Raw genomic sequence first — 56,989 nt, forward strand, 5'->3', positions numbered from 1 at the left:
TCCACCAGGAAGCGAAGATCAAGGTCGCCAACCTGGCCGAGCTGTTCCCGCGCATCGAGATCGTCTCCGAGAAGGACCCGGAGACCTACGCCCGCGTGCTGGCCGAATTCGACCTGCCGATGCAGCGCTTCGTGATGGTCGGCAACTCGCTGCGCTCGGACATCGAGCCGGTGGTGACCTTGGGTGGCTGGGGCGTGCATACCCCGTACGCGGTGACCTGGGCCCACGAGACCCAGCACGGCGTGGCCGACGACGAACCGCGCATGGTCACTGCCGATACCGCCCATGATTGGCCGGCCGCACTGGCCGCGATCGAGGCCAAGGCCTCGGCGGCGGCCTGACAGGACCCGGCGGCTGCGGCAGAATCGTGGCATGAACGTCCGACTGCGCGCGCTGTTGTTGTCCCTGCTGCTGGTGCCGGCCATCGTGCTGGCCCAGCAGACCGCCAAGCGTTCGGCGGCCTACACGGTGGAAACCGGTGACCGCTGGGTCGATGCCCAGCTGCAGGACATCAACCACTACGCCGAACGCTACCCCGACGCCTTCCTCGACGAAGTGTCGCGCTATGCCGAGGTGCCGCGCGGTTACATCAGCGCGCTGTTCACCACCCATGGCTGGCAGGCCGGGGATATCTACTTCGCCTGCTTCTGGGCCAAGGCCAGCGGCCAGACCTGTCGCGACAGCGTGCGCGCCTTCAGCCAGGACCCGGAGGGCGGCTGGGAGGCGGTGGTGAAGCGCATGCCGGCCAAGCCGGACAACCTGCATTACCGCGCCGTGCGCCATGCCATCGTGGCCAGCTACCAGCACTGGGACCGGCCGATCACCCTGGATGCCACCCTGAGGCGCCAGCTCAAGCGGTAGTGCCGGCCACTGGCCGGCAACTGCATCCTTCCAGGCATCCGGAGGTTGCCGGCCAGCGGCCGGCACTACCGATTTCCTTCATGTTGCTCTGCATATCGCCGCGGCCCCGCGCTCCGGCGACAATACGGGTTCGAGCTGTTCCCCGTTCCCGTAATCGAGTGACTGATGAGCGCCTCTTTCGTTTCGCCTGATATGATCCGCCGCCTGTTCGCGCAGGCCATGTCCCGCATGTACCGCACCGAAGTGCCGCTGTACGGCACGCTGGTGGAACTGGTGGAGCGGATCAACGCGCAGGTGCTTGACCAGGACCCTGCGCTGGCCGCACAGCTGCAGCGCAACGACGAGCGTGCGCGCCTGGATGAAGAGCGCCACGGCGCGATCCGCGTTGGTACCGTGCAGGAACTGGCCACGCTGCGCCGCCTGTTCGCGGTGATGGGCATGTACCCGGTCGGCTACTACGACCTGTCGGTGGCCGGCGTGCCGGTGCACTCCACCGCGTTCCGCCCGCTCACCGGCGCCGCGCTGGCGCAGAACCCGTTCCGCGTGTTCACCTCGCTGCTGCGCCTGGAGCTGATCGAAGACGAAGCGCTGCGTGCCGAATCGGCAAAGATCCTTGCACGTCGCCGCATCTTCACCGAGGGCGCGCTGGCGCTGATCGAGCAGGCCGAGCGTGACGGCGGGCTCTCGCAGGCCGATGCCGAGCGCTTCGTCGAGGAAGCACTGGAAACCTTCCGCTGGCATGGCGATGCCACGGTCGACCTGCCGACCTACCACGCGCTGCACAACGCGCATCGCCTGGTGGCCGACGTGGTCAGCTTCCGTGGCCCGCACATCAACCATCTGACCCCGCGTACGCTGGATATCGACGCGGCGCAGGCGGCGATGATCGAGCATGGCATGGCCGCCAAGGCGGTGATCGAAGGTCCGCCGCGCCGTGCCTGCCCGATCCTGTTGCGGCAGACCAGCTTCAAGGCACTGGAAGAAGCCGTGCATTTCCCGGACAGCGAGGGTGGCGATGCCGGCACCCACACCGCGCGCTTCGGCGAGATCGAACAGCGGGGCCTTGCGCTTACCCCGAAGGGCCGCGCGCTGTACGACCAGCTGCTGTCGCAGGCCCGCGATGCCGGTGGCGAAGGCAGCACCGGCGGCGACTACGGCCAGCGCCTGCAGGCGGTGTTCGCCAGCTTCCCGGATGACCATGACACGCTGCGCCAGGAAGGACTGGGCTATTACCGCTACCAGCTGACCGACGCTGGCCGCGCCGCGCCGGAGCGCGTGGCCGATCTGCCCGCCGAAGTGCTGGTGGCCGCCGGCCTGGCCACGGCCGACCCGATCGTCTATGAGGATTTCCTGCCGGTCAGTGCGGCGGGCATCTTCCAGTCGAACCTGGGCGGCGAAGAACAGCGTGCGTATGCCGCACACGCCAACCGCGAGGCCTTCGAGCAGGCGCTGGGCGTGGCGGTGAATGACGAGTTCGAGATCTACGAGCGGCTGCAGGCTGAGTCGCTGGCGGCGCTGCGCACCGCGTGAAGGTAGAGCCGGCCGCTGGCCGGCTGTTCTGGGGAGCCGGCCAGCGGCCGGCTCTACCAGAGTCTCCGGATCTCAGCTCTTCATCGTGCCGGTATCCAGCCAACGCTGGTGCCACGACAACGCTTCCGGCAGCAGATGCGGGGTGTGCTTGCCGTAGCTCTCGCGGCTGGCACGGTCGAAGTAGTCCTGCAGCTGCGGGCGGAAATCCGGGTGCGCGCAGTTGTCGATCAGCACCTGCGCACGCTTGCGCGGGGTCAGGCCACGCAGGTCGGCCAGGCCCTGTTCGGTGACGATCACCGACACGTCGTGTTCGGTGTGGTCCACGTGGCTGGCCATCGGCACGATCGCCGAGATGGTGCCGTTCTTCGCGGTGGACGGGCTCAGGAACGCCGACAGGAAACCGTTGCGGGCAAAGTCACCGGAACCGCCGATGCCGTTCATGATCCGCGTGCCCATCACGTGCGTCGAATTGACGTTGCCGTAGATGTCCACCTCGATCATGCCGTTCATGCCGATGCAGCCGAGGCGGCGCACCAGTTCCGGATGGTTGGAGATCTCCTGCGTGCGCATGATGATGCGCTCGCGGTAGAAATCGATGTTCTCCTTGAACGTCTCGTTGGCCTGCGGGCTCAGCGCGAAGCCGGTGCACGAGGCATAGCTCAGCACGCCGTCACGCAGCAGGTCGAGCATGCCGTCCTGGATCACTTCGGTGAACGCGGCCAGGTCGCGGAAGCCGCTCTTGGCCAGGCCGGCCAGCACCGCGTTCGGAATATTGCCCACGCCCGACTGCAGCGGCAGCAGGTTCGGCGGCAGGCGGCCCTTCTTCACTTCGTGCTGCAGGAACTCGATCAGGTGCGAAGCGATCTGCTCGCTGGTCGCATCGATCGGGCTGAACGGGCTGTTGCGGTCCGGGCCGTTGGTGCGCACCACGGCCACGATCTTGTCCGGGTCGCAGCGCAGCGCGGTGTCGCCGATGCGGTCGTTGGCGTTCACCAGCGGAATCGGCTTGCGGTGCGGCGGCAGCGCGGTGCCGTAGTAGATGTCATGCATGCCGTCGACGCCGGCCGGCTGCCATTCGTTGACCTCGACGATCACCTTCTTGGCCAGGTCCAGCCAGGTCTTGTTGTTGCCGACCGAGGTGGAGGGCACCAGCGAACCGTCTTCGCGGATGGCCGAGACTTCGATCACGGCGGTATCGATCTCGCCATAGAAACCGAACCACACGTGCTGGGCCACGTGGCTGAGGTGGATGTCGATGTAATCCAGCTTGCCCTCGTTGATGCGGTTGCGCGCATCCGGGTCGCTCTGGAACGGCATGCGCATGGCGATGCCATCGGCCTTGGCCAGCGCGCCATCGAGTTCCGGCGCTGTGGAGGCGCCAGTCATCAGGCTGATCTGGAAGGGCTGGCCCTGGGCATGCACCGCTTCGATGCGGCGGGCCAGTTCGACGGGAACGGCCTTGGGATACCCGGAGCCGGTAAAGCCGCTCATGGCCACGGTTTCACCGGGCTGGATCAGCGCGGCTGCGGCCTCTGCGGAGACCACGCGGTCACGAAGACGCGCGTTGGCGATGCGATCAACAGACATGACGACACGTGTTGCTTGGGGGAATTCCGATTATCGGCCATCCTCATCCGTACGGGGGGTTCTACCTTCGTGGAATGGCTTTTCCCGCAGGGGTCACCCAAACCCGCCGGTTTTGTTTTGCAGTGCAGCGTGCAAAGTGCTTTCGCAGCCCGCACGATGGACCTGCATCCCGACGTGGGGGAGGGAGCAGAGCCCGCTGGCAGTTCGCTGCAAGCGGGCTTTTTTATTGCCTGTCGTCCAGTATGAATACGCGGTCTCCATTATCGGTAGTGCCGGCCGCTGGCCGGCAACCCCAGTAACCTTCGGCAGGATCATCGGATCTGCCGGCCAGCGGCCGGCACTACCGGGTCATCGGATTCGCTGGGCAGCGGCCGGCGTTAACGGGTCGATACAATCAGCCCATGACCCTCGCCCCCGCTGACGTGCCCGCCTCCCTGCAGCCTCTTGTCGACCGCGCTCTGGCGCGCCTGGCCCAGGTCCTGCCCGAGCACATCCCGGCCAACCTGCTGCCGCTGCTGACCCGGCTGGCGGTGGCCAGCGACTTCGCGCTGGACACCCTGGTGCGGCAACCGGCCTTGCTGGCACAGCTGGCCGCGCCCGGCTGCCCGCCGATCCCAGCGCCGGTGCTCGATCCGCTGCAGCCCAGCGACTGGCCGGCGCAGATCCGGCGCTGGCGTACCGCGATGTCCACACGGCTGATCTGGCGTGACCTGACCGGTCTGGACGACGTGGCGCAGACTCTGGCCGGTGCCACCGCTTTGGCCGAAGACTGCCTGCGGCTGGCGCTGGACGCCCTGCAGCAGGAATTCGCCCAGCGTCACGGCGTCATCGCCGATGAACACGGCATCCCGCAGCAGCTGGTGGTGTTCGGCCTTGGCAAGCTGGGCGGTGGCGAGCTCAACTTCAGTTCCGATGTGGATCTGGTCTACGCCTATCCGCAGGGAGGTGAATCCGATGGACCGCGTCCGTTGGCGGCGGAAGAATATTTCGCCCGTCTCGGCCAGCGCCTGGCCAAGCTGCTGGATGAAACCACCGTCGATGGCTTCAGCCACCGCGTCGACCTGCGCCTGCGTCCGTTCGGCAGCGCCGGCCGCGTTGCACTCTCGTTCGCGGGGATGGACCAGTATTTCCAGCGCGAGGGCCGTGATTGGGAGCGCTATGCCTGGCTGAAGGCGCGCGCGGTGGCCGGCGATATCGAGGCCGGTGAGGCGTGGCTGCAGACCCTGCGCCCGTTCGTGTACCGCCGCTACCTGGATTTCACCGCGCTAGACGGCCTGCGCGAAATGAAGGCGGCCATCACCGCTGAAGTCGCACGCCGCGAACTGCACGACGACATCAAGCGCGGTGCCGGTGGCATCCGCGAGATCGAATTCCTGTGCCAGGCGCTGCAGCTGATCCGCGGTGGTCGCGAACCGGCATTGCGCGAGCGTCGGCTGCTGGTGGCGCTGGACGCACTGGTGGCCGCCGGGCAGATCGCGCCCGAGGATGGCAGCGCGCTGCGCGAGGCGTACCTGTTCCTGCGGCGCCTGGAGAACCGCCTGCAGATGCTGCGTGACGCGCAGACCCATGTGTTGCCCAGTGATGCGCTCGACCGCGAACGCATCGCCGTGGGTCTGGGCTATCCGGATTGGGAGGTGCTGCGCGCGGCGCTGGCCGAACAGCAGCAGCGCGTCAGTACTGAATTCGCCGCGCTGCTGGCACCGCGCAAGGGCCAGGCCGCGCCCGATGCACTGGCCAACTACTGGCGCAGCCTGCCCGAAGGCAGCAACGCACCGCTGCTGGCCGAAGCCGGTTTCCTCGATGCCAACGGCGCCGACCAGTCGCTACGCGATTTCGCCCAGGGCACCGGCGTGAAGTCGTTGTCCGATGCCGCGCGTGCGCGGCTGGATCGCGTGCTGCCCGCGCTGCTGCATGCGGCCACGCGTTCGCCGCAGCCGGATGCCGCGCTCAAGCGCGTGCTCGGCCTGTTGCAGGCGGTGCTGCGCCGGACCAGCTATCTCGCCTTGCTGGACGAACAGCCCAGCGCACTGGCGCGGTTGGTGGACGTGCTGGCGCGCAGCGCGCTGCTGGCCGAGCGGTTGGCGGCGTATCCGCTGCTGCTGGACGAACTGCTGGACGTGCGCGTATCCGGGCCGATGCCGGATGCGGCTGGCATGCTGGCCGAGTGCCAGCAGGTGCTGCCGGTGGAAGATCCGGAATCCGCGCTGCGCTGGCTCAATGAAACGCGGCTGGCACTGAGTTTCCGCATGGCGATGGCCACGCTGGATGGCCGCCAGGGTGCGGTGGACAGCACGCGGCAACTGGCCGAGCTGGCGCAGGCCGTGGTGGTCACCGTGTTGGCGATGGCCGAAGCGGACATGCATGCCGCACACGGCGAGATTCCCGGCGGGCGTTTCGCGATCATCGGCTATGGCAGCCTCGGTGGGCTTGAACTGGGCTTCGGTTCCGATCTGGACCTGGTGTTCCTGCACGACAACCCGGCCGGGGTGGATGCCAGCAATGGCGCGCGTCCGCTGGAGCCGGGGCGCTGGTATGCACGCCTGGCGCAGAAGGTGATGGCGCTGCTCGGTGCGGTGACCGCCGCCGGGCGCCTGTACGACATCGACGTGCGCCTGCGCCCGGATGGTGGCAAGGGTTCGCTGGTGTCTTCGTTGGCCAGTTACACCGAATACCAGCGCGAACGTGCGTGGACCTGGGAGCACCAGGCGCTGGTGCGCGCGCGTGGCGTGGCCGGCGATGCCAGCCTGTTGGCCGACTTCGAGCAGGTGCGTGCGCAGACGCTTGGGCGTGAGCGCGACACGGGTGTGCTGTACGCGGACGTGCTGAAGATGCGCGGCCGCATGCGCACCGAACTGGACCGCAGCGATGCCGCGCGACTGGACCTGAAGCAGGGTGCTGGCGGCGTGGTGGACCTGGAGTTCCTGCTGCAGACCGGTGTGCTGGCGCGCAGTGCGCAGCATGCGGCGCTGCTGCAGCCGCGCGATACGCCGTCGTTGATCGATGCGTTGGCCGTTGCCGGTTTCCTGCCGGAAGACACGGCGCAGGCATTGCATGGAGCACATGCCACGCTGCTGGACGTGGGCCTGGCCTGCACGCTGGATCGGCGCCCGCGGTTGGCGCCGACCACGCCCGCGATTGAAGAGGCATGTGCCGCGATTACCGCCGCGTGCATCGCCGCGGAGCTGCCGTTCGCCTGAGTGGGTGCAAATGCTGCAACAACTTTGGGTGGGTACCGACCGTTGGTCGGCACAATCTGTCGGCAGCGATGAGTTCTGCTGGGCGTGCCGACCAACGGTCGGCACCCACCGGATCATTGGCCGGCGATGACCCGCTGTTGGTAGATGCCAACCTTGGTTGGCATGAATGCAAAGCGCCAACCAAGGTTGGCAGCTACCAGATCAATGGCTCGGCGATGGTCGCCGTTGGTAGGTGCCGACCGTTGGTCGGCACAATCTGTCGGCAACGATGAGTTCTGCAGGGCGTGCCGACCAACGGTCGGCACCCACCGGATCAATGGCCGGCGATGACCTGCTGTTGGTAGCTGCCAACCTTGGTTGGCATGAATGCAAAGCGCCAACCAAGGTTGGCAGCTACCCAATCAATGGCTCGGCGATGGTCGCTGTTGGTAGGTGCCGACCGTTGGTCGGCACAATCTGTCGGCAGCGATGGGTTCTGCAGGGCGTGCCGACCAACGGTCGGCACCCACCGGATCATTGGCCGGCGATGACCCGCTGTTGGTAGATGCCAACCTTGGTTGGCATGAATGCAAAGCGCCAACCAAGGTTGGCGACTACCGGATCAATGGCCCGGCGATGACCCGCCGGATCAATGATCTGAGCGTTGGCCTGCTGTTGGTAGGTGCCAACCTTGGTTGGCACAATCCGTCAGCGTTCATGACCCCGGCAACAGCGTGCCAACCAAGGTTGGCACCTACCAGAGCAACGGCGGTCAGCTGGTGGTGCGCAGCGGCGCCATCTTCCACAACAGTGCGCGGAACGGGGCCAGCAGGCAGACGCCGATCGCCAGCTTCACCGCCAGGTCGCCGGCAGCCCAGCTCACCCACGGCAGGGTCGAACCGGCAAACGCGATCGACCAGAAAATGGTGGTATCCACCGTCGCGCTGCAGGTGGTGGCCACCATCGGTGCGCGCCACCAGCTGCCACGCCGCAGGCGGTCGAACACGGTGATGTCCAGCAGCTGGGCCACGATGAAGGCCGAGCACGAGGCAATGGCGATGCGCGGGGTGGCCACCCAGATCGAAAGCAGCACCGCCACCGCGAAACCGATCCACGCCACGCGCCGGGCCGGGCCCGGGCCGAAGCGGCGGTTGATCAGGTTGCTGACCAGGAACGCGACCGGGTAACTGAAAGCACCCCAGGTCAGCCAATCGTTGATCGGGTACTGCACCAGTACGTTGGACAGCAGCACCACCGCGCCCATGGCCAGCACCGCCAGCACCAGGGCGCGGGCGGTCAACGGGGCAAACACAGGGGCAGGACGCACGGACATGGCGAGCCAGGGGGACAAAGGGGATCGCCCATTATCCGCCCGGCCCGCGGCAATGCCAAAACCGGCCGTTCAGCTTTACAGCGTTTCGCTCATCACATCGCCGGCGGCATAGGCGGTCGGCACATAGGCCAGCGCCTGGCCCTGCGCGCTCTTCACGGTCCAGCCGGCACCCGCGTCGGTCGGGTCGAAGCGCACCTGCTGGCCGACGACGAAACCGGCAATCGGGTCATCACCTGCAGCCGCCGGCCATTGCAGCGTTGCGGTCTGGTCGGCCTTGCCGGGCACCTGCAGGTGCACCTGGCGATCACCGGCTGGCGTGGTGGCGACCTGCTTCACTTCCATCGGTGGCAGCGGCACCGCCGGCGTGCGTGCGGCGACCTTGCCGTTGCGCTCGCTGGCCTTGAACGGGGCCTTGGACAGTTCGGCCAGTCCCATCGACGTGGCCAACGGAATCGACAGCACGATCAGCGACGTGACCAGCACGCTGGTCTGGCCGCTGTTCAACTGCGGCGCGGCGCCGGCATGGACGGTGGGCACCACCAGCGCCGAAAGCAGCAGGGCAGTGGCGGGAACGCGCAGGCAACGGAACATGGAGACCTCCTGGTCAGGGTGGGGACGGCGGCTCAGCGCCGGGTATCGAAGATGTCGCGCGGGCCGGTGGCCTCGGGCAGGTATTCCAGCGGGCGGCCCTGGTTGTCCTTCAGCTGCCAGCCCTGGTCGGCGCCGGTCGGTTCGAAGTTCACGGTCTGGCCCACGGTGAACTGCACGGCGGGATCGCCGATGCCGCGCGGGTACTGCATCGATGCGGTGTTCTGCGGATCGTTGGCATCGCGCAGCAGCACTTCGCGGCGGCCATCCACGGTGGTGGCGATCGCGCTCACCTGCATCTGCGGCAGCTTGATCTGCTGCGGGCGGGCCAGCGGCTGGCCAGCGTCGGCGGCATCCTGGGCTTCCTTCGCCGCCGCCGCGCGGGCCGACGTCACCATCTGCGTGGACATCTCCAGGCTCGGTCCCTGCGGGCCCGGGTCGTGGATGATCACGATGCGGCGCTCTGCATGAGCGGCCGTGGACCAGGCCAGGCTTGCGGCGATCAGCATCGGCATCAGGACGGCGGGCAGGGTACGCATGTCGTTCTCCTTGCTGGATTCAGGGCGTGGCGGCGGCAGCACCGGCTACCGGCACGTGAGGGATCACCAGTTCCTGCTGCAGCTGGCTGCGCTGGTGCAGGAAATCGAACACCGATTCCACCGTCACCACCGAATAGTTGCCGGAGATGCGTTCGCCGGCCGGATGGTCAGTGGTGGTGGCGTTGGCCACGAACAGGCGCGCACCCACGCGCTTGCCGAGGCCGATATGCAGCACGCTGGGCTGGTACTTCTGCTGGCGCAGCCACTGCTGTGCCTGTTCGCGCTTGACGATGGCCGGCGCGCCTTCGGTCTGCGCCATCGCCGCGGCCAGCACTTCCAGCACCCACTGGTTGGAGTTCTGGTAGTCGGTGGCAAACGGGTAGGCAACCACGTTGTATTTGGTTTCGTGCAGCGCCTTCGGCTGGATCGACGGCGACACCAGCATCGCTTTCAACGCGGCACGCAGCGGCGCCGAGGGCACGCCGATGCGCAGGTCGGTATGGCCGCCGCTCTCGCCGACGAAGTTGCCCAGCCCTTCGAGGTACAGCTGCGAGCTGTCGGTCTTGCAGCGGTTGAGCAGGTGAATCGCGCGCCAGCGGCCATTGTCCTCACGCACCAGGAAGGCCAGGTGGCTGTGGCGCAGGCCGTAGCGGCTCAGGTCCTGGCCACCGCGCGCGGCTACCACCACGTCCACATCGGGCAGCGCGTCCAGGCGCTCAGCGGTGGTCCAGGCCACGTCCAGCATCGCCGCCTGCGCGGCCACGCTCGGGTAGCGCTCGCGGCATTCGGTGCTGTTGGCCCAGGCCGGTGCGGTCGCCAGCAGGCTGGTGATCAGCAGCGCGGCGCGCGGCAGGTGGGAGAAACGATCCATGTCGATACCTTCAACGGCGGGCAGGCCCGCGCGCCGATCATACGCTGCTCAGCGCAGGGGACGATCCACGCCCTTGCGCTGGAGCTCCTTGTCGCAGGCATCGCTGATCGGGGCCACCGGCAGCGGTGGGCGCTGGCCCTTCGGATCGCGCAGCGCCGGTTGTTCGCGGTACGCGTCCAACTGCTGCTGGCATTGATACGAAATCGGATCCAGCTCGGTGGGCGTGGTGGAGCAGGCAGCGAGCAGGGCCAGGGGCAGCAGGAGCAAGGTACGCATGAAGACGTTCAGAGTGATGGGGGAAGCTGGACTCTAACCGCGGTACCGGATCGAAATGTTCAGAAAACGCTGGGCACCCGGCATTACCGTGATGCCAGGTGCCCAGGATTGCCGGCCAGCGGCCGGCACTACCCCGCTGCCAGGCGCTGTTTCACTTCTGCCGCCACCCGCGCGGTCTCGCGCAGCGGCTCGATACGGTCGTACTGCCAGTCCAGCCAGTGCGCCTGCAATCGCCCGCGCTCGCGCAGCTGCTGCTGGAAGCGCGCCAAGCGGCCCTGCGCAGTCTCGGCCAGCGCCACCATCACCGGCATGCGCGTGGCGCAGGCCTCAGAGAGCAGGTTCACCGAATCGGGCGAGACCACCACGCGGTTGGCCCAGCCGAGCAGGCCGCCATAGGGATTGGTGCCGTCGCCACCATCGCCCCAGATCACGTGCGGCAGGTCGGAGAATTTCGCGCGCAGGATCTCGGCCAATGCCGGTGGCGTGCGCCGCGAAGTCGTGGCCAGCAGGCTGCCGCCCTCAGCGCGGATCTGATCGGCCAGCGCCTGGAACACGCCCACCATCGCGGTCTCGTCCCAGGGTGCCAGCGGCGTCGGCCCGCCCACCAGCAGCGCGGTGCGCGGGCCAGGCAGGGTACTGAAGCCAGCGAACGCGGCGCGGCCCCAGGCCAGCCAGTCGTCATCCACCGGGTTGAGGCTGCCGAGCAGGGTCAGCACGTTGCTGCCACGCAGGGCATCGTGTTCGGGCACCACCACCATGTCCCAGTGGCGGGCATTGATGCGCGGGTCGAGGATCTGCACCACCTGGCTGCCACGTGCGCGCAGCACGCGCAGTGCGCCGGCGGCCTGACGGCCACAGCCGATCGCCAGCGGCGGTGCGTCCGCGGCCAGCGTCGCGAATGCCTCGCCATAGCCGTTCACATCACCGGGCAGCCGCCGCGGCGACAGCCAGCGCCAGGGTGCGCGGGGCTGCAGGACCAGCGGCCGATGGGTGCCCTGGCGCAGCGCAGAGGCCAGCGCGACCGCCTGGCGGACATTGCCCGCACGGCCGTCCGTGACCGTCCAGGGCGCGCTCGATCGTTTCACCTGTGGCATTAATTCGTTTCAGCCCTGCTGGGTGTTGCAACAGTCGCGACACTCTACACTGCGGCTCGTCGTTTCGCCCCGCGCCGCCCGCGGGCACTGACTTCCCTTAGCCGCCCTGGAGATCCACCGATGTCCCACGCGCTCGACGCTGCTGCCCTCGACCAGCTGTTCCGTACTGCCCGCACCCAGAACGCTTTCCTCGACAAGCCGGTCCCGGCCAGCCTGCTGCAGGAACTGTATGACCTGGTGAAGTGGGGCCCGACCGCCGCCAACACCACGCCGGCCCGTTTCGTCTTCGTCACCTCGAAGGAAGCCAAGGCCAAGCTGGCCCCGGCCCTGTCCGAAGGCAACCACGACAAGACCATGGCCGCCCCGGTCACCGTCATCATCGGCTTCGACCTGGACTTCCACGAGAAGCTGCCGTACCTGTTCCCGCACACCGATGCCAAGGCCTGGTTCGACGGCCCGCAGGAAGGCCGCCACGAAGCCGCCATCCGCAACGGCAGCCTGCAGGGCGCCTACCTGATCCTGGCCGCACGCGCGCTGGGCCTGGATGCCGGCCCGATGTCGGGCTTCGATGCAGCCAAGGTGGATGAAGCCTTCTTCGCCGGCACCTCCATCAAGTCGAATTTCCTGGTCAACCTGGGTTACGGTGACTCGGCGGGCCTGTTCCCGCGTCTGCCGCGCCTGTCGTTCGACGAAGCGGCGCGCATCGCGTAAGTCGCTGTATCGGTTTCGGGCCTGCCGTCCCGTGGCAGGCTCTTGCTGCACCGTGTACCCACCCTACGATCCGGAGAGTTCCTCAGATGAGCGCCACCCGTAAACTGCTGCTGCCGCTGGCCCTGACCCTGGCCATCGCCGCCTGCTCCAAGCCGGCCGACACCGCTGCCCCGGCTGCTGACGCTGCCGCCCCGGCCACCACCGAACAGGCCGCCACCCCGGCTGCCGATGCCGCTGCCGCCGCGCCGGCCGCCGAAGCGATCCAGATCGCCTCGGGCACCTACAAGCTGGACCCGACCCACACCGACGTGCTGGCCCAGTGGAGCCACTTTGGCTTCTCCAACCCCAGCGCGCACTTCGGCAACGTCGAAGGCACCCTGGTGTACGACGCCGCCGACGTGACCAAGTCCACCGTGGAAGTGAAGCTGCCGCTGAGCGGCCTGAACAGCTTCACCGCCAAGTTCGACGAGCACCTGAAGAGCGCCGACTTCTTCGACGCCTCCAAGTTCGCCGATGCCACCTTCAAGAGCACCAAGGTGGAAGCCGCTGGCACCAACAAGCTGACCGTCACCGGTGACCTGACCATCAAGGGCATCACCAAGCCGGTCACCCTGGACGTGACCGTCAACGGCGGCGGCGAGCATCCGATGGCCAAGGTTCCGGCCGCCGGCTTCGATGCCACCACCACCCTGAAGCGCAGCGATTTCGGCGTCGGCGCGTATGCCCCGAACGTCAGCGATGAAGTGAAGATCCGCATCACCACCGAAGCCACCGGCGAAAAGCCGGCCGCTTGATGCACCCCGCTCACTCGTCGTGAGAAGGCAGAAGGCCCGCTGAAAAGCGGGCCTTCTTTTTTGGGCGTGGGGGACGCCTTGGTTGGCCACTACCGGTTCATGCAGGGTCGGAGAGTGCTTTGGTAGGTGCCAACCTTGGTTGGCGCACGAGCACTTCGCGGGCCAACCAAGGTTGGCCACTACCGGTTCGTGCAGGGCCGGAGAGTGCTTTGGTAGGTGCCAACCTTGGTTGGCACACGAGCATTTCGCAGGCCAACCAAGGTTGGCCACTACCGGTTCATGCAGGGCCGGAGAGTGCTTTGGTAGATGCCAACCTTGGTTGGCGCACGAGCACTTCGCGGGCCAACCAAGGTTGGCCACTACCGGTTCATGCAGGGCCGGAGAGTGCTTTGGTAGGTGCCAACCTTGGTTGGCGCACGAGCACTTCGCGGGCCAACCAAGGTTGGCCACTACCGGTTCATGCAGGGCCGGAGAGTGCTTTGGTAGGTGCCAACCTTGGTTGGCACACGAGCATTTCGCAGGCCAACCAAGGTTGGCCACTACCGGGTACGCGCGTTCAGCGCAGCGCGCCCAACCATGCCACGCACGCTTCGCTCGGGCTTTGCTTGGCCTTCACCGCCAGCCCGCTCACCCGAACGAAGGTCTGCGCTGCCTGCGCCACCACCTGGCGTGCGATCAGCGCGGCCTGCTTGGTCGCGGCCTGCTGCTTGCGCAGCTGCACGATGTTGATCGAAGGCCGGCCCACCGGCGCGTACTTCTGGTCGCGGCGCAGCACATCGGCCACCTGCGCCACTTCGAATTCGGCCTGCAGGTAGCGGTGTTGTGCTTCCACCAGCTCACGCAGCGGTACGCGCAGGGCAGCGGTGTCGGCGAAGGCGGCCAGTGCCGCGTCGCAGGCGGCGTCATCGGCGAAGCGGGTACGCAGCGCATCCACGCTGGCCAGGGTCAGTTTGGCCATGTGGCCCTCGTTGCTGCAGGAAAGGAGCGCGATTGTCGCATTGCTTGGCGGGTCGTGCCGGCCGCTGGCCGGCAATTGCATGGGAGTGTGCGGACCAACGGTCCGCACCCACCAGTCGATGGCGGTCCGCACCCACCGGAGGCGGAGAGCAGCCGAGCATGGGCTCGGCTCTACAATGGCCCGCTGTACCACCCACGGAAGGAAGATCCATGCAGGACGCGCAGTACTGGTTGAACGAATTCTGGACGGGCCTGAGCGTGCTCGATCTGCTGGGCGGCAGCGTGCTCGGTACGCTGCTTGGCCTGGTGCTGGGCATCTTTGCCTGGCGCTGGCTGCACCGCCGGGGTTGGTTGCAGCGGCGCAAGCGCTGGCATCACTGGCTGCTGGCCAGCTACGTGGTGCTGCTGCCACTGGCCACCGCCTTCTTCGGCCTGCAGCTGGGCTTTACTGCTGGCGCGCACCGCGCGCTGTTCAAGCAGCTCGATCATTTCCAGCCGCACCTGCAGACCCTGGTGGAAGGCTGGAGCGAAGGCTTCACCGATTCGCTGGACGACCCGCGCATGCGCGAGGCATTGCGCAGCCAGGGCACGGTGGGGGATGTGGCCGATACCATCGCTTCGGCCTACCTCAGCGAACATCCGTTGCCCGGTCTTGATCGTCTTGGCAACGGCCCGTTGGCGCGCGGCACCGGTTGGGTGATCGGCAAAGTGCGCGAAGGCCTGCTGCGCGGCATGGTGGAAGACACGCTGGTGGACAAGGCCGGCACGATTGGGCTGGAACCCAAGGTGGTACGCGAGGTACTGACCATGCACGTTGATGAGCTGCTGCACACCCGTGGCGTGCTGCGGCTGGTGAAAGCGCAGATCAACGGCATGATGCCCGGTGTGTACTTCGGGCTGCTGTTGCCGTTGCTGATCATCGCGCTGCTGGTGGCGCTGGAGATCTGGGCCGCGCAGCGGTTCGGGTGGAAGCGGCAGGTGGCATCCAACGTGGTAGTGCCGGCCGCTGGCCGGCAACTGCAGGTTCCTGCCGAAGGTTCATGAGGTTGCCGGCCAGCGGCCGGCACTACCTGTTGCAGGGCGTGCGGACCAACGGTCCGCACCCACCAAGCAGGGGCCGCACCCACCGGCTGCCCGGTCAATCGCCGTCGGTTTCGTCCGGGTGGGCCTTCCAGTAGCCGGTGGAACGGATCCAGTCGCGCGGCACGCCCAGGTGGCCTTCGATGAACTTGCGCATCATCCGGGCGCGGCGCGATTCGGTGGCGATCCAGTAGAAGACATCGCCGTCCGGTGCCTCGAAGTCGGTCAGCATGTCTTCCAGCAGCGTGCTGCTGGCCGCGGCGAAGCCATTGCGCTCCAGCCAGTGGATACGCACGTTCTCGTACTGCGGCAGGTCCTGGCGTTCGGCTTCATCGCTCACTTCGATGAAGGCCTGCACCTCGGCATCCTCCGGCAGCACGTCCAGCCAGCGGGCGATGGCCGGCAGCGCGGTTTCATCGCCGATCAGCACATAGGCGTCGTAGCTGTCGGCCACCACGAACGAGCCGCGCGGGCCGCCGATCACCAGCGTGTCGCCAGCCTTGGCCTGCTCGGCCCACGGCCCGGCAATGCCCTGGTCGTGCAGCACGAAGTCGATGGCCAGCTCGCCGGTTTCGTGGTCCCACCAGCGCGGCGTGTAGTCGCGGGCCGGTGAGGGCTCCTTGCCGGCCGGATAGCTGCGGCCTTCGGCAGTGACCACCGGCAGCACCATCTCGCCGCTGGCATTGGGGAAGAACAGCTTGATGTGGTCGTCGGCGCCGGGCGAATCGAAACCGGCCAGCTCGGCGCCGCCCAGCACGATGCGGCGCATGTGCGGGGTGACCTCTTCGGTGCGCAGCACGGTCAGTTCACGGAAGCGCACATCCAGGCGCAGGCGCGTGTTGTTGTGTTCGGTCATGGGGTTACCTGTAAAGGTGTCGCGCGGGGGCGCGCGGCGTAGGGGCGACCTGGCTGGATTCAGTCTGGCTGGGTCGTAGAAAAGGATTGGCTCTCGCTACCGGCCGTACCGTTGAGCAGCGCGGACGCCCGCGTCAGCAGCGCCGCTACTTCTTCTGCCTCGCCCTCGGCCCAGCGGCCGTGGTGATGCACCAGCGCCCGCTTGAACTCGCGCAGGGCGCCGGCCAGCGGCGGCGGCAGCGAGGCCTTGGTGATCTCGCGGGCACGGTCGAAGGCACGTCGCTGCGCCAGGCGCACCTGGGTGCGCTGCACCTTCAGCTCGAACTCGCCGGCGGTGGTGATGCGGAAGATCCGCTTGCCGTCCACTTCCTCGGCCTCGATCCAGCCGGCCTGCTCGAAGCTGGCCAGCAGCGGGTACATGGTGCCGGCGCTGGGCGTGTAGGCCTGCATGAACTGGTTGCTGATCAGCTGCATCAGCTCGTAGCCGTGGCGCGGCTGCTCGCCGATCAGGGCCAGCACCAGCAGGCGCAGGTCGCCGCGGCTGAGCACCCGCGGCTGGCCGTTGCGGCGTGGCACTTCCGGATTGGTGGAACGGGCTCTGGGAGAAGCGGTACGGCTCATTTCGATATATCGGTAAACGAGTGTGCAAACGATATATCGATATATCGAAGACGACAATCATCGATCCGGCCACAAGCAGGTCAGTTTTGGGCCACGGCCGGCCCCGCGCACAGCAAAAGGGGCGCCCCTTGCGAGGCGCCCCGGAAACACTGTGGAAGGGAGTGAGGCAGGGCCAGACGGCGGACCGAAGCGGGCGAGGCCAACACTCGAGGCCTACCCTGAGGGCAGGGCGGGGGGCGATCCAGAGGCAGGTGCGACACGTTGTCGTCCGTTCAGCGCCAGCACGCGGAGCCGATACAGGTGGGCATGGCGCTGCCCTACAACCGTCATCGGCAGCGGTAACACTGCGTCCTGCACATGGGCGCAGCGGCCCGCAAGCGACAGCCCGCGCAGCCAACAAGGCCCGCCGCAGGGCCTTCAGCGGGCCCGGCAAGCCCCTTGCGGACACTGGCCGGTTGCATCCATACGCCTGCGTAGCCAAGTGACGAAAGCCCTTGGTGCGCTACACTTTGCGGTCTAGAAATCTATACAACAGTCGCGCGCGTGCGTGCGGTTATGGGAGCGCTAATGAACTGGTTGAACGAGGTGCTGAACAACGACCCGAATCCTGTGGAAACCCAGGAGTGGATCGAGTCGTTGAAGGCCGTTATTGATGTCGAGGGCTCCGAGCGCGCGCATCAGCTGCTGGAAGGCATGGTGGAACTGACCCGTCGTTCGGGCGCCTACCTGCCGTTCTCTCCCACCACCGAGTACGTCAACACCATCGAGCCGCAGCTCGAGGCCAAGAGCCCGGGCAATGCCGAGCTGGAATGGCGCATCCGTTCGATCATCCGCTGGAACGCGATGGCCACCGTGGTCCGCGCCAACCGCAAGCCGGGTGACCTGGGCGGCCACATCGCCTCGTTCGCCTCCGGCGCCACCCTGTACGACGTGGGCTTCAACCACTTCTGGCGCGCCCCGAGCGAAAACCACCCGGGCGACCTGCTGTTCATCCAGGGCCACAGCGCCCCGGGCATCTACGCGCGTTCCTTCCTGGAAGGCCGCATCAGCGAAGAGCAGCTGGACAAGTTCCGCATGGAAGTGGACGGCGGTGGCCTGTCCTCCTACCCGCACCCGTGGCTGATGCCGGAATACTGGCAGACCCCGACCGTGTCGATGGGCCTGGGCCCGCTGGCCGCCATCTACCAGGCGCAGTTCATGCGCTACCTGGAAAACCGTGGCCTGATCGAGAAGTCCGACCGCAAGGTGTGGTGCTTCATCGGCGACGGCGAGAGCGACGAGCCGGAAACCCTGGGTGCCATCGCCCTGGCCGGCCGTGAAGGCCTGGACAACCTGATCTTCGTGGTGAACTGCAACCTGCAGCGCCTGGACGGCCCGGTGCGCGGCAACGGCAAGATCATCCAGGAACTGGAAGGCGTGTTCCGTGGCGGCGGCTGGAACGTGATCAAGCTGCTGTGGGGCGGTTACTGGGATGCCCTGCTGGCCAAGGACAGCGACGGCGTCCTGAAGAAGCTGATGATGGAAACCGTCGACGGCGAATACCAGAACTGCAAGGCCTTCGGCGGCGCATATACCCGCGAGCATTTCTTCGGCAAGTACCCGGAAACCGCTGCGATGGTCGCCGGCCTGTCCGACGACGACATCTGGCGCCTGAACCGTGGTGGCCACGACCCGCACAAGGTGTACGCCGCCTACCACCAGGCCGTGAACACCAAAGGCATGCCGACCGTCATCCTGGCCAAGACCGTGAAGGGCTACGGCATGGGCAGCGCCGGTGAGGCACTGAACCCGACCCACCAGACCAAGAAGCTGGACGACGAAGCGGTGCGCCACTTCCGCGACCGCTTCAACATTCCGGTGACCGACGCGCAGCTGGCCGACGGCCAGGTGCCGTTCTACCACCCGGGCCCGGATTCGCCGGAAGTGCAGTACCTGCAGGAACGCCGTGCCGCACTGGGCGGTTACCTGCCGCAGCGCCGCCGCAAGGCCGACAAGACCTTCGTGGCACCGAAGCTGGAAGCCTACGAGCGCCTGCTGAAGAGCAGCGGCGAGCGCAGCTACTCCACCACCATGGCCTTCGTGCAGAGCCTGAACATCACCTTGCGTGACAAGGAACTGGGCCCGCACATCGTGCCGATCGTGGCCGACGAAGCCCGTACCTTCGGTATGGAAGGCCTGTTCCGCCAGATCGGCATCTACGCGCCGTTCGGCCAGAAGTACAAGCCGGTGGACGCGGACCAGCTGATGTTCTACCGCGAAGACCAGAGCGGCCAGGTGCTGCAGCAGGGCATCAGCGAGCCGGGTGCGATCAGCTCGTGGATGGCCGCCGGTACCAGCTACTCGGTCAGCAACGTGCCGATGCTGCCGTTCTACATCTACTACTCGATGTTCGGCTTCCAGCGCGTGGGCGACATCGCCTGGCAGGCGGCGGACATGCGTACCCGCGGCTTCCTGCTGGGAGGCACCGCTGGCCGCACTACGCTGAACGGTGAAGGCCTGCAGCACGAAGATGGCTTCAGCCATCTGGTGGCCGGTGGCATCCCGAACGTGCGCAGCTACGACCCGACCTTCGGCTTCGAAGTGACCGTGGTTCTGCAGCACGGCACCAAGCGCATGATGGAAGACCAGGTGGACGAGTATTACTACGTCACCCTGATGAACGAGAACTACACCCACCCGGAAATGCCGGAAGGCGCGGCCGAAGGCATCGTCAAGGGCATGTACCTGCTGACCGACGCCGGCAAGCCGAAGAAGGGCGAGCTGCGCGTGCAGCTGCTGGGCTCGGGCACCATCCTGCGCGAAGCCATTGCTGCCGCCGAGCTGCTGGACAAGGACTTCGGCGTGACCGCCGATATCTGGAGCTGCCCGAGCTTCAACGAACTGCGTCGCGATGGTTTCGACGTGGAGCGTGCCAACCGCCTGCATCCGGAAGGTGAGCAGCGCAAGGCCTACGTGACCGAGCTGCTGGAAGGCCGCCAGGGCCCGGCGATTGCCGCCACCGACTACGTGCGTGCGTATGCGGACCAGATCCGCGCGTTCGTGCCGATGTCGTACACCGTGCTGGGTACCGATGGGTTTGGTCGTTCGGATACCCGTGCGAACCTGCGCCGGTTCTTTGAAGTGGACCGGTACTACATCGCCCATGCCGCGATTGCGGCGCTGGCGAAGGAAGGGAAGATGACCGCGAAGGATGTGGCCCGGGCGATCAAGCAGTACAAGATTGATCCGGAGAAGGCTAATCCTGTTGGGGTTTGAAGCCGGCCAGTGTGGACCGCTCCGGTAGTGAGGGAAGAAGGCGGCTATTAAGCCGCCTTCTTTTTGAGACGCGTGCCTCACTCGTAAGGATGAATATTTTGGGCGATATACAGGGAATGTGAATGTCAGCCATTAAAGTGCGCAAAGCCTCATCAAAGTATGGGACTCTCCGTGGGCTTGTTGGGAGTATCAAGGAGCGGGCATATGGGGTCGACCAGAGTGTTCGCACTTTCCGTGCAGTTCGCGGTCTAAGAGATGTGCATGGGAAGGCGAGAGAAACTCTATCCCCATTATCCTATAGTGCTTACTTCGACTACATAAATTCGTTCGCTGCCGAGATGCTTCGGCTGGTTCCCTTAAAAGGCTATTCAAATGTTGCAGCTCTCGTGGAAATGCCGGAGCTCTCTCTCGCCGATGAAGTGCTTTGGAACATTGCGAGAATAAAGGCTGCGGCAGGTGAAATCTCCAAGACGATTCAGATGAATCAAGAGCTTGGAGAGATTGTTTGGGCGGGAGCGAGAGGGGCGCTAGAAAAGGCACAAGAGATTTCGGACGAGTTCGGGGAGTCAATATTTCTTATTGAAAAAAGGATATTCCTCCATCAGCAAGCTGGCGGTCTTGAGGCACAGAAAAAGTACGTAGCGACTGTCAAGCGGGCGCTGCAAGGGGGGGTTGCCCCATTCTTGTCTCATCATTTCAGTGTGCGCAATGAGCCGTCTACGTCAGTTGCAAGATTCACTGCAGATGTAAAGAAGCGATGTGAGAAGATAAAGGACAGGGAGCTTGCAGTTTATCTTGAATACAAGCTTACCAAGCAGTGGCCTTCAGATGAGGCTGAAATTGCGAGCGTACTTAGAGTTGAGCAGAACAACGCTAGCATTGATGTTTATGAAACATTTGTATGTCTGTTGAGCGCAGTTCGCTCAGGACGGCTGCAGGTTGGCATTGATGTCGACGCGATCGTACATGAGTTGAGCTGCATTGAGGATCGCAGACTCAGTACGTCAGCATCCTCTTTAGGGCTGAGCGGCAAGACTATGGATTCGCTGGTGTCAGGTCACTACCGCCAAGCCATGAAGGAATGTCTAGGGCGTCAATGCCTGAATATAGAGGACATTATCACTGCATCCATCTGTCGAGCGCAGGCTGCTCAAGGCCATGGTTGTGAGAGGGAAGCGCGTTCTTTGAGAAACCAGGTCGTCAGCAGATTTGCCGAGGCATTGCTGGCAACTGAGCGATCGGTTGCTGCAAAGGCCGATCTGAGAAAGCTACATTTGAACTGGTATGATGGTTATCTTGTAAGTGCAAGTACCAGGCTCGCAGCGACAGATATATTCGATTCAGTTGCCATGCAAGTTGCAGCGCGAAGTGTACCTGGCTGCGTTCAGAGCACACGCCTTCTATCGCAGCTGTCGGAGCATGGGGACTTAGTTAGATTGATTAATGATATCTCGGTTTCCCCGCGACCAAGTGACGGAGTGGCCCTGAGCTCAGATGCTCGAGCAATTGCTCTGGGAGCGCAGCATTCCGTCGCCCGTGATCTGCCAAGGGTTCTTGTCGAGCTAACTCCCCTTGTACACTCCGATGTTGGGTTCATGAGTCATTTCGCAACGCTCATGGCATTGGAAGCTGCTGCGAAAAACCGAAATGTATCTGCATTCTTGGAGGTGCTTTCAGATGGGGTTGTTCGACTGGGAGCGGTAGCTCTCTCACCAAACGCACTGGCGTTCTCCGCTCAGTTGAGGTGGAAGGATATACGGTCATGCTCCTCTGATATCCGACTATCCATCGCCGCCCACTACCTAAACAAAAGGAATGCCGGGAAATACTGGAGCACATGCTTGCGCTTCGCGATCGACGATTTCCTGAAGATCCATTCCATTGAGCGACCCTCGCAGATTGATGTGGCGGTACACGGAATAAATGCAGTTAGGCACTTCTGGCGGGAGGTCTGCGAGGAGCATGTGGTAGACATGATTTACTCCATAGACGGGGTGAAGTCTCTTCGAAAGGAGATGAGAGAGATACTTTCTGTGCTGCGAGAGATTGATGTCGAGCACAAGGAGTTCTATGACTCTGAGATTGTATCAATCACTCATCTGTTGATGATTGAGGATGGTCGGCGCATAGTTGATCAAAGTCGAATATATGTAGACGAGGCGGCGCTCCGACAGCTTCTTCGTGAGGAGTTGACAGAGCCATTCAGTCGATATCGCGCACTAGCTCCCGTTTCCGTGGAAGACACGAGAGAGTTTGATGAGGTTCTGAGGCGGGTTGCTAAGGGAGATTCTGGCGCTGGAGATCTTGCGTTTCCTAAGAGTGAGGCGGACCAGCTCTTGGTTGAAATGATAAATCTGAGCTGCAACAGATTTCTTTTCGATGCTAAACATGGCCTTGATAGCTATCTCAGTAAGCGTATCCGCCACGGCTCTATCGTCGGGCATTTGCGGGGTGCGATCGAGCAGCACGAAATGATTTTCCAGGCTTTGGGTAGCGGGTTACCCTACGTCGAGCCGGACGATTGGCGGGATAGCTACGTTAGAGTTCCATACATCGAACAGCTTGAGGTCGTCAGAGCGATGTGTGACTTCAGTGAAAAAATCGATGCAGAACTTCTCTATGCAAAGAACAACGTTGTTCAGATTCGTACTGCTGAGAAAGTAAGTGGACTTCTTGGTATTAATCTCGGTGCGGGGGAGTATCATACAATCAGGTCGTTTGTACGGCGGGATCTCTCTTTCGATGGGTTCCTGGATTCAATGTTTGCGGCATTCTGGGGGTTGCTCAACCCGTCATTGAGTGCGGTTCGTAGGCACCTCCGGGAACGCACTGCTGAATCGATATCTAGGGAGTTCTCTAGGGTCAGAGCTACCGTAGTCGCGAAGCGACAAAAATATCCTGAGTTGTCCTTGCTGCTCAGTAAGCTGGATCAAGCCTGTCGGGATGTGTTGGGAGAAGTTGAGTCGGTGGCACAATGGTTTGAAAAGTCTGGGCTTGATGCCGCCCATATGAGATGCAAACTGGCGGATGCATTCGCAATTGGTATAGAGTCGTCGAAGGCCACTTACAAGAATTCAAACCTTAACCTCTCTGAGTCTACAGTCCCAGACTTCGATATAACCGCAGCGGACATTCCCGTGCTGGCTGACGTGCTTCTGGTTATATTTGGAAATATTCACACCAAGTCTGAAGTTCAGGACGGAGCGATTGTTAGCCTACATTGCTCCGTCAATGATGCAGAAGGGACGCTTAGGATCGTCGTAAAAAATGAAGTTGCAGTTGGTGTGCGCGATCGAAACCAGTTTCGTGTTTCTGAGATACTGAATGAAGTTAAGGCTGGGCGAATTGAACAGGGTCTTAGGCGCGAGGGCGAATCCGGCTTTAAGAAGTTGGCTGCCATCGCGAGCCAATCCGCGAAGGGTTACTTGGATTTTGGTTTCTCATCTGCAACGGATTTTTTTGTTGATATGAAGCTGTCCTTGATTCTTCAAGAGGGAGGTTGCTGTGAAGAGTAGAGGCTTCTCGATACTCCTGGCTGAGGATGAGGCACATAAGTCGAAGAATGTCCGTGATCTTTTTGCATCCCATTATCCTGAGGCGATTATCACTGAGGCCGCATCTGTCAGATCAGCCATCGCGCGTCTTGGTCGAGAGAGTTTTGATTTGATCTTGCTAGATATGTCGTTGCCAACATTCGATGTGGCGGCTGGAGAAGGGGGCGGCAGGCCGCAAGGCGCTGGGGGGGTGGAAATTCTTAATGAGTTCGAGCGGCTCAGTTATTCGCCGCTCGTAATTGTTGTAACTCAATACGCAGATTTTTCAATCGATGGAAAATGGTATCTTCTGTCAGAGTTGGAGTGTGAGTTGCGCGAAGAGCATGGGGATGTCTTCCTTGGGCTTGTGGAATTTGATAACGCCAATTTGGATTGGAAGAGGGCGTTGATTAGCTTGATGGATCAATTTATTGCGAGGGTGTCGATTTGAGAATTCTTGTTGTTGAGGATACACAAGCCAAGTTGAAGCGGATCGTTGCCGTTCTCATGGAGACAGGAATTCCTCGGGATCATATCGAGGTGGCAGTATGTTCATACTCTGCACGCCAGTTTCTACGAAATAACTACTACGATCTGCTGCTTCTTGATGTGCTTATCCCTTTCCGTCAAGAAGATGATCCAGATGCCCAGGTCTGCGTTGACCTGCTTGAGGATATTTCTGAGGGTGGTGAGTACAAAAGGCCGGGAAACATTGTTGGGCTCACTGCGTACGATGAAGGCATTGCTGACGCTGTCGATACCTTTAATGAGATGCTGTGGAATGTAATTAAGGTCTCTGAGGCCGACAATGGGTGGGTGGAGAGAGTCAAAAATTGTGTTAACTACCTCCGCTCTGCGCGCAAAGAAGACGCTACGAGAACATCTAAGGCAGAGGTTCTCGTAATATGCGCGCTTCGTAGTCCTGAGTTGGAGGCCGTGAAGAAGCTTCCCTGGAACTGGGAGGCGGAGACCCCGTTCGATGATGTTTCGTTCATCTCAAAGGGCGTCGTAAGTACGGCGAAAGGTAATGTTAGGGTCATTGCTGCCGCTGCTCCGAGAATGGGTATGGTGGCGTCAGCTGTGCTGGCGAGCAAACTGATCGCGGATGTTGTTCCAGATATTTGCGCGATGCCAGGCATTAGTGCTGGATTCTCTGGAAGGGTGGAGTTGGGCGATGTGGTTTTCGCAGATCCGGTTTGGGACTATCAGGCCGGGAAGCGTATCGTGGATGGCAACGGTGAGCCTGGTTTTGAGATGGCACCTCATCAAATTCAGTCTTCGCCGGAACTGAGGGCGCTGATTGAGCAGTTGTCGGAAGATAAGGAGATTCTGAGATCGATTAGAGATGCTTGGCAAAATCCGCCGCGAAATGATCTTAGAATTCGAATTGGTCCCGTTGCGTCTGGCTCAGCTGTGGTAGCAGATAGGGCTTTTGCGAAAGAGGTCTCACACCAACAGCGCGCCGCTTTAGGGCTAGAAATGGAGCTTTACGGCGTCTCATCCGCGTGCGCAATGGCGACATCTCCTCGTCCAAAATTTGTAGGATTAAAGGCAGTATGTGATTTTGCAGACGCGGATAAGAATGATGGACTTCAGTCATACTCTGCCTACACAAGTGCTGCCGTTCTTGATCATCTTGTTCGCAGATATTTCGATATCTGTTAATGGCGTGACGAATATGCCAACTGGAACTATGTGTTTTGGGAGGTTCGATGCCCTTGCCTACAGTAGCGGGGGCGGCGCCAAGACAGCAGCTTCGAAAACAGGTCGCGTCACTACCAGGAAAGGACGAGGGTTGATGCAATCTTTGCAATAGCGCCTGACATGCTCTTCAAACTTTCTGTATCGGTGGACGGCGCCTATCAAAGACAACGTCTTCGGTGAAACTCAAAGAAACCGAGCTGCTTCTGGGAGAAGTCTCTATATCGAAGTGATGCATCCAACTTCAGGCCAAGCCGAACTTGCACGTCAGAAGGTAGGCAGCTCGAAATCAGCAGGCGACCGGCCGACGAGAAGCTAATCCAGCCGCGATCAAAGAGCAGGTCCGCATGCGGGGCCAGCAGAAGACCGTTCTCGTCATCAACGCGCTCGCTATGAGTGCTATCCGCCCACGGTTTGATATGACTCGCGCGAAGGAACCTTTTGCCCATCATCTGAAACACTACGAGCGTCTTGCCATCCTTGGCGTGCTCGCCAATTGCTCGGTTGCCCGCCACATACTTCATGTCTCCGACTTGACCCTCGCCGAAGTAATGAAAGACTTCGTCGTCGTTCCAGAAGTCATGGTAGCCATGAGACACGCCAGCCTCGCCAGTGAACGCGATGACTAGCGGATGCTCCTTGGGTGTTGAAATGCCGCCTTGCCGTTGCCCGCCAAATACACCGTGGATGTGCTTTTGACGGTTGTAGAGCGCGTCCACCTCGAAAGGGAGTTCCTTCCTGGATCCCTGTCCCAGAAGCTAGGTGCCCAGGATTCTGGCCAGAACCAGGTTCCTTGTGTCATTGGCTGACGGGTTTGGCTGCCAGGACAGGGTGCAGATGGGGGCTATTGGGACGCAGACCTAGGGCAGCCGTTCTCAGGTGGGCTCAAGTTCCTCCTGCGTCCCTCGGTTGAGCCCCATCTATCTTTCCAGCGCTGTAGCTCTATTGCATAGCTTGCAACCGTGGATATGGTGACTATCAGAATTCTTGGCCCAGAGTTGTCCACGAACACAATGGCATCGTCACGTAGGCTCAGATCAAAGAAGTGTGCACCTGGATCATGCTTTCCGATGGTGATGCCTTGGCAAGCCAACTCCTCGGCAAAGCTCTCGGCGTCGGCCCGAAACAGGGCAAACTCCGAGTCGGTGAGCCTTGGGTAGTTCTCAAGACTCATTGTGGTGGCTGGCGCGTACGCTCCGCCAATGATCAATCCTAGTAACGCTGCCGCAGTCAGGGCAAGTAAAGTCTGGCTCGGCATAGTGAGGCCAGTGTTGGAGGCTAAGGGGCTCAGACAGCGGCGCATGCTTAGGGCCGTGCATGCAATCCGGCGCGTTGCACTCGATGTGCGTAGCAAAGCACGCTCTATTCCCGAACCTGCAACCGCTCAATAGCCTGCGCAGTCAACGCCACACACGCCATCTTCAATCCTTCCATCACCCGATCCCCCACGTACTCCTCGGGCGCACCATTCTGCCGAGTCCGCTCCGCAGCCAGCATCAGCTCCGCCACCACGCGCAGCCCCGCCAGCGCGCAATCCGCATCCGCCAGCTGAAGACAGCGCCCAGGCAGTTGATGCCGTTCCGGCCAAGGCTGACCGTCTGCAGCCACACCGCTACCAATGCGGCGCAGTGTGGCGACGAAGGTGTTGGGATCGGGGGATGGTTCGCGCTCGGCGTCGGCGTTCTCCGGATCGTACTGCGCGTGCAGGGAACGGAAGTCCGATGTGGTCATGGCAATGCTCCGTACAGGACAGATAGCAGCGCCACCAGATAAAGGCGGCGGACGATGCGTGGTTCGAAAGCCGGACAGTAACCATGCCGGTGGGTCCGAAGACCCCCACGCACCGCCCGCCATGGAACGCGAACGGATTGCCAGCCGGCGTCACACAAGGTGACGCCGGCTGACAAGCGCAAAACACAAGGTTACTGAGCGGGCTTTCGAACCCCGCGCCACCCTTTTCCGGTGGCACGCCAAGAGATACCCGTGCAGCAACCAAATGCCAAGAAACCACAGGACTGATGATTGCCAGTCCTGACGCTTTCGGCATTGTCGCACACGGTGTTAAGCCAGCAAGCGATTGCGCCGCAACGCTCTTGAAGAGCTTGGCGCTATTGGCCCCAAGCGCAGGAGCGCCCGCAGCCAGGGCGATGGCCTAGGGCCAATCGCGACAGATTGGAGCAGCGGTTCAGCCGGGCGGCGCCTCGGCCGTGGGCACGAAGGTCAGACGGACCCGTACCCGCGCATGCCGCGCGACGCACTCAACCACGACCGGATCAAAGCGCCACTGGTCCACTGCGGTAAAGGCCGCTCGATCGAGCTCCCGCAGTCCGCTGGACCGCGCCACCATCACGTTGGAAACGTGGCCCAGCTCATCCAATTGAGCAACCAGCAGCACCGCCATGGGAGCCTGCAGGAAGGTATCGGGCGGCGTGGCGAGGGCCGTTGAATACACAAGGGCAGGTGCCTGCTGCAGCTTGAGGGTGGGGTTGTCGCCGGCCTCTACAAACACTTCAGTGGAAACCTGCGGGTCCGCCGCCATGGCCATGGCAGCTGTGGCCATGGCAGCATCAGAACGAGGTTCAGTGCCAGGGCGGTGTTCAAACGGGGCATACGTGGTTTCCATTCCGGTGCGCTATCAGCATCGCGGCCATCCCCCGGCTGGCTCCCGCCTGGACCGGCTGGCCGCGCCCAGGCCGACGTCGTAGTGGCGGGTGATAGCGCGTGGGTAGAACCTTCCAGCCGCCCGGCGAGGATCGTGGGCATGATCATCCCCTTGGGGGTGGGGGATGGCGTGGAGCGTGCATGGCTGGGGCGGGTCCCAGCCATGCGCTCAGTCCCTAAACCGCGTTGCCGGGCCTGCCGAAATCTCTGGCCGTGCCGTGGTTCAGATGTGGATCATCGGGTAGGCGACTTCACCCAGGTCGGGCGCGTCGTCCCTCATCATCAGATGCAGGATTGCCGGTACCAGTTGGCCCAGGATGGCGGCGCCATCTCGCAACTGCTCACGATTGGCATGGCTGTCCCACGTGGCCCCGCCATGTACCAGCTGGTTGCGCAGTACGTACAGCCGGTCAAGCACGATGGAGAGCACGACTTCAGTACGCCGCTCAACTACGGCCTGCAGCGCCGAGCGCTGGTCCTTGGCAAAGCGCTCTGCCCACTGGTCGCTGCTGTCATGTTCCCGCAGTGCCTTCCAGAAGCGTGCATAGACAAAGCGATTCCCGATAAGGGTTCGGATAGGCCCGGGAAACTGTTTGAACAGGATGTCCTGCAGGCTTCCTTGCTTGTCATGCCTCAGCAAAGCATCGAAGAACTTGCGCAGTTGTTCGCGCTCGGCATTCTCGAATCCGAACTCCTGGGCATAGGCTGCGTTCAGCGCAATCCACAGAAACAGGAATCGCGCGTCCGTATCCTCGTCTTCCTGTTCGGCGCGGTTGAGCCAGCTGATGGCGCGGTGTAGGCGCACGCGCGTCGAGTCCGGTTGTGCATCGCGAATCTGACGATGCACTTCCTTCAGAGCAGTCGAATCCATTTTTCCCCCCTGTAAGATTTGCCATTATGCATGGCACCTCCGGCTGGGAAACTACTCCGAACGTCGCGCACTCCGCCAAGCCTCGGGTAATCCCTGCCAAAGCGCATCCAGAGTGGCTGCGCTGCCGCACGCCAGCGCAGTGGAGCGGCACTCGGGGCAGGCGCGGAACCAGGTCAGTCCCTCGATACGCGCATCCCCGGACGAAGGCAATGTCCGCTTCCAGCCGCAGTCTCGGCAATGGTAGGTCGACTTTTGCGCCAGTCCCCACATGCTCTGCCGAGCCTCAGTCATCTGCGCCGACAAGCTGCTGATCCGTCAGCCAGCGGCCCAGCCCATACAGCGCGAAACCGTAAACCACCGTGGCACCGATAATCTTGAACATGCAGTCCCTCCTCCTGGGTAGTAGCGGGGCGTCCAATGCCCCTGTTCCGATCCTTCGGCGTCCATTCTGCAGAGGGGTGCGACAACCTGTGTCGCGTCACCCGGGCCGATACTCGGCGCTCCCGGGATCGTGGCGGCGCGATTGGATTTCAGACCATTCCTAAAGACATCGCGCGCGAGTTGGCGATAGATTCTGCTGCAGAGCGATCCACCACGAGGCGCCCCGTGCAGGCATGCGTCGCTGCCCGCCGAGCGCCGTGCCATTGGCATCCGTAGCCGGCCGCTATCGGCTTGCGTTTGGATTACTTGAGCCTCCATCGGAACACACATCGTTCCACATCCGCACCCGCAGATGGCCCTGTGTCTGCTGTGAAAGCGTGATCGGATTCAAGATAATCACGAGACCAAGGGAAGGAACCCGTTGTTGGCCGAAGTGGCTTCTTGCGACATCAGATGTCGCAGCTTTCGGTTGAATCGGCTCATCCCCTGCTGGGATGTCGTGGAAACATACAAAGGACTGGCAACATGGACACCGATAACCGCTCCTCGCTGGCGCGCCAGTGGCGTCTGCTGCAGCTGCTGCAGCCTGCTCCGCACTACCGCACCGTGAAGGAGCTCGCCCAGACCTTGGCGGCGGAGAGCTACAAGGGGGGTACTCGAACCATCGAGCGGGATCTGAACGCCCTGTCGCTGCAGTTCCCCATCGAGAGCAATGATCTTCAGAAACCCTATGGTTGGGCATGGATGCGCGGCGCGGCCGCCTTCAGCATGCCGGGCATGTCCGTCTCACAGGCGGTGGTGCTGCTCACCGCGCAGCGCAACCTGCAGGGACTGTTGCCAGCCAATCACTGGCCTGCACTGACGCCGTTCTTTGACCAGGCAGAGAAGACGCTGGCGGCGGTCCGCACGACGCGTTCCACGCGGCGCTGGCACGAGAAGGTCGCCGTCGTGCCAGCCAGCCAGTCCCTGCTGCCGGCTGCGGTGGACACCGACGTGGCGGTCAACGTGCACCAGGCGCTTTTCAACGAGAAGCAGCTGCGCTTGTACTACGTGGCCCGTGGCCGTAGCGATGCCAGTGAGTACGTCTTCCATCCCTACGGGATGATCCAGCGTGGAACGTCCAGTTACCTGGCTGGACGGATTGATGGGCGCACGGAGACCACTACGCTGTCGCTGCACCGGGTACAGCGTGCAGAAATGCTCGACGCCGACACCGAAGGTGCTGAGTCCTTCGAACTCGGAAACTATGCGAGCCGGGTTGCCGCTGGCTTCGAGAGCAAGGGACCTCTGTCCGTTGAGCTGGAGCTTGATGAAGCCCTGGCCCAGCACCTGGCGGAGACACCGCTCTCCCGTGATCAGAAGCTGGACGTCGGGGACGGTCTTGTTCCCCGTCTGCGGGCCACCGTCGATGACTCCGCCCAACTGCGCTGGTGGCTGCTCGGCCTGGGCGCATCGGTACGCGTTCTGGCTCCCGCAGCACTGGCCGACGATATCGCCGCTCGCCACCGAAGCGCCGCACAGCGTTACTGACGTGTGGGTGCGACGCCGGATGTCGCACGCCCGCAACACAATCTTTCCGCGCTACTCCTTCGACCTACACGCCACACAGGGGAAACAGATGTTCGCTGTTAAGAATCAATGCCTTGGTCTGTTGGACCGGATTACGACGCTGGCTGACAGCGCAGCGATCGAACTGCCTGAAAACCACTCGCTCGCCGAAGAAATGCAGCGGGCCGAACTGTTGGTACCGATCATCGGTGCGTTCAGTGCAGGAAAGAGCTCGCTGATCAACACCTTCCTGGGCGCGGACATCCTCCCGGTCGGTATCACCCCGGAGACTGAGCTGGCCACCGAGTTGCGCTTCAGCCGGGATCCCCACGTTCTGGCGCACCGTGCCGATGGTGGCAGTGATCGGCTCGCCGTGGAGGACTTGCTGTCCATCAAGCCGCGGGCCTCGTCGTACACGCACCTGGAACTGCATCTGGACGACCCGCGCCTGGAAGCGCTGTATCCACAGGTTCTCGTGGACATGCCCGGCTTCGGCTCCTCGCTGGACAGCCACAACAAGGCCATCGCCCATTATCTGCCGCGTGGCGCGCACTTCATCGTGGCCGTGAGCGTGCCCGACGGTACTCTGGCCGAGTCGACGCTGCGCCAGCTTGAAACCATGCAGACCTATGAGGCTGGATTCTCGATCCTGCTGAGCAAGGCGAACCTGCGTTCGGCCGAAGAAGTGGATGCCGTGGAAGTGGCTGTACGGGAGCAGCTTGAGCTGCGCCTGGGCGTTGCGCCGGCCATGGCACGCGACGACCGCAAGCAGGGCAATGGACTGGCCAGTCTGCTGCCCAAGATCAGTGCAAGTGATCTGTGGATCGGCCGCTTCCTGCCGCGAATCTCGCGCCAGCTTGCCCACGCTCGTGCCCAGGTGAAAATGGCACGCAAGGCGTTGGATCAGAGCGATGCGGATATTGATCGCAGCGTACGTCAGCTGAATGATGCCCTGGATGATCTGAACGCCCAGCGCGACGCCCTCGTCGCCAAGCTGGGCCGTAGCCGCCTGAGCCAGGTGGTCGAACAGTGCGTTGAGGAAGTAGGCCAGGCCCTTCGCGAGGCCTCCAGTGAGCTGCAGGCGGCCGCTGCCGGTGGCAACAACCCGCGGTTTGCGCAGGTCGTCAGCGATATTTCCCGCCAGCGCTTGAGTCGTGTGGTCAAGGAACGCATGGAAGGGCTGAGCCAGCAGGCGATTGGTGATCTGGCCAAATCCCTGTCTCAGCGCGAGGTGGATGAGGTTGGCAGTGTCGGCGGACCGGACTGGACGCAGCAGATGCAGACGCGCGTGCAGGAGACGCTGACCCAGACCGGTCAAGCGCTCGAGCGCTGGCAGGGCAACCTGCAGAAGGCGCGTGAAGACGAGAAGCTGCTGCGTCCTTATGCCGGTGATGACGAGAATGATCGGGAGAAGACCCAGAGAGCCCGAGTCGCCTTCCGCAGTATCACCACCGTTCTGGCGGTCACCACCAGCGTCGTGGCTCCGGCGATCGAGCTGGTCGTGATCTTCCTGCCGGAGATCCTCGGGTTTGTGTCGCGCAAGCTCCGCGAGGAGGAGCTGCGCAAGACCATCGACAACCAGGTTATTCCGTCGGTGCAGCGCGAGTTCCGGACCAAGCTGCCCGAGCTGCTGCAGGCACAGGTTGATGGCCTGATCGAGCAGGCCGTGCATGAGTTCAAGACGGCCATCGAGGAAAAACGGCAGCTGCTGGAAAGTGTTGTGGCCGAGCAGAGCAGTCCTGCCCGCGCGGCACGCGTGAAAGCACTTGACGCAGCGGAAGCTGGTCTGACCTCCGTTGCGAACGAAGTCGTCGCGCTGGAGTCCGCCCGATGAGTGCTGAAGTGATCCTGGACCGTCAGCAGAAGTTGATCACGTGGCTTGCAGCACACGCCGACATTCTCAATGGCGCCGTCGGGGCTTCGTCGCAGTGGGAGATCGACACGATCGATAGCCTGAAGGAAGCGTTGTTGCGACTGGACGACGAAAATCGCCTGATGGACATTGGCATTGTCGGCCGGGTCAAGGCCGGCAAATCGACGCTGCTCAACGCGCTGGTTTTCAACGGGGAGTCAGTACTGCCGCAGGCGGCGACGCCGATGACCGCAGCACTGACCACGCTGACCTACGGCGACCGGTTCAAGGCGACCGCGCGCTTCTACTCCGAGGCGGATCTTGCCAACATCGAGCAGGCCGCTGCTGCGTACAGCGACCTGCTTGAGAAGTCGCTGATCGAAGAGCTGCGACGCACGGAAGGGCGTGCGGGCCTGGACCCTGAGCGCCGCAGGGAGCTGGCCGAGCGGGGTGCCCGACGGGCACTGGCCACCCAGCAGCCGTCCTTGCAGGCCTCGCACGAGCAGTGGGAGAAGATCACAGCATCCGGCCTTTCGTTGGCCCGCCTGAAGGAGGACAAGCCGCTGGAGGCTGACGACGTACAGGGCCTGGCGGCGCTGCTGGCGGACTACGTTGCCGCGGAAGGTCGCTACATGCCTGTAACCAAGAGCGTCGACATCGAGATGCCGGTGGAGGCGCTGCGCGGGCTGCGCATCATCGATACGCCGGGGCTGAATGACCCGGTTGCATCGCGCGAGGCACGCACCCATGATCTCTTGAAGTGCTGCGATGTGGTGTTTGTCGTCAGCCCGGCAGCGCAGTTCATGAGTCAGGAAGATCTGGACGTGATGGCGCGGATCACCGCTGCCGAGGGCATCCGCGAACTGGTGCTGGTTGCCAGCCAGGTGGACAACACGCTGCATGGTTCGGAAATGCAGGCACAGCTGCATGCTTCGCTGACCGGTCTGCGGCGGGAGCTTGCGGGCCATGCGGGCAAGGTGCTGGATAAGCTGAAGCTCTCCAACCCCGAGGTTGGCGATGTATTCCAGAGCCTGGTGGACAAGGGTGAGGATGCGATCATCCACAGTTCCGGCATGTGCCATTCGATGTCCGTCGAGTTCGACAGCGTGGCGGATTGGCAAGGTGGCCGCCTGACGGCATGGCAGAACCTCAAGGAAACCTACCCGGACTACTTCAGGGATGACAATCCAGGGCTGTCACGCACCAATCTCGATCAGTTGGCCAACATGGCCGGTCTGCATGAGGTGGTGGAACAGACCCGTTTAGCGAAAGCGCGCGTGCTGGCCGCTCGGCGCCAGGACCTGCTGGATGCCAAGGAGCGGAAGCAGGTCGAGCTGCTGCGTGAGCTGCGCAGACAGTTGTCTTTGCGCAGAGGGGAGATTGGTGAGGCCGGGCTGACGGAGCTGAAGAAGAACAAGCGAGGGCTGGAACGTCGCAAATTCAACCTTACGGTGGCTCTGGATGATGAGCTCATGGGTATCAAGACTGGTTTCGTGAATGGCCTCAGGAAGGCCATGAAGGAGGTCATCGATGGCGCCTACGACGCTGCCGATTCGGGGGTGAGCAGGACGGTAGGTACCGAGAAAACCACCCGCCGCACTGAGTCTCCTGGCGCCTTCAATTGGGTGGCAAGAAAACTCTGGGATGGCGGCTACCGGGAGTATGAGGAGAACAACCGCACCGTCCTGCCTGCTGCTGTGAAGTCCGCCGTATCGGCATTTGCTAGTGGGCTGCGAACAGATCTTGACAGCAGAGCGACTGAGTTGCAGGCCAAATTTGGCAAGCGGCTGTTTGCAGAACTGCTCCAGACGGCGCGACGGCAGTTGGACGATGAGCTGGACATCGAGGCGGTTTATTCATCGCTGAAGAGCATCGTCAATGGCGTGGAGTTTCCTCCGGTTTCGCTTCGGGCACCGGTGCTGAAGGCATCCACCATGAAGCTGAAGGGTAGCGAGGCCGATACGTTCCTCGAGCAGGCGCAGCACGCCATTGAGACACTGCGAGAAACGGCTGAGGCTGCGGTCTACGAGTATGTTGAGACAGTAAAGAGGGCAATTCCAAAGTCTGTTGCAGATGACTTCATTGGGCACATTCAAGCTCAGTTCGATGCACTGCAGGCGCTGATGGAAGACGCTGAAAAGACGCGGGCGACACTGACCATGATGGATGCGGAGCTGGAGGCAATGCAGTGAGTGGTGACAATGGCAGGCCGTTGTTCGAAGGCACCAGCGCGCAGCACCTTACCTACCTCGCCGGGTGGAAGCCGTGGGGCCGTCGGCCCCACGTGACCGCCATCCAGGAGCAGATGGATGCAGCCAGCCAGCGTTGGATCTCCATCGTGGAGGACCATCGACGGCTCAACATCACGGCGGAGCAACGCGCGCTTGCCTTGGCAGAGCGGGAAGCTGAACTGAAACACGCATCCGGGGCTCTGGCAGAGCGCGAGACCGAACTTGAACGCGCATCGGAGGCTCTGGCGGAGCGGGGAACTGAGCTGAAGAGTGTGTCCGAGGCCCTGGCCGAGAGTGAGACCACCCGTAGTCGCGAGCGTGACGATGCGCAGACCCGCGAGCAGGCACTGGCTGGCGAACTCGATGCCCAGAGGCAGGTCTCGCAGGAGCTGCAGAAGGAGCTTCAGGAAGCGGGCAGGCGCGAACTGGACCTGAGCCAGCGCTACGGCGCCGAGAAGATGGCCCGGGCGCAACTGACGACGAGCCTGGTGGATGCCCAGGACCGCCTTAAGGTGCAGTCCATGCAGCATGCTGCAACCCAGGCTGCGCTTGAAAGCGAGCAGGAGCAGAGCCGTCAGTTGGGTGGCGACCTGGATCTTCTGCAGGCCGAACATGCCGCAACGCAGATCCGCTTTGCGCTCGTTTCGCGCCTGCTTGCTGTGCCGCCGCCGCGAAATGAGGGAATCGAAGCCTTCCAGAAGCTGCTCGATGATGACTACATGCGCTTTGCTAGTGCCGAGGCGTCCCTCGCTGACGAAGCGAAGGCGCTGAGGCTGTTGCAGTCCATCCAGCAGGAGCTGCACCTGATGGCGGCCAATCCGGACATCTTCCGCCGCACGGTCGTGGGGGTGGTCGGTGGCTTCAGCAGCGGAAAGTCGGCCTTCATCAATAGCTTCCTCGGCAAGGATTTCAAGCTGCTCTCCAGCGTCACGCCGGCAACCGTCATCCCCAGCTACGTGTATCCCGCGCAGCAGACGCAGATCCAGGCGTATTCGTTCAATGGCGGCTGCATTGATCTGGATGCCGGGTTCTACCAGGAAATGTCCCGTGCGTTTGTCGAGAAGTTCAGCTTTGACCTCAAGCGGATCATGCCCTTGGTAAGCGTCGGTACCAGCATGGACACCGAGCGCACCGGCAACATCTGTCTGATGGATACCCCCGGCTACAACCCGGGTACCGAGGGTAGTTTCAGTCAGAGCGATCGCGCGGTAGCCGTGTCTCACTCGCGGAAGTCGGATGTGCTCTTCTGGGTCATCGGAATTGACGCCAACGGTACGACTCCGGATTCGGATATCGAATTCCTGAAGGAGATTGGTTTCGAGGGACGCCCTGTCTACGTGGTTCTGAACAAGGCCGATCTGCGATCAGCTGATCAGATTGAAGAGATCCTGGGGCAGATCGAGGACGAAATCGAGCTGAATGGAATCACGGTTGAGGGCATCAGTGTTTACTCCTCAAAGTACGGCAAGGAGTACGAATTCCGTGGAAAATCCATGCAGGACTTCCTGCGTGAACGTCCCAAGGGTCGTCTGCCGATGGAGCATGTCGAGGATCGGATCAACGAGGTGTTCGAGCTTTATCGCAGTGCCATCACCGAATCCATCGCGACGGCGAAGGCCTGCCGCTCGGCCGCGCGTGCGCTTGCATTGGACCTGATGCAGGGAGATGTCCAGGATGCGGCAACCATGCGTTCGGCAACCCAGAACGTGGAGACCATCAACGCGGCGATGAACCTCGACGCCCTGTCCAGACTTCTTGTCGATGCGGACCAGATCAATGCCGCTTTCCTCGATGCAGCAAGACGGGTGCTCACGCCCGCTTGATGCGGGTGTGGCCTGGCATGACCTGTCTTTGCCTGAATGTCGCTATGGCTTGGGGCCTGCCTTCCGCCAGGCCTCAGGCAGACCATTCCAAAGGTGGTCGAGGGTGCGGGTGGGGCGGCCAGAGACGGCGGGTGACCTGCACTGCGGGCAATGGGAGAAGTGCGTCAGCCCCGGCAGACGCACATCCCCCGCTGGCGGGGTGATACGAAGCCAACCGCAGGCTGGGCAGTGATAGGTCCAACGTTGTGTACGTCCCCACATGGGCGGCTTGCCTCCGTATGAATGGCGGGGGCATCCCTGCCCATGGTGCGTCCTGCTGGTCCATCCTCTTTGAGGGCGCGACAGCCAGTGACGCATTGATCGGAAGAATGGCTGGCCGGCACATGCAAGAGCAATCGAGCAGCACAGATACAAGCGTCACCCACACCAGAAACAGGAACAGGGGAAAGTGATGAACCAGCAGACCCAATGCACGCGCCATGTATCGCGCCGCGCATCCACGCGCGCACGCGCCTGCGGGAGGATTTGAGATGCCTTCCAGCCTGACATGGCTCGACCATGACGCTGCGGCACAGGCACGCAGCGCTACGCTGCTGGCTCTTCTGGACCAGCCCGGCACCCGCGACGAGCTCGGATTTGGCGGTATCCGCGATGCGTTGTCCGACCAGCTGTTCCCCGGCACCTCCGTCATCCAGACGCGGCTGCGATACATGCTTCTGCTGCCGAGGATGTTCATGGGCCTGGAGGCTTCTTCGGTACGCCCCAGGGATTATGCAGAGCGTGCGCGGCAGGATGAGCTGAAGCTAAATGATTGCCTGGCGGCGGAGGACGGGGCGTTCGGTCGTGATTCCGGCCACACGCTCAAGCGCCTTGCCAGCTCCGTCTACTGGGCGGGCATGCGCTCCTGGGGCATCTTCGCGCGATCGGGCTCCCAGCAGGACTACTTCTCGGCCATCGAGCAGATTCGCAGGGAGCGCAGCTGGAAGCAGCAACGCGACGACGGGATGGAGGACGCTGAGCTGATTGCACAGACCTGGCATCCCTCACTGGAGAAGCTCGTACCGGTGGCCGCACTGGAAGAGGGATCGCTGTCCCTGACCGCGGACGAGGCGGAGTTCATCCGCGAGCAATGGAAGGTTCATCACCCGCAGACCCTGCTGGTGTGGCTGGCGCAGGACAAGGGGCGATTGGGCGACTGTGCCGACGCCGGGTTCCCATGGCTGCATCCACAGATCCGCCAGGCTCCGCAGCCGCTGCGTGAGCTCGTGGAACACGCGCGTCAGTTCTCCCGTCTCGCCAACGGTGCGTCGCTGGTCTACAACCTTGCCCTGGCGGAGGCGTCTTCCAACGATGAACGTCGTGAGGAGTACGGCCAGGAACTGAAGACCTGGATCGACGGCGTTCCGGCTTCGCAGCTGGGCGAATGGGACATGGTGCGGTTCTGGGAGCAGGTGGAACGGGTGGGGCGTCCGATTCATCCGCGCACCCGCGAGTTCGTGAGCAGCTGGCTTGCGCTGGTCAAGGCCGGCCAGGCCGACAGCCCGCAATCACGCAGTCTCGTGCGTGAGCGGGAGCGCTCGCTGAAAGGCAATCTCTCGCGCTTCAATCCTGAAAACCTCGATCGCTGGAGCGGTGCGTCCGGCCTCGGAATCCTCAATTACCGGTGGGGCATCACGCGCCGTCACCTTGCCGACCTCCTGCACGGCCTGGAGGCCGCATGATCCATCCATCTGCACGCAGTACTCTGACCGAGGCCTTGCAGCCCCCCAGCGGCTACCGGTTTGATGCCGGCGTCGCCACTACGTACAGCCTGTCGCTGGGCGCGTTGCTGGGATTGCCTGCACATTTCGCCTTGCTCGGCGACCACGACAACAGCGCCGAAGAAGATCCTTTGCGCCTCGTGGAAGGGCTGCGCCGGGCAAGCCGCAGGCTTGCGGTGTTCTGCGAACGGGGACGGATGGAAGCACCGCCAGCAGGCAGCGCATTGGCGGTGCTGGCTGAGGGCATGGTGCATGAGGTCTGCGCCCCACACGGCGGCGCCTTCCACCCGAAGATCTGGGCGCTGCGCTATGTGGCCATCGATGCGGCCGCCGAACCTGCCACCGTCGTACGTCTGCTGGTGCTGACCCGCAATCTGACCTGGGACCGCTGTTGGGACGTGAGCCTGCGCCTGGATGGTGTGCCGGGAAAGGCCAAGGAGGCCAGCAACAAGCCGCTGGCGGACTTCCTGCGCTGGCTGCCGCTGAATACCGAAGGGGCGTCGCCGGACCTGGAGCGGCAGGCGATGATCGTATCGTTGGCGAAGGACATCGAGCGCGCTGACTGGGAAAAGCCTCCGGGCTTCACCCAGCTGGCGTTCCACGTGCTGGGTACTGCAAAGCGGGCAGTGCCGTGGAGTCCGCTCGAGGGCGGTGGCAAGGCCCAGGATGTGTTGATCGTCTCTCCCTTCGTACGCGCTGGCGCGCTGCAGACGCTGCGCGAGCACTGCAACGGCGACTTCATGCTGGTGAGTCGCGCCGATGAGCTGGATAGGCTTCCGGCCGGCGCCTGCCTGGCCGATGACAGTGCCTACGTGTTGAAGCCTGACACGCTGCTCTCCGAAGGCGAAGAGGCTGGACAGGCCGATACGCTGCAGGGCCTGCACGCCAAGGTGGCCGTGTTCCAGCGCGGCCAACGGGTGCACGTTGCAGTCGGTTCGGCCAATTACACCAACGCGGTTGTGCAGAACGGCAGCAACGTTGAAGTGGTTGCGGAGCTGAGCGGTCCGGTGAGCAGGATTCCCGCGCCGAGGCAGTGGCTTGACGAGCATCTCCAGCCCTTGCTGGACACGTACACGCCCGGTGAGGGCGAAGATGCGGAGGGCGCAGAGCGTCGCCAGCTGCAGGACCAGCTGGAGGCCATCCGTCGCCAGATTGCAGCTGCCGCCTGGACGCTGCACTGCGAAACCCATCCGGTCTCGGGATGGAACCTCGCGCTTTCGTGCCCGGGCCTTCCGCTTGACGGTGCCACGCTGCACGCGTGGCCGTTGGCGGTGGTTTCCGAGCGGGCCCGTGCTGTACAGGCGGGTCAGGTTGATCTGGGAACCTTTGCCGGCCATGAGGTGAGTTCGCTGGTTGGCTTCCAGGTCACGCCCAACAGTACCCGCGCCGAGGAGCTGGCCGTCCCGCCGTTGCGCTTCGCGCTGGAAGTTTCACTGGAAGGCGCTCCAGACGACCGCGCGGACGCGCTGGTGGCACAACTCCTGGGTAACCGCGCGGCGTTCCTGCGCTATCTCGCGCTGCTGCTGGATGATCCCCAGGCCGCAGGCTGTGGAGCGCGCAATCGATCCGAAGGCAGCGGCGGCGGCAGCAGGGATGCGAGTGGCCTCATGGCGAACTACCCGCTGTTTGAACAGCTGCTGCGGATCTATTCCCGCGAGCCTGAACGACTTGAAGCGATTGATCGCATGGTGAAGCGGTTGAAGGACAAGCAGTTCGATGGGCAGCCCTGTCTGCCCGATGATTTCCTGGCCCTCTGGGAAGTTGTGGGAAACGCTATTGGCAAGGAGGCTGCGTAATGAACAGGAATACAGATCTTTCGGATCCGACCCCCGTTCTTGAGCGGCTGAAGGGCTTCCAGCGTAGGACGGTGAACTATGCGTTCCGACGCATGTACGAAGATCACGATCCGGCACTGCGTTTCCTGGTCGCCGATGAGGTGGGGCTGGGCAAGACGCAGGTGGCCAAAGGTCTGATCGCGCGCGTGGTTGCCCATAAGGCAGCCAGCAAAGAGCGCATGGACATCATCTACATCTGCTCCAATGCTTCCATCGCATCGCAGAACCTGGAGCGTCTTCGGCTTCGTTCGACCAAAGCGGTTCGCGCTACCCGGTTGACCCTGCTGCCGCTGGCGCTTGCCGATGGCGGTCTGGAAGGCGACGGTGTGAACTTCATCAGTTTCACACCAGGTACTTCGTTTGAAACAACCAGCCGTGGAGGACTGGCCCGCGAGCGCGTGCTCATCCATCGCATGCTGCAGGGCGTATCCAGGCTCAATGCCAACGGCTTGGCCTGGGTGCTGCGTGGCGGTCTGGGAGATGGCTGGCGGCAGCATTTTGAGCACGAGGACGGCGTGGATGAACCGGATGAGGCCATCACCCGTACGTTTGTCAAGTCGTTGGACAAGAAGCGATTGAGACAGCTTGTCGAAGTCTGTGACAGGCACGCCGGTCGGCGGACGCGTGCACTGGACAGTGACGAGCGCGCCGAAGCCCTCGAGCTGACGTCCTGGCTGCGCACCACGCTGGCGCACTGTTGCCTGAAGGCACTGAAGCCTGATCTGGTGGTGCTGGATGAGTTCCAGCGCTTCCGCGAGCTTCTTGCCGTGCAGGATCCTGACTCCGATGACGAGGCTGCCCCGGCATCTTCTGCTGCAAAGCTGGCGCAGGAGTTGTTCGACCATGAGAACAAGCCTCGCGTGCTCCTGCTTTCGGCCACGCCCTACAAGATGTTCGTCGCCCAGCAGGAGCAGGAGGATCACTACCGCGACTTCCTGGCAACGGCGTCATTCCTGTTCAATGATCCGGAAGAGGTGACCGCGCTCCGCGCTGACCTCGCCGCATTCCGTGCATCGCTGGTGGGCGTGGGGGCATCGCAGGATGATGCACGTGTGCTCAAGGGTGCAATCGAGAGTCGGCTCAAGAAGGTGATGTGCCGGACCGAGCGCGTGGGTGTAACCCGGGGCCGCGATGCGATGGTGAGGGATGTCCCGCTTCCGTTGTCGCTGACATCGGAGGACCTGGCGGACTACGCCTGCGTGGATGCGCTTGCAAGAGCGGCGGGGACGAATGATGTCATGGAGTTCTGGCGCTCCAGTCCCTACCTGCTGAACTTCATGCGTGAGGACGGATACACCTTCAAGCGCCGCATGATGGATCGACAGGGCAAGGCGGCTCTGGGGCGGGCGTTGTCCCAGCATCCGCAGTACAGGACGCTGGATCAGGATGCGCTGCAGCGGTACAGCCCGTTGGTGGCGGCAAACCCGAGAATGGACGTGCTGGCCAAGGATATGGAGGACCAGGGCAGCTGGCGCTTGTTGTGGGTTCCTCCTTCCATGCCTTACTGGGCAGGAGAGGGTGCGTACGCGCAGGTATCCCATTTCAGCAAGACGCTGGTGTTCTCAAGCTGGAACATGGTTCCTGATGCGATTGCCGGCCTTCTTTCCTACCATGCCGAGCAATTGGCCATGGCGGGGCATGCGCTCCAGCCCGGATACGACGCGCCTGGCAAGAGCCTGAGTGCTCGCTTGCGCTTCAACAGCGGCAAGAGCGGGCATGAGGACATGAACGCGCTCACTCTGCTGGTTCCTTCCCTCGCGCTGGCCACAATGGTCGATCCCTTGGCGATGTCGGTCGCTGCAGGTGGCTCGCTGCACTTGGCAGATGCCAGGCGTGAGGCTGCCGGTCGGATCAGGGAGAGGATGGAGTCGCTTGACCTGCCAGCGTCCAGGCACTCGGGGCCGCCTGACGTGCGCTGGTACTGGTTGACGCTGCTTCTGCTTGAGCGTGCGCATGTCCAATCGCATGTGGACCCGTGCTGGGGTTCGGAGGACCTGACGATTGGTGCGGGTGAGGATGAGGAAGACGGTGGCGCCAGCGTTTCAGGGCAGGGGTTCTCCCGTCATGTGGCTTACTGGCGACAGGTATGGGGGCGCGGTTTTGACGAGCCCTCTCTGCAGACGCTTGGGCCACGTCCCGACGACATTGCCGAGGTACTGGCTGATCTCGCATTGGCGGCACCAGGTGTGTGCGCTTTGCGTGCATTGCTGCGCCTGCTGCCGGGAGACAATGAGGCCGACCTTCGCCAGGCCGCCATAAAAATTGCGGACGTGTTCCGCCGACAGCTGAATATGCCCGAAGCGGTCGCCATCATCACTCACGAGGAAGGTGGGGTGTATTGGCGGCGGGCGGTGGCCTACTGCGCAGAAGGCAATTTGCAGGCTTTGCTTGATGAGTACCTGCATCTGCTGCACGAGCAGAACGCAGCGGACGAGAAATCTACCCATGCTCAGGCCATCGCGAAGGGCGTGAGTGATGCGGGCCACGTGCGCGCAAGCCAGCTTCACCCTGAGGGTGTGAAGCTGTTGGATGGAAAGCTCGTGCGCGACGATGCGCTGTCATTGCGTTGCCGGTATGCGATGCGCTACGGAAATGCCACCGAGGACGACAAGGTGGTTGCCCGCAAGGACGCGTTGCAGCATGCATTCAACTCGCCCTTCCGTCCCTTCGTGCTCGCATCCACTTCGGTGGGGCAGGAAGGGCTGGACTTCCATTCCTGGTGCCACTCAATCGTTCACTGGAACCTGCCTGGCAATCCGGTGGATCTTGAGCAGCGGGAGGGGCGCGTTCATCGCTACAAAGGACTGGCCGTCCGCCGAAACGTTGCGCGGCTGGCAGGGTTCGTGGCCGACCAGGCCGCCGGTGACCCATGGGCGGGACTATTCACCAATGCAGAGTTGCCTCACAAGGACACGCCATTGGCGGGCTTGATTCCCTACTGGATCTGCGAGGCACCGGGCGGTGTGGCGGTCGAGCGAAAGGTGTTCCATTTTCCTCTGAGCCAGGACAAGCATCGCTTTGATCGGCTGAAGAGCAGCCTGGCGCTGTATCGCATGGTCTTTGCACAGCCGCGCCAGCAGGATCTTCTGGGGCACCTGCAAGCGCGTGCGGAAGGCGGCGAGGATGTGCAGGCATTGCTGGATACCTGGCGGATCGAACTGCTGCCGGACTGACCGGGTCGGCCGGGCAGGGCGCATGCGCTGCCCCCTGCCTGGCCCACGGAAGGCTCACGCCATCCGCATCCCCTCCCGCTGCACCTGCTGCGCGCTTTCCACATCCTGCGTCTGACGCTGCGCCAGTGCGTCCAGCTGCCGGTAGCTCTGCTCGGCCGGCGCCTGCACGGCCTGTTCGGCGGAGATGGCCACCCGCAGGTGGGCCGGATCATCCAGCGCGCCCTGCACCAGGAACAGGTTCTGCCCCGCACCCCCAGGGCCGTTGGCCTTGCCGAGCATCACGTGGTCCACCTGGCTGAGGTTGTTCTCTTTGGCCAGCACCGCCAGGCGCGCGGTCACGCCATCAGGGTTGTTGCCCAGTACCAGGCCGTGCTCGGCCTGCAGGCTGGCCACCTGGCCGCGGATCTGCTGGTACACCGGATCGTTGGCGTGGTCGGGGCGGTTGGCGGCCAGCTGCGTTTCGCGGCCATCGCGCTCCAGCGGCTCGTTCATCACCACCTTGGGCGTTTCAAGGCGGGTGCGGTAACTGTCCTCGGGGTGGAAGTGCGTGGCCTTCTCCGCGCGCTCCAGGCGCACGGCACGGGCGTCGTCCAGCGAGGCGATGATCCTCGGGTTGTGCTCACGCAGTGGGATGCTGCCTGGCACCTGCAGGTACCAGGCCTGCTCCTTTTCCGAATACATGTGGTACGAACTGCGCGAGCCGATGACATTGGGATCGCTGCTGGGCAGTGCCTCAGCCATGAGCGAGCCTTCGTACAGGCCCAGCCGGCCGACATAGCCGGTGGCGCTCCAGAAGGGCATGGCCAGGTACGCGCTGCCCAGCGTGTTGGCCGCGCGCTGGGTACCACCGACATCGTTGTTGAGCATCTCCTTCCAGACTTCCTCGGCCTTGCCCTCTCCGCGTTCCTTGCGGGTGGCTTCCAGCAGCACACGCGGGGTCCAGCAGTTGGGGTCGAGGTGGTGGCGCTTGAAGGCTTCATCGTGCGCCTGCTGCACATCGCGGCCGGGCAGATTCAGGGCCAGATCGGGGCGCTTGGCCTCCATCCAGTGCTCGCGGCGTTCCAGGTCGCGGTGCAGCAGGGTCTGGCCGAAGGCCTCCCATTCGCGCTCGGTCAGGTTGCGGTTCTGCAGGGCCGGGTTGCGGTCGTGCTGGTCACGGGCCTGCGACTGCGCGTAGGCGTTGGCGACCTGGCCCGGCAGGTTGTCGTTGCGCACCACGCCCAGGGCCAGCAGACCGTAGCCATCGGAATGTTCCTTGTGCGCCAGGTAGCTCCAGTAGCGCTCGCGGTTTCCGCTGTCTGCGTATTCCCTGAGGATCTCCAGATCCTTGCGGGTCAATTCACCCATGTGTCGTTCCTCCTGAACCCTGGTCGGTTACCGCAGCTTGTAGCGGGCCAGCAGGACGCGCGTGGCGTCCTCCACGGCCTTCCAGTCCTTGAGCAGCACGCGCGGGTAGATCGCGCGCACCGATAGCCCATCCTGCGGGTCGGTGAAGGTATGCGTGCAGGTGGCCACCGGCACATCGGGGTCATCCACCAGCGTGGTGCCCTGCACGGTCAGCCCCTCGCGCCCATCCTGCGGCGGATTGCAGGTGATGAAGGTGGCCAGCGCGCCCTGTGTGTCGCGGGCGATGTACCACTCCTGGTCGGTTTCGGGCGTGCGCACCGGCGGCGCGCCGCGCTGCGCGGCATACGCCTCGGAAAACCGCGTCATGCGGGCTTCGTCGATGACGTACGGGGTGAGCCCGAAGTGCGGCGTACCGGCGTTGCGCAGGTCCAGCCGGCGGCGCGGGTCGTCACGGTTGATCGAGCCGTCCTCGGTGGTCGCTTCGGTGCTGGTCTTGCGCGGCAGCAGCTCGGCGATGGGGAGGGCGTCGATGTAATCCAGCGACAGGCTGATGGCGCGGTGGTGGTCGGACATGCTGCGCGAGGCGCGCGTGCCCGGCGGTGCCGCCTGCAGGTCGGGCCACAGGAGGGTGAGGCCGATGCCGCCGCCCACCGCCGGACCCATCTGGTCGTCGTACAGGTTGGCGGGGAAGGCGTAGCGGTGTGGGCCCAGCGTGGCTTCCACGGGGGCGGTGGTATAGGTGTAGCCGTCCACGGTGTGGGACTGTGCGGTGTCGGTCATGGGGGTCTCCCGGTGCTCCGGTTCCTTGGAGGGGGCCTTGCTGCAGGCCGTGCTGCTTGCCAAGGCGATGGCCAGGGCCAACCAGCGGCCCGGCGGTGGCAGGTTCATGCGGCCGTTCCTTGAGGTGTACGAGGCACTATAGGACAGGTTCTGCGGCGTATTCCACAGAGCCGGTCACGCTCCATATCTGCATCCGGTGCCTCAGCGTTCGCTGGTTCACACATTCAGCATGCCTCCACTACGGGCCCCGGGCTCCTCCACCTGCCTCCCATCCCACCTATGCCATCATCCAGCCAGGACCGCAGCACCCATCAAGGCTGAACAGGCATGGAGCAGGCAACACGCTACACGGCAACGCTTTATCTGGCCGCCCCCGGCACCCTGCTTAAGAGTGGAGGCATCTCCCCGCGCGGCCACATGTACCTGCAGGTGGCGGCAGGCGACGTGGCCCACAGCTACGGCTTCGCACCGCCGCGCCAGGCGCCGGGTGAAGCCCCCACGGGTGCGCAGTACGCGCAGGTGCGCCACGACGATGCCGATGAGCATCTGGACCCGTACTACAGCCGCACTCTGGAAATCACTGAGGAGCATTACGGCTGCCTGCGTGATTTCGCCGAGGAACCGGCCGAGTTCGAATTCGATGTGGATCGCCCGGCCACCATCAACCGCTGCAGCGATTTCGTCTGGGCCGCGCTGCACTACGCTGGCCTGCATCCGCTGCCGGCGCCGCTGGACGGCGGCAGCAATCTGGGCGAGTTCGCGGTGCTGTTCAACCTGCCGGAAATCCAGTGCATTGCCGCGCCGTTCCCGGGTAGCGATCTGAATGCCGAAACCCACCATGCGATGCCCGAGCGCGAGGCCGAACACCATCGCCAGGGCGACCGCGCCAGCGATGAGCCGCCGCCGACGCCGATTGAAGTGGCCGGCACGCTGCTGGACCCCTCGCATCCGGACCATCGCCTGTTCGCGCAGCTGATCCAGAAAGTGGCCGAGCTGGATGCCGCGCATGGCCGCCCGTTCGATGCCGCCAGCCAGCGCATCAGCGCCAGCCTGCTGGTGCTGGCCAAGCAGAACAATCTCTCGCGCGTGGACCACGTGCTGCTCAGCCAGCCGACCCAAAGCAGCCATGCCGCCGAGAGCATCTTCATCGTGCAGGGCGATCGCAACGACCCGGGGCACCGCCGCGCCAGCATCGCTACAGAAGTGGCGGCCAAGACCGATGTGGCCGATTCGCTGCGGTTGAAGGAGCAATAGTCCGCGCCAACGGTTGCTTGCTCGGCTGTACGAGCTGTGTCATCAACGCCCGATTAGCAGGCGAATCGCAGTTGGGATTCGATTGGCTTGCTCGTAGTCGCGGCCCAACTGTTGATGCAGCTCGAATACTGCCCACTCCGCATTCTGCAAGCGGACGATATCCTCGAATGGCGGTGCACTTGATTGTGTCGTCAGCAGAAGGTGTTCGTTCACGCCGGCATCCAGCAAAGTCTTCGTCATCAGGATGTCCGTATACAGCGAGCCCTTGGCTTCGCCAATATGAACGCTGAAGATTTGCTTGGTTCCCTCCATCGTCTTCACAGCCCTGTCGCGATTGGTCAAGACCTGCAGGAGTGCTGAGTTCAGTTCCTGAAGGCGCATCTTGGAATCATTTGGGTCTGAGGATCCAAATCCGTCCAGATGTTGGACGTAGTTACTGATGTCGTCGAGTATGCCCTTCCAAACGTAAGTGTGCTCAGGGTCGAAGTATCTTTGCCTCGCTCTTGCTGCGTCGGCCGCCAGATGATTGATGCCTGTAACGTGATCAATCGTAAGCTGCTGCTCGCCAATGAAGGGGAGGTTGTGCTCGGCGCGTGTCTTCTGCATTCGTTCTGCCAGTTCATTGCTGTAGTCGCGTATTTCCTTCAGCGACGTCTGACCCGTTTCACTAGAGACCAAGGGCGTATATATCGTCAATGATGACCACGCCACGTAGCTGATTGCAGCAGCCAGCAATAGCCAAGCGTAGATTTTTGCGCGTGTCCTGATTTCCAATTTTGCTCCGAAACGTGGATTGCCCACTGTGGCAATCGGCGAGTTGGCCAAGTTCTTTAGGCCGTACATCTTCGGGGAGCGGAGATGCCAACGAGCGGTTTCTCGTCCTCACACTGTGGCCGAGACCGATTGGCGCATCGCCAATTGAGAACTGCTACCATTCCCCCGCTACCCAGCCAGCCCACCCCGCGCAGACAGATGCAGGTCGGGCCGTCGTAGAACGGCCCAGCGAGCCAGGACACCCTCCCGTGCCCATTCAAGGACGCTCGCATGTTCCGTAATCCTCTCTTCCGCTCGGCCGCCCTGGCCGTTGCCGTTTCGCTCAGCCTTGGCGTGCCCTCCGCGTTCGCCGACAACGCACCCGCCGCCAGTGCCACCGCCGCCGTGCAGCGCCAGGCGGTGGCCAAGGGCCTGTACGAGCTGGCCTACAGCCCGAAGCAGAATGCCGTGTTCGTGGCCTCGTCCGGTGGTTTTGGCGATGACGCCGGCCCGGCCCAGGTGCTGCGCCTGAACCCGGCCACGCTGGCCGTGGAAACCCGCATCCCGCTGGAGCGCAAAGCGTTCGGCGTGGTGCTGGATGACGCCCACAACCGCCTGTACGTGGGCAACACCGTGGACCTGTCGGTGACCGTGGTCGACACCGCGCAGAACAAGGCCGTCGGCACCATCCAGCTGATGGAGAAGAAGACCGGCAAGGACGGCAAGGCTGCTTACACCCACGACCTGCGCGAACTGGTGGTCGACAGCGCGGCCAACCGCCTGTACGTGACCGGCCACAGCAGCCAGCCGGACGTGAGCAGCGTGCTGTTCGTGATCGATACCACCACGCTGAAGGTGATCAACACCATCGACGGCCTGGGCAATGCCAAGGCACCGGGCCTGGCGCTGGATGCGGCCAACAAGCGCGTCTACACCAGCAACCTGCTGGCCGATCTGGTGGTGGTGGGCACCGATTCGAACAAGGTGGTGGCACAGCACAAGATCGCCGCCGAGCAGCCGATGAACATCGCGCTGGACCCGGCCGGCAAGCGCCTGTTCGTGACCGACCAGGGCTCGGAATTCCTGCGTGGCTACCAGGCCAAGAGCAGCGGCCTGGTCAGCAAGCATCCGGGCCAGCGCGTGCTGGTGCTCGACCGCAGCACTGGCAAGGAACTGGCCAGCATCCCGACCGACGCCGGCCCGCTGGGCATCCTGCTGGATGCACCGCGCAAGCGCCTGTACGTGACCAACCGCGAAGCCGGTACGGTGACGGCCTACAACAGTGACAGCTACCAGAAGGTGGCCACCTACACGGTGCCGACCCACCCGAACAGTCTGGCGCTGGATGCGAAGAACAACGTGCTGTACGTGAGCATCAAGAACGGCGAGAAGGATGACAAGGGCGCCGACGAGAGCGTGGCGCGGATTCAGCTGTAAGGCTGTTCGGCAGCGTGAGAGGGAAGGGCAGGGCGATGCGTCCTGCCCTTCTTCATTTTCACCTGAACGGCGCAGTCCGATGCCCTGGAATCCAGCTGGCATCACGTTGTGGCTTACGCACCTGGTGTAGATTTTCAGAAGACGCTACAGACGAGGTCCATGGATGACACTTCGGAATTACCTGTTGAGGACGGCCAGCGCTGCATGCTTGGTTCTGCTGGCGGCCTGCCAACCCGCCGCGGCCCCCGCACCCCAAACCCGCGCGGCCACAGCTCAGGAGAACGTCGTGCCGATCATCCGACCGTTCCCGGTCACCGCCATGCATGAACCGATGGTGGTCGATTTTGAACTGACACCGCCCGGCCCGAACGCTGCCCCCACGTTGCTGATCGGCCTTCGCGTGAAAGGCGAGGATGACGCACAGGCAGCGCAGGCTGCCGAACGCCTCGTGCGCGAGGGACTGCCGGCTGAAGTGCTGCTTGAACGTGTCGAGCAGGTTGGTACTGAGCCGGTGCCGCTGACCCGTCGCCAGTTCAATGGTTTTGAACCTTCTGAAATGGTGGCTGTCGGCTCGGATGGGCATGTGCCCGGCGTAGTACCCGACAGTGCTGACGACGCGTCCCTGGTGGCTGCCGGTCTGATTGGGCCGGACGGGCACTATCGCACCGTGACCTTTGCCTGGGCCGAGCAGGTGAAACCCGGTCACTACCGCCTGCGCCTTCGCCTGCTGTCACCGGCCGCGGGGCTGGAGGCTGTTCCGTCTGAACTGCAGTTGGCTTACACACACCGCGCCAAGTAGGAGTACGTCATGGATGATCGCTATATTGTTTCCATCTACGTTGCCGCACCCGGAACACCGTTGCGGGCCGGTGGAACGTCCATGGCCGGGCATGTGTACTACACGGTCTCCGATGGAAAGACGAGCCACAGCCTGGGATTCGCGCCGGAAGAGCATGGCGCCCGAAGTGGCCCGGGCAAGGTGTACACCAATGATGCAGATCAGTATCAGAAGCCGATCTACCGACGTGATATGGAGATCTCCAAGGAGCAGTACGACAAGCTGCTGGCGTTTGGAAACGCCCCTGCGAAGCATGGCTTTGAGATGAACTACAACGGCGCCAGCAACAGCTGCATCGACTTCACCTGGGGCGCGTTGAATCACGCGGGCCTGCATCGTCATAACATCTTGGGCATGGAGCGGAAGGGCTTCGAGGGCAACCTCAAGCCGCTGGACAACGTGGATGCGATCCGTAGCATCCGCGCGCCATTTCCGGACAGCGAGCTGAACAGGGAAGTGCGCAACCCGATGCCGGAGCGCACGCTTATGCAGCGCCTGATCAGCGAGCAGCATCTTCCGCAGAAAGACAGGGAGCTGCTGGAGTCCATTCGCAGCAAGGTGGCGGAGGTGGACCAGCAGCATGGCCGAGTCTACGACGATGCAAGCGAGCGTATCTCTGCGAGTCTGCTCGCGTTGGCGAAGGAAAAGGGTATCGAGCGGGTGGATTACGTGGCGCTGAGCCAGGCCACTGCAGATGCAGGGGCAGGCCAGCGGATCTTCCTTATCGAGGGCGATCCAGCGAACCCGGCGCATACGCGGGCATCCATGGAGACCGCAACGGCCGCGCAAGCACCCGTGGAGCAATCGTTCGCCAAGGTGGAGCAGCTGGAGCAGGACCAGAAGGCGCAGGCGCTTGCGGTAGGTCAGGAGCCTCAACTGGCCGTGCAGGAGCAGAGCATGATGCGGATGAGCTGACGCTCACCCCATCCGCGGAGTGGGATTCTGCATTTCCTGCGCTTGCGGCTCGACCTGCTGTTGCGCCGTCAACCCCAACGCCTGCATCGACTGCTCCACCGGCATCTGCGCCGCCACAGCGGTCGGCATCATTGCCCGCAGATGCGCAGGATTGGTCGGGTCGCCCTGCACCACGAAGATGTTGTGCCCGGCCGGATGCTGGGCCGTCGCATTGCTGACCAGCACATGGTCGACCTGCTGCAGGCCCTGCTCGCGGGCGAGTACAGTCAGGCTGGCGGCCAGGCGCTCGCTGGTCTGGTCGAACGGACGGCCATGCTGGGCGTCCAGTGCGGCCACGCCCTGGCGGATCTGCTGGTTGAGGCCGTAGTCGGGGTGGTTGGGGGTGATCTCTGGCATGGCGATCGAACGGTAGCGATGGGTCGTGGTGGGCCCGGTCAGTATAGATCCGGCCCGTGAAGCGCGCCCGAGGGGTCAGTCCGCCGGCCGATGGTCGTAGCTGATCACCCGTTCGGCCAGCCAACGCCCGTCCACGCGGCGCCAGACCTGGATGAAGCGGGCCTGGCCCACCCAGCGCTCCACGCCGTCCTTGCCGCGTTCATGGAAGCGGTGGTCGCCGATTTCCAGCGCCCGCTCGTCGCGCAAGGGGAACACCTGCAGCGAAGGTTCCACCAGCTCACGGCGCAGGCTCCAGCCGCCCTCGCGCGCATTGCTGCACATGTTGGCCACGCTGCGGCGGAAGTCCTCGCGGTTGCTGGCTGACTTGCCGTCCTTGTCATGGAAGAACTCCATGTCTTCGGTGGTCATCGCGGCGGCCCTGTCGGCATCGCAGGCCTCGAAGGCCACAGCAAACAGCTGGGTATCGGCCTGGCGGATCTGTTGGCGCAGGTCATCGGCGGGCGACGGTGCGGCAGCGAGACCGGCAGCAAGCAGGGGCAAGGTAAGCAGCAGCATGGCGAAACTCCCGGGGATGGTTCATGCAGGCTCGCATGGCGTTTGGGCCGCTGCAGCCGGCTTCCGATGAAACGGCCCTTCTACGGAGTGAATGCCCGCATTGACGGCCCGGCTCCGGCGGCGTCGCCTGTGCAGGCGATGTCATGGCGATCGGCGATTCCGTCACGGTCGCGATAGGGGCCGGCCAATAGCCTGAAAGCCTCCCCTTCCACAGGAGCTCCCATGCCTGCTTCCCGCATCCGCCTGCACGTTGAAGACACCGGTGGTGACGGCCGCCCGATCATTCTGATCCACGGCTGGCCGCTGTCTGCCGATGCCTGGAAACAACAGGTGTCGATCCTGCGCGATGCGCAGCATCGGGTGATCAGTTACGACCGGCGCGGCTTCGGCCGTTCCGACAAGCCGGCCGAGGGCTATGACTACGACACGCTGGCAGCGGACCTGGCCGGGGTGATCGAGGAGCGTGACCTGCACGACGTCAGCCTGGTCGGCTTCTCGATGGGCGGCGGTGAGGTGGCGCGCTATGTGAGCAATCATGGGCAGGACCGTCTGCACAGCGTGGTGTTTGCAGCGGCGGTGCCGCCGTATCTGCTGCGCAGTGATGACAACCCGGATGGCCCGCTCACCCAGGAAAAGGCCGATGAAATGCGCAGCGGTCTTGAGAAGGATCGTGAGGCGTTCTTCGATGGCTTCACCCGCGATTTCTTCAGCGCCAACGGCCAGTTGATGGTGACCGAAGAGACGCGTCAGGCGGCGATCGCGCTGTGCCATCAATCCGACCAGGTGGCGGCGCTGGGCTGCATGAAGGCGTTTGCCACTACCGATTTCCGCGATGACCTGAAGAAGATCACGGTGCCGACCTTGATCCTGCACGGTGACAGTGACGCCATCGTGCCGTTCGAGGGCTCCGGCCAGCGCACCCATGAGGCGATTGCGGGCAGCGAGGTGGTGATCCTGGAAGGCGCGCCGCATGGCTGCAACACCAGTCATGCGGATCACTTCAATCTGGCGCTGTTGAACTTTCTGAAGCAGTAAGCTGCGCCCATGCGTGAACCGAAGACGCCCCCGTGGAAGAAGCCCAATCCCAAGGGCCAGACGTCGCAGCCGTTGTCGCCTGCGCAGAAGGAGGCAGCCCGGCAGCGCGCGGAAGAGAACGGGCGGCGTTATCCCAATCTGGTGGACAACATGTGGGCCGCGAAGCTGCCGCGCGGATCGTGATCTGTAGAATCGAGCCATGCTCGACTCCGCTCTGCATCCATCCATGCATGGCGTGGATCTACTGCAACAGCAGCCGAGCATGGGCTCGACTCTACAGGTCGACCAGGGGCTTCCAGCCGGGTTCCAGCCAGGGTGAGATCTCGCGCTGGCGGACGGTGATTGCCTCCGTCGGCAGCCCCGCCAAGCGCGCAAGCTCTGCACGCAGCAGCTCGGCATCCACCGGCACTGCCGTAGCCACCTGCAGGCGATCCCCCTGATGCCTCACCTGTACCGGTAGCATGGCGTGCGCATCATGCTCGCCGCCGGTGCGTCCGATCAGGTAGCGCATCGTTACCGGCCGCGACAGTTGCGCCAGTGCTGGCTGCCACGCCTGCAGTACGAGGGGCTGCCCGGCAGCGGGAACATGTACTTCAGCAATCGTAGCCGGGTAGCCGGTGATGCTCTCGACCATGACCTGGAAGCGCGCGCCATCCGGCACGACCAGCACGGTGGCGATCAACGTGAAGAGCGAAACGAACACCGCTGCGAGGTTCCAGCTGCGCGGCGCGGAGGCCGGGCGAGTTGCGGTACGCAGACCTGGCTTTCGCCGCAGCTTGCGCGCGTAGATGCGCCGGTCCTTCCTGCGCGGGCTGCTGCTGTGCTCGGGCAGGTTCAAGGGAACCCGTGGAAGGCGCGCCACGCGGGCCTTGATCAGGCGCGACAGCAGCATCCAGGCGATCACGAACGCCAGCAGCGGAAGCAGCGTTCGCACCCACAGATACAGCGTGACCATCCACAACACCTCTACATACGACCATCCATGCTCATCCACATCCTACCGGGACCGCGCGCCGGTTGTCGTATCCGCCAGCCGACAAGCACAGGGCGCTTGGTTAGGATGGTCCTTTGTTGTCATGGATGAACCGATGGTCTCTGCTGCTACCCGCTTCTGTCGTATCTGTGGTCCTGGCCCGATCCTGCTGGCACTGCAGGTGGTGGCGCTGCTGGCGGTAGCCCTTGCAGTCGGCTTCTTCCACTACCGTGTGGGACTGCTGCTGGAGCCGGTGGATGATGCATGCGGTGGGCCCGACCCTGTCGCGCGCATGCAGGTGGCCGAACAACTGCTGGCGCGGTCCACTGCGCTTGCACCGTGGCAACCCTTGCAGTGGATTCCGATGGCGGGCGTGGTACTGGCGCTGCTGGGCGCGATGTCGATCAGCGTCTACCGGCTGGGCCGCCTGTCGGAACGCCTGCGACGTGCCAACTGGGGGCTGATGGCGCTGCACGCCGCGATCCTGGCGCTGGCCCTCAGGGCATTGCACCTGTACGACCTGGCATGGACTGGCGTGGCCAAGCTGTCCCCAGCGGCGTGCCTGGTGGAGCTGGGCGAGCAGGGCCGGTTGCCGCTGGCACAGGCGCAGCAGGTGGTGTTCGAGATCCTCACCCATGAGCATGCACCGCTGCTGCGCAATCCCGATGATCTTGCCCTGGTGCTGGTCGCGTTGATGCTGATGGCGATGGCTGCGGGATTCATGCTGTGGCGGGCGATCGTGCGCGAACGTCAGGTGCAGTCGCCCGGCCTATAGCGGGTGTGGGACCGGCCGCGCGTCCGCAATCGCGCTAGAGTCAGCACTTCACCCCTGCAAGGATGTGCTGATGCGTTGGTTGCTGCGTGCGGTGCCATTGCTGCTGTGTTCGTTGGCGGTACACGCCGCCGAGGTGGATCGCCGGATCGCGATGACCATCGACGACCTGCCGTGGGCGCGGGTGGACGAGATCGTTCCGCCGGACCTGCAATCGCGGCACGAAGCGCTGATGGCCCAGCTTCGCCAGGCGGGGGTGCCGGTGGTCGGCTTCGTCAACGAGAACAAGCTTGAGATCAACGGACACGTGCAGCCCGCGCGGGTGCAGATGCTGCGCGACTGGCTGGACGCCGGGCATGTGCTGGGCAACCACACCTATTCGCACATGGATCTGAACGCCAGGGGGGGGCCTGCGTTCCAGCAGGATTTTCTGCGTGGTGAAACGGTGCTGCGGCCGCTGCTGGCCGAGCGCGGACTGAAACCGCAGTGGATGCGCCATCCCTATCTGCGTGCCGGACGCACACCGGAAGAACGCGCGGAGATGGACGTGTTCTTCAAGCAGCATGGCTACCGCGTGGCGCCGGTGACGGTCGACAACGGTGAGTGGGTGTGGGCCTTCGCCTATGCCAACGTGATGAACGAGCAGCCTGATTCCCCGGCGCGCGAGGCGATGCTGGCGCAGCTGCGCAAGGGCTATGTGCCCTACATGCTGAACAAGCTGGACTACTACGAGAAGCAGTCGCAGGCGCTGCTGGGCTACGCGCTGCCGCAGGTGTGGCTGATGCATGCCAACGAACTCAATGCAGCCACCTTCGCCGAACTGGTGGCGGCGACGAAGCGGCGCGGCTATCGCTTCATTTCACTGGATGAGGCGATGCGCGATCCTGCTTACGGGCGTGGCGCCGAGGGCTACAGCGGTCGCTATGGCCCGAGCTGGCTGCACCGCTGGGCGATGGCCGAGAAGAAGCCGAAAGACTTCTACGCCGGTGAACCGGAAGTGCCGAAGTGGGTGATGAAGCTGGCGAAGGTTGACTCGGAATGAAGCTCAGCGCTTGACGGCCAGCACGCCGTCCAGCGCCAGCTCGGCCTTGAAACCGGCCTTTTCCAGGCGCTTGGCCACTTCGCGCGGCACGTCGCGGCCGCTGGTCAGCTTGTTCGGCGCGCCGGTGTAGTGGAACAGGCGCCCTCCCTTGCGGATGACGCGGGCGAGGTGGTCGTAGAACACCTGCGAGTACAACTCGCCGGCGATGCCAAAGCGCGGCGGGTCGTGCAGGATCGCGTCGACACTGTTGCTTGCCACCTGCTCGATCTGCTGCGAGACATCGCCGTGGCTGAACTGCAGACGGCTCCCGGCGGCGGCCGAGTCCGGATCCGGCGACCACGGGTTGAGCGTGCGCAGCCACATCACATCGGCGTTCTTCTCGAACGAGCGGATCTGGCCGACACCGGCCTCCAGCGCGCAGGCGGCGAAGTAGCCCAGGCCGCCGCAGGTATCGAGGATGACCTTGCCGGCCGGGGCGACCAGCTCGACCTTGCGGCGCGCATCCTCGAACGGTGACAGCTTGGAGGTCGGCAGCATCTTGATGCCGTCGATCTCGAAGGTCGGTGCGCCCCATTCGGTGGGCACCAGTTTGATCAGCGAACCGCTGTAGCGCGAGATCGGTGCGAAGTCCTCGCCGTCCCAGTAGTACAGCGTGCGGTCCTTCAACTTGCCCGGCCACGGGTAGCGCTGGCCACGGAAGTAGAAGCCGTCGGCGTTCAGGGCCACGCTGTCCTGGCTCAGGCCCAGGTCGAGCGAGCCCTGCCATTCAGCAGCGCCCTTGTCATGGGCACGGCGCAGGGTGTCAGCGCTGTCGCGGGTCAGCAGGGGGCCGGTGTAATGAGGCACGGCGGGTACCGGGGCGGTTCGGGGGAGGGCATGGTACCGCAGCTGTTGCCGGGGCCACGTGTGGCTGCTGTTGCGCTAGATCCACGCCACGCGTGGGTGCCGGCATGGCGGAGCCGAGCGTGGGCTCGGCGCTACCGCTGGCTGGTGCAGCTGTAGCCGTGTGTGGTTCCTTCCCCTGAAATCACGCCGACGCCACGCGACGGCTGCATGCCTACTCGCGCGCACGACTGACGGTGGACCTCCTGGGTTTCCGGTGGCTGCCGATCAAAGTCGTAGCGCAGGCTGCCGTCTTCCTGCAGCAGCCAATGCACGGTAACGCGCTCGTGGCGACCATCGCCGAGATCCCAGTCCAGGGTGCGCAATATCAGTGTCTGGCCGTCGGGCAGTTCCCGGACTTCGTCATAGGCACCCTGGGTCTTCGGCGCGCTTAACGCAAGCAGCAGAAACAGCAGCATTGGCATCGCTCCTCAAAGAAGACAGGATGTGCTCATATTGCCCTGAGCCGCCATCAGAATCATTGCGTCTTACGGGCACTTGACCGCGTATACG

General features: G+C 63.3%; 49 protein-coding genes (2 of these 49 running past the window's edge). 26 read left to right on the top strand and 23 right to left on the bottom strand.

Annotation, left to right across the window (positions count from 1 at the left end):
* The 3 genes from ACSYAO_RS01940 to hglS all read left to right on the top strand — a co-directional run.
* A protein-coding gene (locus ACSYAO_RS01940; protein ID WP_049462172.1) for an HAD family hydrolase crosses the window boundary here: on the top strand, positions 1 to 341 show its final stretch. The gene continues 412 nt to the left of window position 1, outside the view; only the last 341 of its 753 coding nucleotides appear in the window; the start codon falls outside the window, past its left edge; the stop codon is at positions 339 to 341.
* Between the two features lie 31 nt (positions 342 to 372).
* The gene (locus tag ACSYAO_RS01945) at positions 373 to 861 is read left to right on the top strand and encodes a hypothetical protein (RefSeq protein ID WP_049462171.1); all 489 of its coding nucleotides are present in this window, start codon (positions 373 to 375) and stop codon (positions 859 to 861) included.
* A gap of 165 nt (positions 862 to 1,026) precedes the next feature.
* Positions 1,027 to 2,391, top strand: a complete 1,365-nt coding sequence (hglS, locus tag ACSYAO_RS01950; RefSeq protein WP_049462170.1) for a 2-oxoadipate dioxygenase/decarboxylase HglS — start codon at positions 1,027 to 1,029, stop codon at positions 2,389 to 2,391.
* A gap of 72 nt (positions 2,392 to 2,463) precedes the next feature.
* Here hglS and ACSYAO_RS01955 read toward each other — a convergent pair whose 3' ends face one another.
* The gene (locus ACSYAO_RS01955) at positions 2,464 to 3,978 is read right to left on the bottom strand and encodes an acetyl-CoA hydrolase/transferase family protein (protein WP_049462169.1); all 1,515 of its coding nucleotides are present in this window, start codon (positions 3,976 to 3,978) and stop codon (positions 2,464 to 2,466) included.
* 401 nt (positions 3,979 to 4,379) lie between these two features.
* Here ACSYAO_RS01955 and glnE point away from each other — a divergent pair, with 401 nt between their 5' ends.
* Entirely contained in the window at positions 4,380 to 7,175 is a 2,796-nt protein-coding gene (gene glnE, locus ACSYAO_RS01960) for a bifunctional [glutamate--ammonia ligase]-adenylyl-L-tyrosine phosphorylase/[glutamate--ammonia-ligase] adenylyltransferase (protein ID WP_049462168.1), read from the top strand.
* Positions 7,176 to 7,926: 751 nt separating this feature from the next.
* Here the strand turns inward: glnE and ACSYAO_RS01965 are convergent.
* From ACSYAO_RS01965 to ACSYAO_RS01990, 6 genes are all read right to left on the bottom strand, one after another.
* Positions 7,927 to 8,487, bottom strand: a complete 561-nt coding sequence (locus ACSYAO_RS01965) for a queuosine precursor transporter (RefSeq protein ID WP_004139497.1) — start codon at positions 8,485 to 8,487, stop codon at positions 7,927 to 7,929.
* A 75-nt stretch (positions 8,488 to 8,562) separates the two neighbouring features.
* Positions 8,563 to 9,078: a hypothetical protein gene (locus tag ACSYAO_RS01970; protein WP_004139500.1), complete on the bottom strand. Its 516-nt coding sequence runs from the start codon at positions 9,076 to 9,078 to the stop codon at positions 8,563 to 8,565.
* 32 nt (positions 9,079 to 9,110) lie between these two features.
* Entirely contained in the window at positions 9,111 to 9,614 is a 504-nt protein-coding gene (locus tag ACSYAO_RS01975; protein ID WP_049463238.1) for a hypothetical protein, read from the bottom strand.
* A gap of 19 nt (positions 9,615 to 9,633) precedes the next feature.
* Complete coding sequence (locus ACSYAO_RS01980) at positions 9,634 to 10,485, bottom strand: DUF2145 domain-containing protein (protein ID WP_049463236.1); 852 nt, start codon at positions 10,483 to 10,485, stop codon at positions 9,634 to 9,636.
* Between the two features lie 48 nt (positions 10,486 to 10,533).
* The gene (locus ACSYAO_RS01985; RefSeq protein WP_004139505.1) at positions 10,534 to 10,761 is read right to left on the bottom strand and encodes a hypothetical protein; all 228 of its coding nucleotides are present in this window, start codon (positions 10,759 to 10,761) and stop codon (positions 10,534 to 10,536) included.
* 128 nt (positions 10,762 to 10,889) lie between these two features.
* Positions 10,890 to 11,855 (bottom strand): mitochondrial fission ELM1 family protein, encoded by a 966-nt coding sequence (locus ACSYAO_RS01990; RefSeq protein ID WP_049463237.1) that lies wholly within the window; start codon positions 11,853 to 11,855, stop codon positions 10,890 to 10,892.
* Positions 11,856 to 11,975: 120 nt separating this feature from the next.
* Here ACSYAO_RS01990 and ACSYAO_RS01995 point away from each other — a divergent pair, with 120 nt between their 5' ends.
* The gene (locus tag ACSYAO_RS01995) at positions 11,976 to 12,566 is read left to right on the top strand and encodes a malonic semialdehyde reductase (RefSeq protein ID WP_004139510.1); all 591 of its coding nucleotides are present in this window, start codon (positions 11,976 to 11,978) and stop codon (positions 12,564 to 12,566) included.
* 86 nt (positions 12,567 to 12,652) lie between these two features.
* The gene (locus ACSYAO_RS02000) at positions 12,653 to 13,360 is read left to right on the top strand and encodes a YceI family protein (RefSeq protein ID WP_080356579.1); all 708 of its coding nucleotides are present in this window, start codon (positions 12,653 to 12,655) and stop codon (positions 13,358 to 13,360) included.
* A gap of 556 nt (positions 13,361 to 13,916) precedes the next feature.
* Here ACSYAO_RS02000 and ACSYAO_RS02005 read toward each other — a convergent pair.
* Entirely contained in the window at positions 13,917 to 14,318 is a 402-nt protein-coding gene (locus ACSYAO_RS02005; protein WP_049462943.1) for a hypothetical protein, read from the bottom strand.
* Between the two features lie 209 nt (positions 14,319 to 14,527).
* Between ACSYAO_RS02005 and ACSYAO_RS02010 the strand changes: the two genes are divergently transcribed.
* Complete coding sequence (locus tag ACSYAO_RS02010; protein WP_049462942.1) at positions 14,528 to 15,361, top strand: hypothetical protein; 834 nt, start codon at positions 14,528 to 14,530, stop codon at positions 15,359 to 15,361.
* A 94-nt stretch (positions 15,362 to 15,455) separates the two neighbouring features.
* On the opposite strand, the gene ACSYAO_RS02015 is transcribed toward ACSYAO_RS02010, so the two are convergent.
* Together ACSYAO_RS02015 and ACSYAO_RS02020 are read right to left on the bottom strand one after the other, a co-directional pair.
* Complete coding sequence (locus ACSYAO_RS02015) at positions 15,456 to 16,253, bottom strand: siderophore-interacting protein (RefSeq protein WP_049462941.1); 798 nt, start codon at positions 16,251 to 16,253, stop codon at positions 15,456 to 15,458.
* A 59-nt stretch (positions 16,254 to 16,312) separates the two neighbouring features.
* A complete protein-coding gene (locus ACSYAO_RS02020; protein WP_049399094.1) occupies positions 16,313 to 16,873 on the bottom strand; it encodes a PadR family transcriptional regulator in 561 nt (186 codons plus the stop codon).
* A gap of 567 nt (positions 16,874 to 17,440) precedes the next feature.
* On the opposite strand from ACSYAO_RS02020, the gene aceE reads away from it, so the two are divergent.
* The 4 genes from aceE (at position 17,441) to ACSYAO_RS02040 (ending at position 25,326) form a co-directional block, all read left to right on the top strand.
* A complete protein-coding gene (gene aceE / locus ACSYAO_RS02025) occupies positions 17,441 to 20,128 on the top strand; it encodes a pyruvate dehydrogenase (acetyl-transferring), homodimeric type (RefSeq protein ID WP_004139606.1) in 2,688 nt (895 codons plus the stop codon).
* 122 nt (positions 20,129 to 20,250) lie between these two features.
* The gene (locus ACSYAO_RS02030) at positions 20,251 to 23,643 is read left to right on the top strand and encodes a hypothetical protein (protein ID WP_152911155.1); all 3,393 of its coding nucleotides are present in this window, start codon (positions 20,251 to 20,253) and stop codon (positions 23,641 to 23,643) included.
* Positions 23,633 to 24,112: a response regulator gene (locus ACSYAO_RS02035; protein WP_080356570.1), complete on the top strand. Its 480-nt coding sequence runs from the start codon at positions 23,633 to 23,635 to the stop codon at positions 24,110 to 24,112. The genes ACSYAO_RS02030 and ACSYAO_RS02035 overlap by 11 nt, the downstream gene beginning before the upstream one ends.
* Positions 24,109 to 25,326, top strand: a complete 1,218-nt coding sequence (locus ACSYAO_RS02040; protein WP_080356569.1) for a 5'-methylthioadenosine/S-adenosylhomocysteine nucleosidase family protein — start codon at positions 24,109 to 24,111, stop codon at positions 25,324 to 25,326. Before ACSYAO_RS02035 ends, ACSYAO_RS02040 begins: the two co-directional genes overlap by 4 nt.
* Before the next feature lie 197 nt (positions 25,327 to 25,523).
* Here the strand turns inward: ACSYAO_RS02040 and ACSYAO_RS02045 are convergent, their stop codons facing one another.
* The 4 genes from ACSYAO_RS02045 to ACSYAO_RS02060 all read right to left on the bottom strand — a co-directional run bounded on the left by ACSYAO_RS02045 (position 25,524) and on the right by ACSYAO_RS02060 (position 28,894).
* Positions 25,524 to 26,081 (bottom strand): HNH endonuclease, encoded by a 558-nt coding sequence (locus ACSYAO_RS02045; protein WP_053093340.1) that lies wholly within the window; start codon positions 26,079 to 26,081, stop codon positions 25,524 to 25,526.
* A gap of 643 nt (positions 26,082 to 26,724) precedes the next feature.
* Positions 26,725 to 27,093 (bottom strand): hypothetical protein, encoded by a 369-nt coding sequence (locus ACSYAO_RS02050; RefSeq protein ID WP_049462937.1) that lies wholly within the window; start codon positions 27,091 to 27,093, stop codon positions 26,725 to 26,727.
* A gap of 454 nt (positions 27,094 to 27,547) precedes the next feature.
* Entirely contained in the window at positions 27,548 to 27,922 is a 375-nt protein-coding gene (locus ACSYAO_RS02055) for a TonB family protein (RefSeq protein ID WP_080356568.1), read from the bottom strand.
* 324 nt (positions 27,923 to 28,246) lie between these two features.
* Positions 28,247 to 28,894, bottom strand: a complete 648-nt coding sequence (locus tag ACSYAO_RS02060) for a HEPN domain-containing protein (RefSeq protein WP_049462936.1) — start codon at positions 28,892 to 28,894, stop codon at positions 28,247 to 28,249.
* 906 nt (positions 28,895 to 29,800) lie between these two features.
* Here ACSYAO_RS02060 and ACSYAO_RS02065 point away from each other — a divergent pair.
* From ACSYAO_RS02065 to ACSYAO_RS02095, 7 genes are all read left to right on the top strand, one after another.
* On the top strand, positions 29,801 to 30,805 hold the full coding sequence (locus ACSYAO_RS02065) for a helix-turn-helix transcriptional regulator (protein ID WP_004139622.1): 1,005 nt from the start codon (positions 29,801 to 29,803) through the stop codon (positions 30,803 to 30,805).
* 88 nt (positions 30,806 to 30,893) lie between these two features.
* Complete coding sequence (locus ACSYAO_RS02070) at positions 30,894 to 32,657, top strand: dynamin family protein (protein ID WP_032968364.1); 1,764 nt, start codon at positions 30,894 to 30,896, stop codon at positions 32,655 to 32,657.
* Complete coding sequence (locus ACSYAO_RS02075) at positions 32,654 to 34,867, top strand: dynamin family protein (RefSeq protein WP_049462935.1); 2,214 nt, start codon at positions 32,654 to 32,656, stop codon at positions 34,865 to 34,867. The genes ACSYAO_RS02070 and ACSYAO_RS02075 overlap by 4 nt, the downstream gene beginning before the upstream one ends.
* The gene (locus tag ACSYAO_RS02080; protein WP_049462934.1) at positions 34,864 to 36,729 is read left to right on the top strand and encodes a dynamin family protein; all 1,866 of its coding nucleotides are present in this window, start codon (positions 34,864 to 34,866) and stop codon (positions 36,727 to 36,729) included. The genes ACSYAO_RS02075 and ACSYAO_RS02080 overlap by 4 nt, the downstream gene beginning before the upstream one ends.
* A 530-nt stretch (positions 36,730 to 37,259) precedes the next feature.
* Positions 37,260 to 38,450, top strand: coding sequence for a DUF6361 family protein (locus ACSYAO_RS02085; protein ID WP_049462933.1), 1,191 nt, complete (start codon positions 37,260 to 37,262; stop codon positions 38,448 to 38,450).
* A gap of 131 nt (positions 38,451 to 38,581) precedes the next feature.
* Complete coding sequence (locus tag ACSYAO_RS02090) at positions 38,582 to 40,285, top strand: phospholipase D family protein (protein ID WP_414574470.1); 1,704 nt, start codon at positions 38,582 to 38,584, stop codon at positions 40,283 to 40,285.
* Positions 40,285 to 43,497, top strand: a complete 3,213-nt coding sequence (locus ACSYAO_RS02095) for a helicase-related protein (RefSeq protein ID WP_049462931.1) — start codon at positions 40,285 to 40,287, stop codon at positions 43,495 to 43,497. Before ACSYAO_RS02090 ends, ACSYAO_RS02095 begins: the two co-directional genes overlap by 1 nt.
* 54 nt (positions 43,498 to 43,551) lie before the next feature.
* Here the strand turns inward: ACSYAO_RS02095 and ACSYAO_RS02100 are convergent, their stop codons facing one another.
* Both ACSYAO_RS02100 and ACSYAO_RS02105 read right to left on the bottom strand, forming a co-directional pair.
* Positions 43,552 to 44,844: an XVIPCD domain-containing protein gene (locus ACSYAO_RS02100; RefSeq protein ID WP_049462930.1), complete on the bottom strand. Its 1,293-nt coding sequence runs from the start codon at positions 44,842 to 44,844 to the stop codon at positions 43,552 to 43,554.
* A 27-nt stretch (positions 44,845 to 44,871) separates the two neighbouring features.
* Positions 44,872 to 45,732 (bottom strand): hypothetical protein, encoded by an 861-nt coding sequence (locus tag ACSYAO_RS02105; RefSeq protein ID WP_049462929.1) that lies wholly within the window; start codon positions 45,730 to 45,732, stop codon positions 44,872 to 44,874.
* Positions 45,733 to 45,951: 219 nt separating this feature from the next.
* On the opposite strand from ACSYAO_RS02105, the gene ACSYAO_RS02110 reads away from it, so the two are divergent.
* Complete coding sequence (locus tag ACSYAO_RS02110) at positions 45,952 to 46,878, top strand: XVIPCD domain-containing protein (RefSeq protein WP_049462928.1); 927 nt, start codon at positions 45,952 to 45,954, stop codon at positions 46,876 to 46,878.
* Between the two features lie 42 nt (positions 46,879 to 46,920).
* On the opposite strand, the gene ACSYAO_RS02115 is transcribed toward ACSYAO_RS02110, so the two are convergent.
* Positions 46,921 to 47,703: a hypothetical protein gene (locus ACSYAO_RS02115; RefSeq protein ID WP_143048150.1), complete on the bottom strand. Its 783-nt coding sequence runs from the start codon at positions 47,701 to 47,703 to the stop codon at positions 46,921 to 46,923.
* 219 nt (positions 47,704 to 47,922) lie between these two features.
* Between ACSYAO_RS02115 and ACSYAO_RS02120 the strand changes: the two genes are divergently transcribed.
* The 3 genes from ACSYAO_RS02120 (at position 47,923) to ACSYAO_RS02130 (ending at position 50,821) form a co-directional block, all read left to right on the top strand.
* Positions 47,923 to 49,068, top strand: coding sequence for a YncE family protein (locus ACSYAO_RS02120; RefSeq protein WP_049462926.1), 1,146 nt, complete (start codon positions 47,923 to 47,925; stop codon positions 49,066 to 49,068).
* Positions 49,069 to 49,231: 163 nt separating this feature from the next.
* A complete protein-coding gene (locus ACSYAO_RS02125; protein WP_143048151.1) occupies positions 49,232 to 49,867 on the top strand; it encodes a hypothetical protein in 636 nt (211 codons plus the stop codon).
* 9 nt (positions 49,868 to 49,876) lie between these two features.
* Complete coding sequence (locus ACSYAO_RS02130; RefSeq protein ID WP_049462924.1) at positions 49,877 to 50,821, top strand: XVIPCD domain-containing protein; 945 nt, start codon at positions 49,877 to 49,879, stop codon at positions 50,819 to 50,821.
* Between the two features lie 3 nt (positions 50,822 to 50,824).
* Here the strand turns inward: ACSYAO_RS02130 and ACSYAO_RS02135 are convergent, their stop codons facing one another.
* The gene (locus ACSYAO_RS02135; protein WP_049462923.1) at positions 50,825 to 51,217 is read right to left on the bottom strand and encodes an XVIPCD domain-containing protein; all 393 of its coding nucleotides are present in this window, start codon (positions 51,215 to 51,217) and stop codon (positions 50,825 to 50,827) included.
* A gap of 75 nt (positions 51,218 to 51,292) precedes the next feature.
* The gene (locus ACSYAO_RS02140; protein ID WP_049462922.1) at positions 51,293 to 51,772 is read right to left on the bottom strand and encodes a nuclear transport factor 2 family protein; all 480 of its coding nucleotides are present in this window, start codon (positions 51,770 to 51,772) and stop codon (positions 51,293 to 51,295) included.
* Between the two features lie 222 nt (positions 51,773 to 51,994).
* On the opposite strand from ACSYAO_RS02140, the gene ACSYAO_RS02145 reads away from it, so the two are divergent.
* Both ACSYAO_RS02145 and ACSYAO_RS02150 read left to right on the top strand, forming a co-directional pair.
* A complete protein-coding gene (locus ACSYAO_RS02145) occupies positions 51,995 to 52,807 on the top strand; it encodes an alpha/beta fold hydrolase (protein ID WP_049462921.1) in 813 nt (270 codons plus the stop codon).
* A 9-nt stretch (positions 52,808 to 52,816) separates the two neighbouring features.
* Positions 52,817 to 52,990: a hypothetical protein gene (locus ACSYAO_RS02150; protein WP_097048477.1), complete on the top strand. Its 174-nt coding sequence runs from the start codon at positions 52,817 to 52,819 to the stop codon at positions 52,988 to 52,990.
* A gap of 91 nt (positions 52,991 to 53,081) precedes the next feature.
* On the opposite strand, the gene ACSYAO_RS02155 is transcribed toward ACSYAO_RS02150, so the two are convergent.
* On the bottom strand, positions 53,082 to 53,762 hold the full coding sequence (locus tag ACSYAO_RS02155) for a hypothetical protein (RefSeq protein ID WP_049462920.1): 681 nt from the start codon (positions 53,760 to 53,762) through the stop codon (positions 53,082 to 53,084).
* Positions 53,763 to 53,895: 133 nt separating this feature from the next.
* On the opposite strand from ACSYAO_RS02155, the gene ACSYAO_RS02160 reads away from it, so the two are divergent.
* Positions 53,896 to 54,555 (top strand): hypothetical protein, encoded by a 660-nt coding sequence (locus ACSYAO_RS02160; protein ID WP_177179481.1) that lies wholly within the window; start codon positions 53,896 to 53,898, stop codon positions 54,553 to 54,555.
* A 70-nt stretch (positions 54,556 to 54,625) separates the two neighbouring features.
* Positions 54,626 to 55,594 carry a polysaccharide deacetylase family protein gene (locus tag ACSYAO_RS02165; protein ID WP_049462918.1) on the top strand — a complete coding sequence of 323 codons (969 nt, stop codon included), beginning with the start codon at positions 54,626 to 54,628 and terminating at the stop codon, positions 55,592 to 55,594.
* A 3-nt stretch (positions 55,595 to 55,597) separates the two neighbouring features.
* Here the strand turns inward: ACSYAO_RS02165 and ACSYAO_RS02170 are convergent, their stop codons facing one another.
* The 3 genes from ACSYAO_RS02170 to ACSYAO_RS02180 all read right to left on the bottom strand — a co-directional run.
* A complete protein-coding gene (locus tag ACSYAO_RS02170) occupies positions 55,598 to 56,440 on the bottom strand; it encodes a class I SAM-dependent methyltransferase (RefSeq protein ID WP_049462917.1) in 843 nt (280 codons plus the stop codon).
* A 131-nt stretch (positions 56,441 to 56,571) separates the two neighbouring features.
* A complete protein-coding gene (locus tag ACSYAO_RS02175; protein WP_049462916.1) occupies positions 56,572 to 56,895 on the bottom strand; it encodes a hypothetical protein in 324 nt (107 codons plus the stop codon).
* A 69-nt stretch (positions 56,896 to 56,964) separates the two neighbouring features.
* A protein-coding gene (locus tag ACSYAO_RS02180; RefSeq protein ID WP_049399133.1) for a hypothetical protein crosses the window boundary here: on the bottom strand, positions 56,965 to 56,989 show its 3' end. Its footprint extends 392 nt past the window's final position; the window shows 25 of its 417 coding nt (coding positions 393-417); its start codon lies off the right edge, out of view — the gene reads right to left on this strand; its stop codon occupies positions 56,965 to 56,967.

The organism is Stenotrophomonas sp. STK16_22 (genome assembly GCF_051984505.1).
Lineage (GTDB): Bacteria > Pseudomonadota > Gammaproteobacteria > Xanthomonadales > Xanthomonadaceae > Stenotrophomonas > Stenotrophomonas maltophilia_A.

Coding starts and splice junctions, on each gene's coding strand:
- ACSYAO_RS01985 (WP_004139505.1), bottom strand. CDS start 10,761: ATGCGTACCTTGCTCCTGCTGCCCCTGGCCCTGCTCGCTGCCTGCTCC.
- ACSYAO_RS02050 (WP_049462937.1), bottom strand. CDS start 27,093: ATGACCACATCGGACTTCCGTTCCCTGCACGCGCAGTACGATCCGGAG.
- ACSYAO_RS02005 (WP_049462943.1), bottom strand. CDS start 14,318: ATGGCCAAACTGACCCTGGCCAGCGTGGATGCGCTGCGTACCCGCTTC.
- ACSYAO_RS01995 (WP_004139510.1), top strand. CDS start 11,976: ATGTCCCACGCGCTCGACGCTGCTGCCCTCGACCAGCTGTTCCGTACT.
- ACSYAO_RS02120 (WP_049462926.1), top strand. CDS start 47,923: ATGTTCCGTAATCCTCTCTTCCGCTCGGCCGCCCTGGCCGTTGCCGTT.
- ACSYAO_RS02055 (WP_080356568.1), bottom strand. CDS start 27,922: ATGGCCACAGCTGCCATGGCCATGGCGGCGGACCCGCAGGTTTCCACT.
- ACSYAO_RS02100 (WP_049462930.1), bottom strand. CDS start 44,844: ATGGGTGAATTGACCCGCAAGGATCTGGAGATCCTCAGGGAATACGCA.
- ACSYAO_RS02150 (WP_097048477.1), top strand. CDS start 52,817: ATGCGTGAACCGAAGACGCCCCCGTGGAAGAAGCCCAATCCCAAGGGC.
- glnE (WP_049462168.1), top strand. CDS start 4,380: ATGACCCTCGCCCCCGCTGACGTGCCCGCCTCCCTGCAGCCTCTTGTC.
- ACSYAO_RS02030 (WP_152911155.1), top strand. CDS start 20,251: ATGTCAGCCATTAAAGTGCGCAAAGCCTCATCAAAGTATGGGACTCTC.
- ACSYAO_RS02110 (WP_049462928.1), top strand. CDS start 45,952: ATGGAGCAGGCAACACGCTACACGGCAACGCTTTATCTGGCCGCCCCC.
- ACSYAO_RS02160 (WP_177179481.1), top strand. CDS start 53,896: ATGGTCTCTGCTGCTACCCGCTTCTGTCGTATCTGTGGTCCTGGCCCG.
- ACSYAO_RS01955 (WP_049462169.1), bottom strand. CDS start 3,978: ATGTCTGTTGATCGCATCGCCAACGCGCGTCTTCGTGACCGCGTGGTC.
- ACSYAO_RS02020 (WP_049399094.1), bottom strand. CDS start 16,873: ATGAGCCGTACCGCTTCTCCCAGAGCCCGTTCCACCAATCCGGAAGTG.
- ACSYAO_RS02070 (WP_032968364.1), top strand. CDS start 30,894: ATGTTCGCTGTTAAGAATCAATGCCTTGGTCTGTTGGACCGGATTACG.
- ACSYAO_RS02105 (WP_049462929.1), bottom strand. CDS start 45,732: ATGAACCTGCCACCGCCGGGCCGCTGGTTGGCCCTGGCCATCGCCTTG.
- ACSYAO_RS01945 (WP_049462171.1), top strand. CDS start 373: ATGAACGTCCGACTGCGCGCGCTGTTGTTGTCCCTGCTGCTGGTGCCG.
- ACSYAO_RS02015 (WP_049462941.1), bottom strand. CDS start 16,253: ATGACCGAACACAACAACACGCGCCTGCGCCTGGATGTGCGCTTCCGT.
- ACSYAO_RS02060 (WP_049462936.1), bottom strand. CDS start 28,894: ATGGATTCGACTGCTCTGAAGGAAGTGCATCGTCAGATTCGCGATGCA.
- hglS (WP_049462170.1), top strand. CDS start 1,027: ATGAGCGCCTCTTTCGTTTCGCCTGATATGATCCGCCGCCTGTTCGCG.
- aceE (WP_004139606.1), top strand. CDS start 17,441: ATGAACTGGTTGAACGAGGTGCTGAACAACGACCCGAATCCTGTGGAA.
- ACSYAO_RS02075 (WP_049462935.1), top strand. CDS start 32,654: ATGAGTGCTGAAGTGATCCTGGACCGTCAGCAGAAGTTGATCACGTGG.
- ACSYAO_RS02095 (WP_049462931.1), top strand. CDS start 40,285: ATGAACAGGAATACAGATCTTTCGGATCCGACCCCCGTTCTTGAGCGG.
- ACSYAO_RS01965 (WP_004139497.1), bottom strand. CDS start 8,487: ATGTCCGTGCGTCCTGCCCCTGTGTTTGCCCCGTTGACCGCCCGCGCC.
- ACSYAO_RS02000 (WP_080356579.1), top strand. CDS start 12,653: ATGAGCGCCACCCGTAAACTGCTGCTGCCGCTGGCCCTGACCCTGGCC.
- ACSYAO_RS02010 (WP_049462942.1), top strand. CDS start 14,528: ATGCAGGACGCGCAGTACTGGTTGAACGAATTCTGGACGGGCCTGAGC.
- ACSYAO_RS01990 (WP_049463237.1), bottom strand. CDS start 11,855: ATGCCACAGGTGAAACGATCGAGCGCGCCCTGGACGGTCACGGACGGC.
- ACSYAO_RS02065 (WP_004139622.1), top strand. CDS start 29,801: ATGGACACCGATAACCGCTCCTCGCTGGCGCGCCAGTGGCGTCTGCTG.
- ACSYAO_RS02140 (WP_049462922.1), bottom strand. CDS start 51,772: ATGCTGCTGCTTACCTTGCCCCTGCTTGCTGCCGGTCTCGCTGCCGCA.
- ACSYAO_RS02125 (WP_143048151.1), top strand. CDS start 49,232: ATGACACTTCGGAATTACCTGTTGAGGACGGCCAGCGCTGCATGCTTG.
- ACSYAO_RS01980 (WP_049463236.1), bottom strand. CDS start 10,485: ATGGATCGTTTCTCCCACCTGCCGCGCGCCGCGCTGCTGATCACCAGC.
- ACSYAO_RS02135 (WP_049462923.1), bottom strand. CDS start 51,217: ATGCCAGAGATCACCCCCAACCACCCCGACTACGGCCTCAACCAGCAG.
- ACSYAO_RS01975 (WP_049463238.1), bottom strand. CDS start 9,614: ATGCGTACCCTGCCCGCCGTCCTGATGCCGATGCTGATCGCCGCAAGC.
- ACSYAO_RS02130 (WP_049462924.1), top strand. CDS start 49,877: ATGGATGATCGCTATATTGTTTCCATCTACGTTGCCGCACCCGGAACA.
- ACSYAO_RS01970 (WP_004139500.1), bottom strand. CDS start 9,078: ATGTTCCGTTGCCTGCGCGTTCCCGCCACTGCCCTGCTGCTTTCGGCG.
- ACSYAO_RS02145 (WP_049462921.1), top strand. CDS start 51,995: ATGCCTGCTTCCCGCATCCGCCTGCACGTTGAAGACACCGGTGGTGAC.
- ACSYAO_RS02155 (WP_049462920.1), bottom strand. CDS start 53,762: ATGGTCACGCTGTATCTGTGGGTGCGAACGCTGCTTCCGCTGCTGGCG.
- ACSYAO_RS02165 (WP_049462918.1), top strand. CDS start 54,626: ATGCGTTGGTTGCTGCGTGCGGTGCCATTGCTGCTGTGTTCGTTGGCG.
- ACSYAO_RS02085 (WP_049462933.1), top strand. CDS start 37,260: ATGCCTTCCAGCCTGACATGGCTCGACCATGACGCTGCGGCACAGGCA.
- ACSYAO_RS02175 (WP_049462916.1), bottom strand. CDS start 56,895: ATGCTGCTGTTTCTGCTGCTTGCGTTAAGCGCGCCGAAGACCCAGGGT.